Here is a 57144-nt window from a genome sequence, read left to right as displayed (position 1 = left end):
GGACGGCGAGTCCGTGACGATCAGCGCGGCGCTATCGGGCCGGTTCTGGGCGATGGCCACCGCTCGCAACCTGTTCGAGTGGCGGGAGTGGTGCGACCGGCAGGGCGCCAAGCTGCAGGACCATACCCTTGACCTGACCGCGATCTTCCGCCGGATGCTGTTCCCCACCGAGATCACGGAGCGTCCGCCGCACCCGCTACTCGCCCTCGAATGGCCGTGGGACCTGTACCTGGGCACCGGAACGGCGACCCGGGCCGAGTTCGACGGCACAAGCCACGTCCTGACGGACATCGAATTCCGAGTCGACGACCACGGCAGCACCGGCCCGTTCGTCTTCTCGCTCGTCAGCGCGGGCTGGGAGGTCGCCTACTCTGCCGAGGTCGGGCCGGACGGCCTGCACTACACGGCGACTGGCAGGGACGCGACCGCCACGACGGGGCGCGTCGACGAGAGCGAGCCCATGGCGGAGTGGCTCAACCGCCACAAGCCGACGTTGTTCCTGTCCGGCGACCGGATGATCACCGGGGACGACCGGCTGCTGGAGCCCCGGGAAGGGCTTCGTCCCTATGACCCGGCGAACCTGATCACCCGCGACTGGCCAGCGCAGGGGGTGAACATCCGTGTCGAATCGCAGGGCGTCGAAAAGAAGAAGAACTCTATCCAGGCGTTCATGGTCCGCGAGCTGCAGCGGAATCGGACCTTCGATGTGCTGATCGACGACGATGGCAAGGGGGAAGCCGCGGACCTGGTTGGGCTTCGCATCGACGGAAACGATCTGGTGATCACGCTGGTGCACTGCAAGTTCTCCAGCGGCGACGACCCGGGCGCCCGGCTCAAGGACCTGTATGAAGTGTGCGGTCAGGCGATCCGCGGCGCGAGGTGGCGCGACGGCGGTGGCCGACCGCTGCTTGAGCACCTCGACCGCCGGACTCGCGCGTACCGGCTCAGGCATCCCGGCAAGACGGCTTTCGAGGTCGGCGACGGTGCCGCTTTGCTCAGGATCCGCGAGCAGGCCCCGTTGCTCTTCCCGAGATTGCGGACGCTGGTCGTGCAACCCGGGCTCAGCGCCGCGCGGTGCACGGACGAGCAACTTCGACTGCTGGCCGGCGCCGAGTCGTACGTGCGGGCTGTCACCAAGGGTACGTTCGAAGTGCACGGCTCAGATTGAGCGCGGACCCTTCCACCCGTTTGACGGCCAAGAGGTCCGTCAAACGGGGCCACATCCAGTCTGAGCGGCCGTAGCCAGAGCGGTTAGCGCGGCAGCCCTCACTCACTTGCGGCTCTGCTGGACCACCCGCGGAAACGCACCGGAGAACGTCGCACACCAAGCGCGCGTCGCGACGGGCGAAACCTCTTGTCAAATATCCACCAAAGCGATGGCTCACCCGTTCGAAGGAGCTGTAGCCCATTCGGCCCATGACAGTCGGTCGACACAGCGGGAAGAATCCGCTTCTGTGTGTCCAGACGATCGTCATGCGAAGGAAAGGCACCTATTCTCACCAGGTGTAGCAGAGGATCCTGCAGAGATGTTCCTCGAGCGCCTGGGTGCGTTCGTCGCGCCAGTAGCCGACAACCAAGGTGCAGTGATCCAGGATCCCGCTCTCCTGGCCTTCGCCCAGGCGGTCTACAAGGTCTTCGGCGACCTCGACGAAACTGGCGAAGGACTGACCATTGAGCAAATTGAGGCGGGCTGCCCTGCAACGGATCCCAGAATTTTCGACAGCCGGATAGCGTTGTTCAAGCAACTCAAGCTACTCCGTCGTCCACACGGGCATGCGTACCAGCGCCGCTTGCTGTTCAACACGACGAGCGTCGCCGGATTACTAGTATTCGACAAGCTTCGCCGCGGCACCGGGATTCAAGAAATCTTGTTCCTGCTCGACGAGACGCGTCGGGACATCCAGGCCGGACTGATCACCCGCGAAGAGGTGAGTGAACGGCTGACCACCTTGCGCCGAGCCCTCTCGATCAGTGCCGGCGAGTTGGTCCAGCTCCGTGATCGTCCCGTAGAAGAGCTCATCCGGGAGCGACGGAACCACCGCGCCGCAGATCGCCTGCTGACCGAAGCCAAGGAACTCGTCCACGTGGTCGAACGCAGGTTTTCCGAACTAAGCTCCGCCGGCGCGAAACTCATCACCCAGGCACTGCGCTATTCCGGGGCCGCCAACGACCTGGTGGATCGTCTGTTGCGAGCGGTTACCGCCGAACGGGACTTCTCGATGCTTCTGCCCGAGCAGTACCGGACGGCGGCGTTACAGTCGGCACAGGACGCGTTGGCCGCAGTGTTCGCGAACATGGCTTTCGATCCACCCGCGGCCTCGATCACACCCGACGAGATCCTCGCGACCGTAGAACAATATAGACCACGAGGACCAACCAGGCGCGCACCCCGCTCACCTGATCTCCCGGCCGATCACGATCCCCTGCGCCGGGCGCGCGAACAGCGAGCCCGGCAACAAGAGCGACGGGAAGCCTCCTTGAGGCTGCAGATGGCAGGCCACTCCGAAATGGACCTGACAGCGCACATCGAGTCGCTGGCCTGGCCGGAGGCTGCCCGGTTTGTGGCCGAGGTGCTGGCAGCGTCCGGCGATCCAGACGTCCCTTTCACTGTGCTGCTGCCCGACGAACTGAGAGTGAATGCCGACGGCTCGGTCAGCTACGTCACCCCGATGCAACTCATCGACGAGGGCCGGCGAACTCGATGACCAACCCCTTCATCGTTGCCCAACTGCGGATCTGGCGTCTCATGCGGATGCCAGACGAGGAAGCCGGTGCCGCAGCTCTACGCGCCGCCGCGACGGCAGCCGGACATCGAATCGTCGAAGTACATGGACCGGCAGGCGAACACGGGCTGACCCTTGCCTGGCAACAGCCCAGCCCCTTGACGCCGAAAGACCCCGGCGGCCCACCCGGCGGTACCGAACGCGACATCCTCACCCTCGCCGCGTGCCTACACCTGTGCTGGCCCGACCCGGACCAACCAATCCTCCCGGGCGTAGCAAGCACCCTGGACGCTCTTCGAGATGCGCTGAAATCATTGGGAGTTCAACAGGTAATACCGTCAGTCAACCGACTGAGCGCGTGGGGCTACCTCGAAACTGACCTCGGCGACGGGACGATCAGGCTGGGACCGGCCGTGGCCACATGGACCGACACCGAAATCGCACAGCTGCGCCGGCAGCATGCGACATTGCCCGGGAACGAGGATGCAGGCCGTGCATGACGACTTGCTCGCTTCCCTGCCTGCCCTGCGTCGCAGCGACGTGCTCGTAGCCGTCGCCGCCGTCGAGGCCGCGAAACTCCCAGTGCCTACACAGGAGTTCCGCGCGCTCATGGACCCGACCCTGCGACAAGTCGTTGAACAGGTGCTAGCTGCAGCCGGCCGGATCTTGATCAAGGTAGGGCCTGGCTACCTTACTGGGTATGACGACGACATCCGCAGACAGCTCGCCGACATCGGAGTCGGGGTGCTCCCGCTGGAGGTGCGAGCAGTTCTGACCATGATCCTGCTGTTCTCGGTCGCGATCCCCCGTGCGGAAGGACGGCTGACCGCCCACGAGTCATGGACGGAGGGTGACCCGGTGCCGACAGCGTTGCTGAAAAGCGGACGAATCGAGCGCAAGAGCACGGTCGATGACGCCCTCAAGGAACTGCGCCTCCACGACCTCGTCCAGCAGCGACAAGGCGGCGTTGTACCAGGACCGCAATTCCTCAGGCTGAGCGCGCGGGCATGCTCTGAGCTCTTCGAAGAGCTCATCCTGCTGACCGAACCGCACGGCGACCTGGCGCTGGGCATCCGTCGACAACGCGCGATGAGTGCGAAGAGCGTGAAGAGCGCGGGTGTCCCGCACGATGACTGAAACGCCGGAAGTGCCGCGTGTGAGCAGCCTCGGGGTGATCGGCAGCCGCCACCTTATCGCTGTCCAGACGTTCGACATCGCCCGCCTAACGACCCATCCGGTGCCGATCGTGCCCGGTACCTTCGTCGCAGTTTCCGGTGAAGGGCCTCGTGGAGACTCCAACGGCTCCGGTAAAACGAGCTTTCTCGTCGCCGTCTCGATCCTTCTGGGAGACCCGCAGTGGCGGTTCGATACCGCGGGCGGCAAAGCGGCCGCAGGTGTCCTGTTCCTCCCCGATTCCGCCGGGGTGGACTCCGAGCGAGCCAGTGCTGCCAAGAGCGGCTACATAGTCGGTGTCTTCGCCCATGAAGAACAGCCACGGGAGTCAGCGATCACGGTGTGGGTTCACCTCGAGACTTCCAAGCCGTACCTGGAGGCGGTGTGGGCTGAAGGTGTCCATTTAGCGGACGACGAGGACCTCGACGAGCGCGATTTGCAAGCCGATGCGATCTGGAAGTCACTCAAGCGGCGCGGCAGGCTGTCGGCACGGCGCATGGCGGAGGAGCTCTACGGCGACGCACCACGTTGCCTCACTTACCTGGACACGCCCCTTCGTCCACCTGTGCCATCACTGCTGAGCCAACAGATGACCGAGATGCAGCCGAAAGACATCGGTGAGTCGCTCATCGCTTTGTCCGGGTCGAAGGCACATCTCGACGCCGAACGCAAACAGCGCGGAGACGTGCTGGTGCAACGGCGCCAACGAGACGACGCGCTCGAGCGCGCTGCTGCGCGTGAGCGTGAGGTGGCCGCCGAGCTCGAGGCGATCGAGCAGCGCGATGCCGCGCGCGAAGCACTCAATGCGGCCGAGAAGTGGTGGGACGGCTACGTCACAGCCCAGTACCGAAAAGTGCTGGAGGCAGACGTCGTAGCCGGACAGGACATTCGTGCGCTAGCCGAAGACTACGACGAAGCTCACGCGCGCGCCGAGGCGGCGAAGGAAATCCTTGACGAGCTGATCGGCGCCACGGAACTCGAAACTGCCGAGCGGCGCGTCTACGACCTGTGGCAGAGGGCACGAGAGCGGACGTCGAAACTTCGTGAACAGCGTGCCGCTCACAGCGAGACCCAGAACGCCCTCGTCCTGGAGCGCAACGACCTGCGTCCACGGACGGACGGCTGGGACGGCAGCAGCAGCGCGAGCACGTCCGAGGCCTTGACCGCAGCCGAGCGAGACGTGCATCGGACTGAAGCTGATCGTGACGCGGCCGACGCTGCTGTGGAATCCGGACGCGCGGCTGTCGAACGGGCCGGAAACGGTCGAGTCGGCCTCGCCGGCCTGGCCCTCGACGCCTTGGCTGATGCGGACGTCGCCGGTGCGGCGCTCTTCGACGTCCTCGAGCTGGATGAGCCCGCACGCGGCGCCTGGGAACCACGAATCAGCCAGTACGAACACGCGGTTGTCGTCCACCATGGTCAGCTTTCCCAGGCCTGCGCTGCGTTGGCGGACCTGCCTGGCGTGGTCGTGATTGGGACGGACCAGGCGAAAACGTCGTTGCCGGAGGGAATTCGATGCTCCTGGGGTATCGGCTCGTTCCTCCACGAACTGGCGGAGCGCCTGGACCACTGCACGGAACCCGATCGTGTTCAAGACCCCGTTCTGGCCGTCACGATCGTCGGCGGATTCCCGGACCCGATCGCCGGTCGTGACGTTCTGCTCGCACAGCTGCGAAGGCACCTAGCCTACGCCGAGCAGAACGCTGCCAACGTCAGGTCTAAGCTGACTCTGGCTCAGTCCGCGGCTGCGCTTGCGGCGAACCGGCACAAGTGTGCCATCGCGGCTGAGAGGCTTCGCTCGGTGAACGAGCAGGAGCGTCAGGTCACGAACCGAGTCTCGGGCCTGGATCGAGAGATCCGCGAGGCGACCACACACGAGGCGAAGGTTCAAGGCGAATGGGAGCGCGCGCGGGACGCTGTGTCCGGACGTACGGGCAAAATCGAAGTTCTACAGGCTCAACACGCCAGATTCCAAGAGGTCGAACGAAGCAAGCTGGCAAGGCTGAACACCAGGAAGACTGAGCGCGAGAACCTCGACGTGGAACGGTGGGGAGTGCTGGCCGCTGCCTGCGTCCCGACTGAGGAAGGCAGCGAACAGACCGAGGCCGTGCACCTGGGCGGTCTCGGCGCCACACGGGTCAAAGCCATCGATCACCTGGCCGACGCCATACGGCTCTTCGGTTTCGATGAGGGTCAGGAGTCGATGCCCGACGAGATTCGCGAATTGATTGGTGCGCGGCAGCAGCTGGCCGCCGACGCGGGAGACAGGGCACCTCGACTGGGCCTTCGCGAGATCGCCGCCCCGTTGCGGTCCAGGCTCGAGGCCCGGGCGGGACCAGATCGGGTGACCAAAAAGCGGATCCACGAGGAACGTGCCGAGCAAGCCCTCATCCACGAGAGTCTCGAGGGCGACCTGCGGGATTCCGAACAGCGTCTCGAGGTGCTTCAGCACATGATCTCGCAGCGCATCGAAGGTGTCCTCAACCGCATCAGCGTCCGGTTCGGTCAGCTCGACTCCGACCGATCCGGCAACGGCGCAGAACTGCATTTCGTGCCGTCCCTTCCCCACGGAGCCGCGGAGTGGGTCTGGGAAGTCACGCCGAGGTGGAAGCGGTCGCGCAGCGGTGGCATGGTCTCCTACCGGGAGATCGCCAACGGCGCGCAGGTCAAGGTCTATGCCGTGCAGCTTGTGCTGGCCGCGGTGCTAGCGGATAAGGAGACTCACGGGCGAGTGCTGGTCCTAGACGAGCTGGGCAACAGTCTCGGCGAGGTCAACCGCAAAGACGTTCTGGGCGCGCTCAACCGGGTCGCCGAGGACACGCAGGTGACTATTCTCGGAACCTGTCAGGACAGCGTCGTCGTAGACGCCGCCGACGTCTGCGGCGAGTTGCTGTGGTTCGCTCACACGAGTGAGAGCGAGGCGTACAACCGCCCGACGCGAGTGTGGGGCTTCACGGAAAATGGTGAGCAAGTGGAGCTGACCGCCGAGCAGATGCTGTCCGGCAGGCGACTGCGGAGCCGTGACAGATGACCGGCCGGCCGATCGAGTTCCTGTTCGGCGAAAGCGTGGGCCGGATCGAAGTGCCGCTGCCCGACCTTCCGAGCGGGGTCAAGGCGTACACAGTTCCGAAGTCACGTCCGGACGATGATGATGATCTCGAGTTCGCCGAGGACATCGACCGTGTACCCCGAGACCGGCGAGGGCGAGTCAAGCCGCGGCAAGTTGACCTCCTCCCGGCGGCGCGTGCAGCCGCCTTCGCACTGCCGTCGACCCTGTCGAAGAATGACTTGAAATGGGTTCTTCGTACCAAGAGCGGGCGGCTGTGGACCGGTGTGGTCACGCAGTTCGGCGACCGCGCCTGGGACGCCGCGGCCGAGCTGGTGCGCAGCGGAGTCGCCGTGCTGCGCTGCAGCGTCGACGGCTTCGACTACCAGCCACACGTTCTGCGGCTCACCGAAGGGTGGCAGGTCGCCCGCCTCGATCACCTGAACGAGCTCACCGGCCGCCAAGATCCCGAAGTCGCCCGCGCGGCTCTCGCCGAACTCCTCGACGGCGTACCACAACTTTCCGACGAGTTGCGCCGCCTGAACAATACCGAACCCAGCACCGCCCTGCGGGCGCCCTCGGGCTCCCGAACCGGAACGACCGTCTGGTCGGTGTTCGAAGACGCCATACGAGGCGCCTGCTACTGGTACACGCATGATGGCGCCACCACCGAGTTGACGGCGAAGCAAGTCGCCAGCGAGGCATTCCGTGACTCCAAACGCTGGACTCCGGAACGCGAGACGGCATTTGCCAACCTCGTCGGAAAGCCGTTCACCAAAGCAGTCAAGGTCACCGACGTCGAAATTCTCATGCGCGGACCGCTACGCTGGCACGTCGGCAACGTCGTCGCCGACGCGCACTCGACCTGCCCCTGGATCGGCTTACCCGCAGGGGGAATCGAGCTTCTGGGCACCGTAGACCGATCGGATGTCCGAGGCGTGCTCGTCATCGAAAACAAGGACGCATTCGAGCAGGTGTGCACCAAGACGGACATCTACCACCGCTGGCTGTGCGTGTGGGGCGCAGGCTACGCCAGCCGGCCGCTCGTCACATTCCTTTCCGCATTCGATCATCTTCCGATCGCGGCGTGGTGCGACCTCGACGCCGACGGCATTGGCATCATCAACAACCTGTCGGTCCGCCTCAGCCACGAGATCCACCCCGTCGCAATGGACGTCGAGTCTTGGGCCGCCGGACCGTATCGCCGGCAGACACCGAGCGAACTAGAACGAGGACGGGCCAGGGCCGCTCGCCTTGCCGCCGATGGCCCAGTCGCGCTGAGGTCTCTGGCTGCCGCGATCGCCCCGACCGGCGACGGCCGTGAGCAGGAGTCGCAGTACAAGGAAGTACTTCCGACGTTGGAACACGCACTGACGAAATGGGAGCCATGACGCTCGACCCCGGATGACGATCGTTCTGGCTGTTTCGCGGACCGAGTCCGAAGCGCCGCGCGGCAGCGCAAGGGCGAAGTTCTAGGTGAGGTCTGAGTCGGCCGCACCTGTCAGGTTGACGAGTTGAGATTTCTGGGAGACCCTGAAGTCAATGGTGCTGATTTGGTCAGTCGCTCGCGCTGGCGGCGCCAGCTTCCCCGGCCGTGTGGCTCCGGAGGTTTGTGATGTCGGAATCTGATGTCGGCGTGCCGCGTTTCCTGGCTGTTGAGCAGGCGGCAAAGTTGCTCGGTGTTTCCGCGATTGCGATCTCTTTCGATCTGTGGTTAATGGTATATTCCCGGATATTCGTATCAGAGGGCGAATTTCGATTCCGGCAAAGGCGATCGACGCGACGGAGCAGGTTGCCGTCTCGGAGATGAGGGTCGTCGACTCCGGCGAATTCACGCTGTCCATGAGCAGTGGTAGTGGTGGCAGTAGCAGGCGATGGCTCTTGCCCAGACTGCGGAAAGCGGACTTCGGTGGCAGAGACCCTCAGGCTGCGATTGAGTAAGAACCGGCGCCTATCACGTTGATGCTGTGATCGCAGCCTAAGGGGATCTGCTTGGCCGCGGGTGGGGGTGTACACAGTGGGGGAAGTTAAGTCTGTGTTGTGATCGGGGTTCGCGCTGTCGGTCAAGATGAATGCGTCGCAGTCTGTTTCTCCTCCGGCGTAGTGGTGCACGCGTTTGAGGATGCCCAGCTTCAGGGCCGCATCTCGTGCTCGGCGGACGGTCTTGGGATCGAGGCCTGCGCGCTCGGCCCAGTGACGAATGGAGATGGAGCCTCCTGTGGCGAGGACGGCGTGCGCGAATGCGTCAAGGGCTGCGCGCAAGCTGGAAATCCGTACGCCCGCGATCACACCGGTGCGCATCGCCGTGTTGAATCCAGCCGCCAGGTGTCCGTCGACGGCGGCGTGAAGCCCCGCCCGAACCTGGCGGAGTCGACGAGGCGAAGGCTCGCTCGGGCAGTCGGTGGCTTGGTGTGGTCCGAGGCGATGGCGTCGTGGCCTGCTTTCCGCTGCTTCCCGGAGGGTAGGTAGCCAGCGGTTGCGGCGCCATGAGTTCCGCCCGACGTGGGCAGCTTGTGTGGGGGAGGCTTGCTGGAAAAGGTCCCATGCCTGTTGCTCGGTGAGGTCGCTTTCGGCGGCGGCGATCGTGGTGGCGGGCGCCCAGAACCACCGGCGCCAGGCCTTCTCGCCGATCTCGCGGGCCTTGGTGCCGGCGAGGTTGGCGAAGGCCCAGGCGTGCGCGACCGTGTGGCCAGCGCGGGCAAGGGCGAGGGCGTGGCCGTATTCGCCTTCGGACCTGCTGCGGCCTGACCTGCCCTGTCGGGGCGCGAGTCGCGAGGTGCGCCGTGGTCTGGTGTCGATGGGCTGGGACACGTCGGTCGTCGTCAGCGTGCAGTTCCGGATGAGGCAGGGCAAGTCGTGCCGGTGCGGCGAGGAGGTGAGCCGGAGGGTTGAGCGGACGGTGGCGGAGACGTTCTGCCTGGTCGCGACTATGGAAACGACGAGCTGCAGCTCTTCGCGTAGGCACGGCGGCGTCTTGACGACGAGGTGGGTGTGGCCGGGGCGGCCGGAGTCGCGGCGCAGCCACGGCAGGCCGTAGTGGTCGGCCCAGAGGATCAGCTGTTCGGCGACGGCATCGCCTGCGTCGGCACCTGCGCCGGTGTCTTCGGGGTCGATGTCGATGGCGAGGAGGGGTTGCTGGAGCGTGCCGACGATCGCTCGCGCCGCACTACTGGTGTTGAGGGTGTCGACGGCGTCGTCGAGGCGGTGGGTGATCGTGTGGGCGGCGTTGTCGGCGTCGATGACGATGAATGGCGCGCCGAAGAGCGCCTGGTCGAGGCGCGATGGGATGTAGGTGTTTGGCATGGGGAGTCCCTCGGGGAGCTCGGCGGGGCGGGCTGGGTCAGCTCTGCGTCCGTGCTGGTGCGCGCCAGGGCCAGCGCAGGGGCGGGGTGAGGATGCGCAAACCAGGCGGCATTGTGTCGATGCGGAGGATCGCGGCGCTCCAGGTCATGCCGATACCGATGCCGAGCAGGCCGACATGATCGCCGGGGGAGACGGCACCGCGCGTGATCAGGTGGGTGAGGCCGATGATCTGGTCGTTGGGTCCGATGTGGCCCCACTGGTCGCCGGCGTGGCAGAGGGTGCGGTCGGCGGTGATGCCGAGCGGTTGCAGGCACTGGGTGTCGAGCAGGTGCCGTCCGTAGTGCGGCAGCAGCACCCAGCTCAGCCGGTCGAGGGTGAGGTCGGCGTCGTGGAGGGCTTCGTCGATGACGGCGCGGACGCCGTCGTGGTTGCGACGGGTGACGGAGTTGGTGCCGACGGCGTCGGTGTATTGGCGTTTGCGTTCGCGGATGCGTTCGATGCCGAGTTCGGTGGTGCCGGCGGGGGCGAAGCGGTGGTTGCCGCGGTGGAGTTGTTCGAGGGTGGGGTCGGTGTAGGAGCTGGTGGCGAGGATGTGGGCGAGGCCGGGGTGGCGGCCGAGGATGAGGGCGGAGCCGCCGTCGCCGTAGGCGATGCCGTGGTCGGCGGCGAGGTGGTCGAAGGCGGGTGGGCCGAAGGTTTCGCCGCCGGTGAGCAGGACGGTGTCGAGGTCGGGGCTGCCGGCGAGGACGCGGGCGGAGATGTCGATGCCGCCGACGAGGCTGTTGCTCATGGCATTCAGTTCGGTGGCGATCCCGCGGCCGGCGGGGAGGCCGAGTCGGGAGCGGACGTAGGCTGCGCGGGACCAGAAGTCGATGCCGCGGCTGCCGCGCCAGATCGCGGCGTGGAAGTGCAAGTCGGGAACGGGCAGTGGGCCGGTAGTGGTCATGGCCATGCTGGCGAGGGCGTTGCGGCCGGCGCGTACGGCGAGGTCCATGCCGGTGGTGTCGCGGGCGATCGACACGGCGCGCTGGCTGGTCGCGCCGCGCAGCGTGCGGCCGGACTCGAGATCTTCGATGGCCACGATCTCGCCGAGCGCGGCGCCGACGCCGCGGAGGTGCAGGTTCGGCCAGCGCATCGTCAGCACCGCCCCATCTGGCTTGGGCATGCCGAGGTGTCGGTGTTGTCAGTGACGATGGCGTCGACCGAGTCGTAGTAGGCCCGCAGGTGATGGGTCGTGATGCTGGCGCAGGCGGCGATTTCGTCGAGCGTGAGCGGTCCGCCGGGTGGCGGGTGGTCGAGTAGGTCGTGGGTGGTGTCGGTGATCCAGGTGCGCATGACGTCTTCCTGATCGGGCCGGTTGGTGTGGCACGCCAGGTGACGGGGAGGCGCCGAACGAGTTCGGTCGGCGGGTGGCGTGGCGCTGGACGGAGGGTGAGAGCGGAGTCAGGTTCGGCGGGCGCGGCCGCTGCGCCGGGTGAGCAGCGCCTTGTGGTGGGCGCGGCGCAGGTCGGGGATCTGGTCGCGGGCGGCGTGGTCGAGTTCGGGCACGCGGTGGATGTCGGTGTCGAAGCCGGGGTCGGTGCGGAAGACCAGGGCGAGGACGGAGGCGTTGTGGCTGAGGTTGACCACGGCATAGGGCAGGGTCGCGGGGATGTAGATGATGTCCCCGGCGCGGGGGTGGAAGGGTTGCATGGCGTTGCCGGAGAGGACGGCGACGTGGCCGCTGATGATCGCGATCGCCGTTTCGGTGGTGTCGTGCCGTTGCGGAGCGAGGGTGGTGGCGCCGGGCAGGTGCATCCGGCCACCGGACAGCGCGCGGGTGGGCACGATCCCGGTGCGCATGATCGGGGTGAGCGTCTCGTCTTCGCCGGCCAGATGCCCGGCCGCGGACGGGATCTGCGTGGTCGTGGCGTCCATCTCGACAGTCCTTCCAGGGGTTCAGCGGGCGGGGGTGTCGGTGGTGTGGCGGGCAAGTTCGCAGGCCAGTGCGGCGTTGGCGACGGCCTCGGGGACGAGCCGCCGCCCGTGGCCGCACGCGGCAGCGACCGCGAGCACGGGCCGGCCCAGTTCGGTCTCGACCAGCCCCAGGGCGGTGTGGGAGTCCTTGGGGTGGGTTTCGTCGACGAGTCCGGCGATGACGTCGATGTCGCGGCGCAGGTGCCGCAGCGCCCGGTAGAACCGCGGATCCGTCGGAGGTGCCTCGGTGCCGGTGCACATCGGGATGTGCGCCGCCGGCATCGGGATCCGTAGCCGGTGCAGCTGCTTGTGCAGGGCGTTGAGGAACTGCACCGCGGGCACGAGGTCGGAGAGCGCGAACAGCGGCTGGTGACCGAGGTCGCCGTGGCAGAGATGGATCCGCCACGTCGCGTCCCGGGGGCCGTCGGCGAAGACGCGCGCGACCTGCTTGGCCAGCGCGCGGACCGCTGCGGGCCAGAGCGGCCTCGGTGTGCGGTCCAGCGTCGCGAGGACGGCGGGGGTCTCGAGCTGGAAGACAACTTGGCCGCCGTGTCGTTGGTGGATGGTGTGGACGTCGTCGAGCACGGCCTGGCGGAACACCGGCAGGTGCGTGACCGCCGCACCCGGGCTGCCGAAGGTGAACAGCGACAGGTCGTAGGGATTCGGGACCGACACTTGATGCGGCGGGATGCCCCGGTCGCCGTGCAGCTGGGCGCGGGCGGCCATGACGGCGCCGGTGTGGGCGGCGCGGCCGAGGGCCAGATCGTCGGATTCGAGCCAGTGTCCGTGCTTGAGGCGGTAGGTCGGCATGTCGTCGTAGTCGGCGGAGTGGCCGGTGCGGACGGGCTCGAGGGCGTCGACGGTGGCGAGGCCGTCGAGCCAGTCGATGATCCACCGGGGGTCCGGGTCGCACGGCAGCCCGGTCAGTGACGTGTCGGGGGTGTAGTCGAGAAACCACTGCATCGTGGCTCGGTGGTCGCCGGTGAGGACGGCGGGCAGCGAGCCGACGAAGTGCACGGCTCGGACGTCCTCGGAGGATGCAGCGTCGGGGTAGTCGTTGCTGGGGTGGCTGAACATGAGCTCGGACATGAAGATCTCCCCTGATGGGTGAGTCGGATGGCGTTGTTGTGCGGGCGTGGGGAGGGCCGCCCGGAGGGGACGTGGGAACGAGAGGGGGTGCGCGGGCCCGCGTGAGGGTTGAGGTGAGGATTGCGGGCCCGCGCGGTCTTGTGGTCAGCCGGTGACGGCGACGTGGCCGGGCTTGGGCTGCGGCTTGGGTGCGGTCCGGTCACCCGGGTTGTCACCCTGTTGATGCCGCTGGCCCGGCGCCCCTGGCCGCGACGTACCCGGAGGCCCGGGCTTGTGCGTCGGGGCCGGGTGGGTGCCGGTGGGCGGGTTGCCCGTCGGCGGCAGGGTTCCGATGCCGCAGCTGACCGTCGCCACGGTCACGGTGATTGCCGTCCCCGCGGTCGGCTTGTTCGGTGCGCCGGACTCGTTCGTGCGGGTGGGGGCGGTGCTGGTGGTGACGGTGATGACCGCGGCGGTGCCGTGGCCGCCGGGCGAGACCTTCAGGTTGCCGCTGCCACCCTTGGGGGCGCTGGTGGTGATCGAGCCGTTGCGGCAGGTCGCTACGAACGGCCCGACTGTGGTCCCGCCGACCCGCACCGACGCGACGCGGGCTTCGGCGAAGCCTGCGCCGGCCTGCAGGCTGACGCCGCTGGCCACGACCGCGCCGCTGGACGTGGACACCGATCCGCCGGCGGACTGGATCGCGCCGCTGCTGGACACGCTCGGCCGCGCGGGCTTCAGGGTTTCGCCGCCGGAGACGGAGATCCCGGTTGCCGTCGACGTCGCAGCGGCGGCCGCGAGGGCGGGCGGCGCCGCGGTCGCCGGGGTGCAGCTGGACACGAACGTGGTGAGGGAGCCGACGAGCAGCGCCCCGGCTCCGGCCGCGGCGAGAGCGGTACGTGTGGTGTTCATGACTGTTCTCTCCAGAAGTGGTGGTGTGATTGCGCTAGCGGATGAGGACTGGGGTGCCGATGGGCACCGGGTCGATGGGATTGGTGAAGGTGGCGAGGGCGTCGGCGGGGACACGGATGCATCCGTCGCTGGACGGGCGGCCGAACACTTCGGTGGTGGGCCAGCCGTGGATACCTGTGGTGCCGGGGCCGCCGCCGTAGGTGGAGAAGGTCGTGGAGTGGATCCCGAGCGGGAAGATGACCGGGCTGAATTTCTGCTTCGCGTCGGTCATCGAGGCGAGCACGAACGTCCGCCCGGCCGGCGTCGGTGCCGCGGCGGTGCCGACGCCGACGCTCCAGGTGCCGATCTGCTGATGGTCGCGGTAGAGGGTGAGCCGGAACGCGGCTCGGTCGATGACGATTCGGTCGGTCGTCGATCGGATCGTGAGCGAGTTGTCCTGGGTGGACAGCCATCCGGTGGAGCCGTTGGGCCGGGCCGGCAGCAGCACTTGCACCCAGCCCGGTTCCTCGGCGATCACCGGTACCCATGTGTCGGATCCCAGCTGCGTAGTCGGCAGGACCGCGATGGCGTCCCCGCCCGGCTGGGCGAAGACCGGCACCGGCTCGCTCGGGTGCACGAGTTGCCCGTCCGGTACCTCGTCGGTTGTCGCGTCCTGCGGAGCGGCCGTGACGGCGCCGAAGGTGCTGGCCTCGGGCAACCCGGTCAGATTCGGGACGACGCGGGCCGCCACGACGGGGGCGTGCAGTTCTACTCCCAGCTCCACTGGATCGGTGCCGCGCGCGGTGTGGGGCGCGTTCGGTGACGGTGCGAGCAGGACGCCTGCGATGCCGACCAGCGCGAACCCGGCCAGCCAGAGCACGAGCACCCGCCACCTGGTCGGTGCTGGCTGTGGCATCTCGGACATGAGACAGTCCTTCCTCACGGTCGATGGAGTCCGTGGCAGGCCCGCCCGCTGCCGAGCGGGCCTGCCACAAAAGGGGTTGTGATTACTGGGAAAGCGCGCCGATGAACCCGTCGGCGGGCGTGCCGAGCCCGGTGACGTTGTCCCAGCCGGGCCCGCTTTGCAGGTTCTGCGGGCGGGCGTCGAAGTCGATCAGGTAGCTGCCCTGCCCGCCGGGGACGGCGACACCGCCGAAGGCGTGCATCATCGGCGTCCACACCCCGGCCTTCTGCGGCGTGACATCCGCGATCGCGCTCGACCCGCGCAGGCTGTAGAGGACGGGGGTGAGCAGCCCGGCGCGGGCGTTGCCGGAGCGGGCCTGCTGGGCGTCGACGACGAGCCCGGCGATCAGCGGCGACGCAAGCGACGTGCCGCCGTAGGAGCCGATGCCGAACTGGCCCTTGATGGTCTGCCCGACCAGCATCCCGGTGTAGGAGTCGGCCAGTGCGGCGATGTCCGGGACGGCCCGCTTCCCGCCGCTGCCGGGGACGACGCCGGCCTGCCAGTCCGGCGCGTCGTAGAGGGCCGACGTGCCGCCTCCGGCGCCGGAAGCGAACGGGCCGTCGGAGTCCCGTTGCGGCGTCCACGAGTTTCCGGACTGGGTGTTGCCGCTGTTCTCCCACCCGGTCAGCACCTTGGCCTGGTTGTTCTGGTCCAGGCCAACGCTGGTACCGCCGACCGCCACGACCCACGGGCTGGAAGACGGAAAGCTGGCGGTCGGGTGGCCGACGGGGCCGGAGTTGTTGCCGGCGTCACCAGTGGACACGGTGACGGTCTGGCCCTGGATCGCCGCCTGCAGCGCCATCGAATTGAACTGGTCTCGTGCCGCCTGCGGGAGCGAGCGTTCGCCGTCGTCGTTGCCATAGCTGTTGCTGATCACGTCCACGGCGTTGTCGGTGACGGCCTGGTTGAACGCCTCGTAGATCCCGGTGCCCTTGCACGATTTCCCGGCGTAGTAGCGGATCTTCGCGCTCGGGGCGATGGTGTGGGAGGCCTGCACGTCCAGCGTCTGCTCGGCCGCCCAGCCCTCGGCGCCGCACTCGGCCGCGTCGGTGAACCCGCCCTGCGGCAGGACCGCGCTGTACTGGCCATTGGCCAGGGGCGGGACGCCGAGGTGGGCGGCGGCCTGGTTGGTGTCGGCGACGACGGTGTCGGAGTTGTAGGCGCCGACGACACCGATCGTCGTGCCGGCTCCGGTGTTGCCGTTGCCGAGCTTGTACATTGCGCGGACCTGGGTTCCGGTGTAACCGCACAACGCGTTGGACTGGAAGCCAGCTGGGTACTTCTGCGGGACGTCGGTGTTGTTCTGCTCGCCCCACCATCGCGCGCAGTGCTGTTCGGCCGTCGCCGAGGCCGGGCGGGTGTGCTGGGGTTTGAGCAGGGCGGCGCTGTCGTCCAGGCCGAGCACCGCGGTGATCGAGGCCCGCAGCGAGGTCGGCACGGTGACCGGCGACGCCGGGGCCGTGAGCGTCCGGGTGGTGCCGTCGATGCGGGTCCGGAATGCGGCGATCCTCGTGCCGAACGCGGTTTCCAGGGCCGCGGTGGGTGCTTCGGCGTCGATGAAGTGGCGGTTGCCGCTGACGCCGGTGACGTGCAGGCCTTGCTTGGCCAGCCACTGCGTCACCTTGTCGACGGCGTCTTTCGTCGGCGCGAATCGGTCGAGGAACTCCTTCGAGGACAGGAACTTCCGGTGCTCGGCGCCGCCTGGTGTCGCCAGCTGCGCGGCGAGGCGTTCGGCACCGGGCTGATCGCGCAGCGCCAGCGCGACCTGGATGTGCCGGACGGTGTTTCCGTGGCTCTGGGCCACTTCGGTATTCGGGGTGGCCCAGGACGGGGTGCTCCCGGCGATCGGCACACGGTCGCCGGTGTCGCTGGCGGGTGTACTGGGTGCCGCGACGGCGGTGGCCACGGTGGAGGCGAGTAGGGCCGCGGTCGCGGCGAGGGCATGCCAAAGACGGCTGTGCATCGAGGTTTCTCCTTGAATAAAGGGAAATCCATCCAGCGCGGCGCCGTGCGATCGACGGACCTGCTGGAGGGCGTGCCTCGTGCCGCAGCCAGGGTTACGCGAAGAGGGGCTGAGCGGAGACTTCGGATGGTGTGGACCGGCCGCGTGGGGCCTGGTCATCGCGAAGGTCGCTGCGCGACCGGTAAGAACACTGTGCGGAGATGGATCGGCGGGCGGGCGTGACAACGGCGGTCCGCGAGCCGTCCCGGCGTAGGAAGGTGCCAATGGTCTGAGCACGAGTAGGTCCCAACGTGGGTGGCGATCGTGCCGGTTCACGCCTCCCCCGGCGTGGGCTACGTTCCGCCTTGCTGAGACGAACAATAACCGTATCTCGACAAAAGTCAACGTGTGTTGCTAGATGTCTGTGTTTCTGCGGACTGCGGAGTGGTTCTTGCTGGCAATCGTTGCGATGCGTGTTGTGTTAGGAACCCTTCGTGAGCTGTATGGCATAACTGTTTCGGCCGGACGACCGAAATGAGCTTCAGTTACACAGGGTAGCCACCGCGATGCTACCTGGTTGTTGACGATTAACCCGATCGAGTGTTCCCTTGGTTAATGCTTGAGGGCTGTGGTGTTACCCGTGGTACGAAACATGACGCGGAGCGCGGCACGCCCCGGGTGAACGCCGCGCTCGCCGACGAGGGGCGTTATGGGCATCGGTCGATGCCTGTGACGAGCAGGGATGGTACGAGGAGGGGCAATGCCGGAGTCTCACGCCGCAGGGCGCAACAAGGTCGTCAATGGTGCAACCCGCCGGCGTCATGGTGCGTAGGCCATCGCCGATTGCCGGTATCCCGGGTGCGGCTTATCCCACCACACTCATCGGTCAATCACAGAAGGTGACCGAGGTCGAAGGCTATATCGACAAGGGCGACCGTCTGGTGATGATGACGGGCAGCGGCGGAGTAGGAAAGACGCGACTGGCCGGAGAGGTCTTCTGGCGGCGACGCGATGCCTACGACGCGGCCGCCTTCGTCCGGCTCGCAGAAATGAGCGGCGAAGCCGGAGACGAAACGACCGTCGGGCGAATCTGCAACTTGCTACTAGCAGATTTACGTGTCGCCAATCATCAGCCTGACGCCCGCCCGCTGGACGTGCTGCTCGGGTTCCTGCGCGACCACAGGGTCCTGCTCGTGCTGGACAACTGCGAACAGCTGCTCGAGCCCATCCAAGAACTCGTGGACCTGCTGATCAACCAGGCGCCGCGGCTGCAGATCATCGCGACCAGCCGCGCCTGGCTGCAGATCCACGGCGGGCGCATCGTGCACCTCAGCCCCCTCCGGATCCCCGAGAAGGACGCCGGCCGCATCCAGGCCGAAGAATGCGACGCGGTGAAGCTGCTGCAGGACCGCGCCACCTTGGCCGGACGGCCGCTGACCCCCGAGGACGACTGGTCGGCCATCGTCGGTCTGGTTCGCTGGTCCGACGGGATTCCGCTCATCCTGGAACTCGTGGCGGCCCAGCTGAGTACCGGCCGTTCGCCAGCGGTGGTGTTCGAACGGCTGGAAGGCGGATTGTCGCTGCGGTACGCCCCGGGTACCCGCGGAGTCCAGGTCCATCACCTGGCTCTGGATGTGACGATCGGCGAGTCCTGGAAGCTGTGCACCGAGGTGCAGCAACGGGTGTGGGCCCGGCTGACCGTATTCACCGACGGCTTCACCCTCGAGGCGGCCGAACAGGTGTGCGCCGACGAGTACGTCGACCGCGCCGAGATCCTGCCGACGCTGGACTACCTCGTCCAGAACTCGATCATCGACGGCGCGTCTGCGGATGGCCGCTATCGGCAGCACAACTACCTGCGCGAGTACGGCCGTCGACGCTTGCGGCACTTCGGTGACCAGGACGTGATCGAGGAACGCCACTGCGCGTGGGTCGCGCAGCTGGTACGCGACGCGGCAGAGCTGTGGTTCGGCCCGGACGAGATGTGCTGGCTGACCCGTGTCAACGCCGAGTCCGGCAATATTGCCGCCGCCGTGACCTGGTGTGCGGAGCGCGGGCAGGTGGAGCGCGGGCTGACGATCATGATCGATCTGCTGCGAACTCGCGCGCCGTACTTCTTCGCCACGGAGATCCCCGTGTGCCGCCAGGTCGAGAAGCTCCTGCAGGCCGAGTCCGCGGAGCCGTCGCCGGTGCGGGTCTCGGCGCTGGCGATGGTCGGCTGGATCTGGATCGCCCTCGGCACTCGCGAACGCGGCAAAGCTCACCGCGACGACTGCCTCGACCTCGCCCGGCAGATCGGCATGGAGAACGCGCCTGCGGTGCAGTTCATCGACGGAACCTACGACGCGCTGGCCCTGGGGCAACGCAGCGGCTACGCCAAGCTGGAAGCCGCCCGGGAAGGATTCCGCGCGGCCGGCGCCGACGGCTCGGCCTACATGGCAGGGCTCTTCCACGCCTTCACCGCCGGCTTGCTCGGCCCGGTCGAGGAGGCCGACCGCATGTCGCAATGGTGCCTCGAGCAGGCCCACGCTCGAGGTGCGGAATGGGCGATCACCTGGGCGGAATGGACCCGCGGCCTGCCCGAGGGATCGCAGCCGCACGCCAGTGCGCGCAGCGCGCTGCGCGCGCAGGTGAAACTCGGCGACCTGTGGGGCCCTGCTTGGGGCGTGGAAGAGGAAGCCCGCAAACGCGTGCTGGCCGGCGACCTGGTCGGCGGTGCCCACTTGTATGGCGGCTCGGACAGCCTCCAGGCCCGCCACGGCGTCCGGTTCAACGGCCTGCCCGGATGGCGCCATCACCGCGACATCGCGATCGACACGATCATCGACGGCATCGGCGAGGAGGCATTCGAAAAAGCCCGCTTGACCGGTGGCCGGTGGCGGGACGACCGGATCGTGGCGTTCGCTCTCGGCGACACCGACCCCACGGCGCCGTCGCTCAGCGAGCGGCAGTGGCAGATCACGCGAATGGTCAGCGAAGGGAAGTCGAACCCGGATATCGGCGCTGTCCTGCACAATTCAGCGCGGACAGTCGAGGGCGACCTGACAAAGATCTACCGGCTGCTGAACTTGGGAGGACGCACGGAGCTCGCCGAGTGGTATCGCGCGCACGTCGCGGCTAGCGACGGCTCCACTGCACCGGCAATGCCGCCACACCGCGGATGACCCCGAACGTACGCCGCACTGTGGCGTCGGGCTGAAGTCCGAAATCGGGGAGCGCGCGCAGCAGTTCCTCCAGCATGACTCGCAGCTCGGCCCGGGCCAGGTGCCTGCCGAGGCAGCGATGCTCGCCTGCGCCCCACCCCAGATGCGGTGGCCGCGTGCGTACGCGGTCGAGCCGAAAGACCTCCCCGTCGTCGAAGCGGCGTTCGTCGCGGTTGGCGCTGCCCCAGGTCAGCAGCAGCCGATCCCCGGGCGAGAGCGGTACCCCGCCGAGCTGGGTGTCAGTGGTGACAGTCCGGCCGGTAGCCGCGACCGCCGGCTCGTAGCGCACTAGCTCCTCAACGAACTGCCCCAGCAGCACCGAGTCGCCGGTGACACGCTCCCGGAGCACGGGGTCTTCCAAAAGCTGCAGGATCGCGGTGGCGCAGGCGTCGGCGGTGGTCAGGTACCCGGCCGCGACCATCAGCATCGTCATCTTGACCAGCTCGTCCTCACTCGCGGCCTGACCGCCGACCTCGGCGGTGGCCATGCACGAGAGCAGGTCGTCGCCGGGGTAAGCACGGTGTTCGCGGATCTGTCCGAGCAGGAAGTCCGCGTACACCCGGCCGATCTGCTGAGCCTCGGTCAAGGTCTCGGCGCCGTAGAAGGCCCGCACATGCTCCGACAGCCACGCCCGCTCCAGCTCCGAAAGCCCGAGCATCCGCCCGATCACCAGCGGCGGCACCTGTTGGGTATAGCCACCGACCAGGTCCGCCGCCCCGCGCGGAATCAGCTCCTGCAGCGTCTCCCGGCAGATCGCCCGCACGTACTGCTCCTGAGCCGCCGCGGCCGCCGGGGTGAAGAAGTCCATCAGCGCGCGCCGCCAATGATGATGCTGCTCGTCGTCGGTCTCGAACATCGGCGCCACCGCCTCCCGCATTTCGGTGACCACCGCCGCCGCGCCCAGACCGTCGACGTAGGCGCTGAACCGACCCGATGCCTGCGCGGCCTCGCGAATCTCGTCGTAGCCGGTGACCAGAACGAACCCATGCAGCTCCCCGCTGCGCGCGACCGGACACCCCCGGCGGATCGTCCCGAGCGTCTCGTAAGCCATCGCAGCGACCGCGGGATCAAGATGGTTGAACCCCCATGCCAATGTCGCCGGATCAGTGTCAGTCCTGCGCGCCGGCGCGTCCCCCGAATTCAGCACCATGACTCCTGACTAGTCGGCCGGAGATAGCGGAATCAACCCTCCACCGTGCAAGAATGCGGTCCGCGCGCGAAATATGCGGGCCCGCACCGACCCCGCAAGGACCGCAAACACCCCCGCACGACCCCCGCACACGAACATTGCGGGATCCGGCGGGCGTCTGCGGGCGTCTGAGGTGCATCGCGTCCGTCAGTATGGCGGCAACGCTCTGACCTGCTCCGATGAAGATCGTCAGTGCTGAGCGTGACCAAGGGGGCCGGCGGGGACCGGGTGGATCAACCAACATTCAGGGGACACCGTGGGGACCACAGAATACGAAGATCAGGCATTCATCCGGCACTGCGACAGCATCATCGCCACGCTGCCCATCCGATACCCCTTCGAGCTGCGCGCCTTTCTCGACGCCCTCGGTGAACAACGAGGAGTAGTCGTTGTTCTGGGCCGAATGCCGACCGGGAGAGGCGGGACCAGCGGGCTGCTGGTGCGCGCGCGGACGCAATGCTGGCTCGGGGTCGCAGCCGCCGCCGTCCCGGCGCACGTCGCCCACATCGCCTACCACGAGATCGGGCACTGGATGCTCGGCCACCCCGGCGACTACGTCTGCGGCCGCCGCTCCCGCCCCGAGGACCGCTGGGAGGTCGAAGCCGAGCAGTTCGCCTACCGGCTGCGGGCGCACATCCGGGCCGGGATGACGCGCCACCGCGACCGGCTCCCGCCCGGCCGGACAGCGCTGCGGGCAGCGTTCGGATCTCGCCAGCACCTGTGCGCCGATGCCTGACCCCGTCTCCCTGCTCTGGTACGGCGCCGCCGCCGCCGGCGTGACCGAATCAGCCCGGAAGGCGCTGGTCAACCGCGGGTTCGGCTACACCCTCAGCCGCCACTTCCTGACCGCCGGTATCGCCTGCATGGCCTTGTCACTGGCGGCCGGAGACCCGATGACGCTGGACTGGGCCGACCAGCTGACCGGCCTGCACAACGTGGCGCTCGTGGTGCACCATGTCCTGGCCATGGTGGCGATGGTCTTCACCGCGGCATTTCTGCACACCCTCGGGCAACTGCGTCTACCCATGCCGGCGGTGGTGACGATTTTCGGGGTCTGCGCCGCGGCGATGGTCACCCTGTATGTGATGGCGGGGGCGCACACGTCGTTCTTCGGGTCGCCCCGGAACCCGACGTGGCCCTCGCAGCTCTACACCGCGATATACCTGACCTACATGGTCGGATGGCTCGCGGCGCTGCTGCTCGGGTTGACCGTGGTCGCGATGGGCGAGGTGGCCGGTGTCCGTGGCGGGGTCACCCTTGCCCAGCTGGGGGTGGCAGTGTCGCTGGTCGGGCTGTCCTGGCGGCTCGGCGTCGTCCTGCGCCTGCTGCTCGACCCGCATCATCCGCCCCGCGGCACCCACTTCGCGGTGTTCACCGACGGTGTCGGGCTGGTGCTGTTCGTCGCCGGTTCGGTGTTCGCCGCCGTGACCCGCAGGGCGTTCGACCGGCGCGACCGGGGCCGCACACAACGCCAGGAGGCCGCGATCGAGCGCCTGTGGCGGCGCACGCGGATCCTGCTCGTCCATCGCCGGCAGCCACCGTTGACCCCGATTCAGCAGATGGTCGAGATCGAGGACGCTCTGCTCATCGTTGATCAGCTGATCGGTTCCGCGACGCGGTCCGCGATACGCCACAATCTGCGGGACCTCGAACTGCTCTACGAGATTGACATCGAACCTATCGCGACCGCCGTCGAGATCGAGATCGCCGTCGCCGCCATCGTCGCGCGGTTATCACAACCGCCGGCGGGACGCACTCAGGCCGATGCTGAGGCCGACGATCTCGATGCATGGTGGCCTGAAACCGAGCGGCTGCCCGTCGACGACGACAAGCGAGCCAGGTGGCTGGCCGCCACTGGTGCAGCACTGAGCGAGCGTCGCGTACGGCGCTTGGCGAAGAAGCTCGGACCGCAACAACCCCGCCGTAGCAGAGCGTGACGGCGGGCTGTCTGGCCTCGTCAGCCGGGCCGGCCGTGGCCGGTTCCGCGGGCGGTCTGCGCGATCCGTTCCAGCACCTTCACCAGCTGTTGCTTGTCGGCCTCCCGAGCTCCGCCCAGGAAGCTGGTGATTGTGCGGGCATTGACGCCGACGCCTCCGAGCTCGGTCATCAGCTCGTGTGCTTTGCGGTCGGTCTCGTCATACGGCAGCACGAATTCCGCGGCCGGCACGCGAGGGTCGAGCAAATCCGGATGGATCCGCCAGAACGCGGCCAACGCCCGGTTGACCGACGGACGGGTGCTCTCCCGGACCCCGCCCTTGAAGTTATGGAGCGCCTGTTTGGTCACCGGGATCCCGCTGCGGGCCTGAACCCATCGTGCGACCAGCGGCACCCGGGCGACGAAACTCCGGAACCCGGGGGTCCTGTCGGCGGCCAGACGTGCGATCTCCTCGGGATCGACGACGGGCTCGCCGTCGAGCACGTAGTAGGTCGACTCGTGATCGAACAGGTACGTCAACCGCTCGGCGAAGGTATCCAGGTTGAGCAGTTCGAGGGTGAGCTGCTGCTGCGCGGCGTAGGAGCGATGCGGCAGCGGCGAGGTCAGGTGCTCCGGCGACGTCTCTTCCCAATCCTCGAAAACGGGCTCGTCTTCGTACCGTCGTCCCACACCGCCCCCGAACATCGCTGTCATCACCGCGTGTGAACTACGCCGTGATGGCCGATATTTGACACATCGCGAGTTGCGTCTACCATCAAAGCAAAGAGCCACACTCGTTGCGAGTATCTTCCGTTTACCGGGAGAAAGCAACCCACGCCACCCCATACAGGGGGTTGGAGCACGGTCCCGCTGTGACCGCCGCACCCTTCACCGGCGCACCACCACCGCTGAGGGGAGCCCGTCATGGCCACGTCCAAGCTACCTGCGGATGCCCGCTCCAGCGTGGACTCGCCGACCACCACCCGGCAACAGACCGCTCCTACCGACGGCGCGGCCGAGCTGGTCGACTGGTCGGCGTTCGGCCGCGTCGTGCCGATCCTGGCCGCCTCTCCCGGCGTCGGAGCGACGAGTACTGCCGTCGCCATCGCCGACGCGCTGCAGCTGGCGGGCCGCTCGGTCCTGCTCATTGACGCCGGTGATCCGGTCCGATCCGGACTCGGACGCGCCGCGCGTACTGACGGGCCCCGGCGGGACGGCGCCAGCCCCGCGACGGGGATCCGGTTCTCGCGGCGCGCCCGCGCAATACTTGCCCGCCTGGAGATGGCAGAGAGCGCCACCGAACCGGTGATGTTCCCGCCGCCCCCGTACTGGCACCCCGGCGCTGGCCGCGGCGTCGATGCCACGGTGGTCGACATCGGCCACGACCCCTGGCGGCTGGCGGCCGATCCCGCTCTCGGGCCAGGCCAATGGCTGCGCGTCGGCAGCCCCTCGCCGATACCCGCGTTAGTGGTACGGCCGACGGTGCCCGGACTCGCACACGCCGAACAGGTCCTTGCCCGGCTGGAGCCGTGGGTGCGGACCGCAGCGGTGACTCCGCCCATGCAACTGCTAGTCGTGGGCGCTCGCCGATGGCCGAAAGGCGTGGCCGGTACCGCGGGACGCCGCACCAGCGTCCTGCTACCCGGCACTGTCTTCTTCCCTCACCAGCGCGACGTCGCCAAGCACGGCATCACGGCCGACGTGACACCCTCTGCGCTTCGCTCACCCGCCGAACAGCTGCTCCGTTCCTGGCACATGCTGCGGCCGCCGACACGCCGCCTGGCACTGCGGTGGCCGCGAATCGTCCGCGGTCGCGTCTCGGACCCCGACACCGGCTGAGCCCATCCCGCCGTTTAGCCGAGAAGAACTTCAACGCCCTCCCACCTGACCCGCTCGACGTGACGTCGGGCGGTGCGATGTGGAGGGCGCGATGTCCGCGCACATTTTCATCGACTGGCTCGCTCAGATCCCCAACCCGACACCCGTGCAGCCCGAGGTCGGCGGCGACAAGATCCTCGGGCTGCTCAACAACGTCAAGTGGGGCGCGGGCGTCGCCCTCGTCGCCGGCTTCTTCATCGGACTGATCGTCTGGGCCGGCGGCCGCTGGGTCGACCATCACCGTGCCGGGAAAGTCGGCGTCGTCATGATGCTCTGCGCCGTCGCCGGCGCAATCCTCTACGGCATCGGCTGGTCGCTGATCAACAGCTTCGCGGGCGGCTGAGCCATGTTCGCCACCACGCCGCGGCGCTCCCGCACGCGGGCGCGCCGCCTGTTCCTCATCGCCGTCCTGATCGTCGCCGCGGTCGCGGTCGTGCTCGTCGCCCGGCAAGCAACAGCACCACCATCGTCCCCGCCGGCCGCGACGCCGCCCGGCGCCGCGCCCTCGCCGACACCCACGGCGCCGGTTGACGAGGCGACGACCTTGGCCACCCGTCCCATGCTGACCCTGCCGCCGGAAGCGGCCTTGCCGCACCAGCTCACCACCGCCACGGCCGGCCCGTCGATCACCGTGCCACAAGCGGCCCCGATCGCGAACCGCGTGATCTCCGACAATTTCCCGGTTACCGCGGAAGGCGCGCTGGGCTGGCTGACCGTGTTCAACGAGTCCGCGCTGCGCGGCGGCGACCCAGCCACCTACGTGCGGGCCTACGGCGAATCTGCGCTCCCGCACGCCCCGTCCCCGCAGGGCAGCGGCCCGCTCGCGCTGCTGACCGCGTTCCGCGACGAAGCCGGCATCCGTCCTGGCGAGCTCAAGCCCGGCCTGACGGTGACCTACGAGGTGTCCCAGGGCCTGATCAAGGGCACCGCCGACGGCGGCCGGTTCGCGGTGGTGTGCACGCTCGGGCAGCTGAGCTTCGACTACCAGGGCCAGAGCACGCGCATGGGCATCGGTGACTGCCAGGCCCTGCGCTGGACCGGTACCGCGTGGCGGATCGCCCCCGGCGCTCGCGCCGCTTACGCGGCGTCGGCGTGGCCGGGCAGCGCCGAATCGGTCGCGGCCGGCTACCGGCCCCTGAACCGGGAGGGCGCCCGATGACGCCCGCGGAGCTGGAGTTGCTGAAGGCGTTGGGCAGGCTAGCCGGCGCAGGAGTCAAAGCGACTGCCGCCGGGGTCCTCGAACCGCTCATGGCGGCGACCTGGTCTGCGGCCTTGTTCATTCTGCGCACCGCGTTCGAGCTGGTCGACCAGTTCTCCATCTTCACGGTGTCCACCACGGACGGGCCGGTGTCGATCCTGTGGCCGATGACGCTGTGGATCTCCGGCGCCATCGCACTGGGGATGTTCTTCTGGCAGATCATCATCACCGTCGCCCGCGGCGGCCGCGGCTTCGTCCGTCTGATCACCGGCCCGGTTCAGTACGGGATCGCTCTCGCGGTGACGGTCGGGGTGGTTGCGGCGTTCCTCGCCGCCGCGGACGGCCTGACCGAGGCGATTCTGTCCACCGGGCTGCGGGTGGGCAACTTCCGCGACGCGCTGAACATGACCGGCTTCACCGACGCCCTCTCCGATGAAGTCAAGAACGTCGTGCTCGGCTTGGCCGGCGCTTTCGGGGTCATTCCCGCCGGGCTGGGGTTCGCGTTCGAGGCGGTGTTCCGCGAAGCCGCGATCTACGTGCTGGTCGGCGCAATACCTATTGCCGCAGCGGGATTGGTGGCCGACGGAACAGGGCGGTGGTACTGGAAAGGCGTCCGCTGGTGCGTGGTGGCGGTGGTGATGAAACCGGCCCTGGCGTTCGTTGTGGTGCTGGCCGTGGCGATCGTCGGTGGTGCGCAGGGGCTGTCCGGGCTGCTGGCAGGTATCGGGGTGCTGTTCGTCGCGCTGTGTGTGCCGCTGGTGCTGTTCAAGCTGTTCGCCTTCGTCGACCCCGACGCCGACCCTCAAGGCGTGTTTCGGGACAAGCTTTCGGACGCGGGCCTGGATTCCTACGGCGCCAACAGCATCGCCGGGCGCATGGCTCGCGCGTTCCGGAACAAAGTCGGCAACGAGTTCGGGGACGACGAGAACAGCGGCGGGTACGACGGCGGCGATGGCCAGGAGCAGGCCAACGTCGATCGATTCGATCAGGCCGTCGCCGATGAGGATACGAGCGGCGGAATGCCCGGCGACGAGAATGCCCCTGCGGACGCGAGCGCCGCCGTCACCCCCGGTGGCCGTGCGCCCCATGCAGGTACCTCGGGCGCTGGCGCAGAAGGTTCGGGAGCCGGCCCGGCAGGAGAGGCGGCAGAGGGGGCAGAGCTACCTGCCACGGGCAATGACGGTGCCGGCGGCGCGAACGTGACTGGTGCTGTCGACGGCGGTAGCGATGATGACGGGCAGCCGCCACCTGCGGACCCGCCGGGCGATGCGGGTCCGCCGACCCCGCCGACCCCGCCGGTCCCCAAGCCGCCGGGCGGTCCGCCGCCGGACGAGGGCGGCGGCGCTGCGGCCGGTGAGGCCGAGGACGCGGCGGTGCTGCTGTGAGTACCGCGACACGCATCTATAAGGGGCTCTCCCGCAAGGAACACGCGGGCTGGATTATCGGGCTGACGCCAGTGCAGGCGTTCGTGTGCGTCGGGTTGGCCGTGCCGGTGATCCTCGCACTGGCGGCCGGGCAGTTCGGCCGGGCATTGCTGCTGGGCGCGGTGTGCGGCACGGCGGCGACGCTGGTCGTGGTGCCGGTCCGCGGACGTCCCGCGCTGCGGTGGCTCGAGCACCTGCTGCTCTACCGAGCCGGCATCGTCCTGGGCTGGTCGCGGTGGCAGTCTCGCGCGGTCACCGGGCAGACCACGGACCTGGATGAGCCGGATCTGCCCGGGGTGCTGGCCCGGCTGCGGTTCCCTGACGGGCCGCCACTACGGGACCTTGGCCGGGTCTGTTTGATCCACGACACCGGCGACGGGCGGTGGGGTGCCACCGCCCGCCTGACCCACGCCGGGGTCGGAATGCTCTCGGACGCCCAGTGCGAGCGGCTGGCCAACCGGCTGGGCAATCTGCTGCTGCCGATCGGGCACCGCGAAGTCATCGACCGGATGACCCTGCTGGTGCGCACCGTCCCCGACGACGGCGCCGACTACCAGGCCTGGCGCGCCGAACACGACGTCCCAGATGCACCCGCGCTCGCGCGCCAGGCGGCCGAGGAGCTGGACCGGCTGGTCGGGGCGGTGTCGGTCCGGCACGAAGTGTTCGTCACCCTCTCCGGCACCGAAGACGCCCTCCGCCGCCCGGCCGCCGCGGCCGGTGGCGGGGTCGCGGGCCGGGCCGCCGTGCTCTACCGGGTGCTGGACGGACTCGAGGACAAGCTCAAGTCCCTCGGCGCCACCGCCGTCAAGTGGCTGTCGGGTCCGGAGCTGGCGGTGGCGATCCGCACCGGGTTCAACCCGGCCAGCGCCGCCGGCCTCGCCGCGCGCCGCCATCGCGCGGGCACCGAGGTGGGCGTCCGCTGGGCGACCGCCGGGCCAGTACACGCACCTGCGCCGTCGGCGCGGGCGTACTACCACGACGGCTTCGCGACCGTGTCCTACTCGGTGCTGATGCCCGAGGCCGGGACGGTGTTCGGGTCACTGGGTGGGCTGCTGGCGGTCAAGACCGCCGGCGAGCGCCGCAGCCTCGCCATCCACTACGAGACCCTGTCCCAGCACCGGTCCCGCAAGGCGGTGCGCCGCCTGCGGTTCCGCACCGGGGTGGTGCGGGACTGGAAGTCCTCGAAGGGGTTCAACTCCGGCGCCGCCGAGGCCCGTGAGGCGGGCGGGGCGCGGGCACAAGAGCACGCGGTCGCAGCCGGGCACGGGATCGTCCGCTTCGCCGTCGCCGCGGCGGTCACGATCCCGGATGTGTGGAATGTCGAGGACCACGCGGCCAAGCTGGAGAACGACATCGCCGGCCGCTTCCAGCTGCTGCGAATGGAACTGGCCCAGGACGCCGGGTTCGTCGCCGCAGTCCTGCCCGTCGGTGTCGGCCTGCCCCGGCTGCGCGGCGGTGCCTCATGAGCCGCCGCACCGACGAGCGGACCGCCGCGGAACTGCTCGCCACCTTCGGGCCCGCACTCGGCACGCGACCGACAGGGCAACGACGTGCGGACAGCCGTACCGCCCGCGTGAACCGGCGTGCAGCACCGCAGCGCGGGTTCGCTCGCCCCGGGTACGGGTGGTCGCCGGTGCCGGCGCCGCTGCAGGTCTATCAGGCCGGCACCCACGTGCTCGGCGGGTTGTTCCCGTTGCTGGCGGCGAGCCCGCTGCCGGCGGTCGGGGCGCGGATGGGCTACGACGTCCACTCCGGCGGCGCGTTCTACCTGCACCCGGTCGAGTTCGTCCTGCGCTCGATCTGCACCAACCCCAACATGGTCCTGTTCGGCGAACCCGGCCGCGGCAAGTCCTCCACCGTGGTGGCGTTCCTGCTGCGGATGATGCTCACCGGCGTCCGCACCCTCATCTCCGGCGACGTCAAAGGCGAATACACCCCGCTGCTGCACGCCCTGGGCGTCACGCCGATCATGCTCGGCCGTGGCAGCACCGCCCGCCTCAACGCCCTCGACCTCGGCCCCCTGGCCGCACGCTGGGACACCTGGTCGATCGAGCGGCAACGCGACGAGCTCGACGGGGTGCTGGGCCGGTGGGTGCAGCTGCTGGTGGCACTAGCCGAAGCCCAGGGCTACCGGCCCACCGTCACCGACGAAGCCGCGCTCTCGGCGGTGCTGCGGCAGCTGCTTGGCATCAGCGATGGCTACACCCGGCTCAAGCCCATCACCATCCCTGACGTTCATCGGTCGCTGTCTAATCCGGATGAGCAGCTGTGGCAGGAACTGCGCTTCGCCGGCCGCCGCCAATTCCTCGACCATCTCCGCTCGATCACCGACGCGCTGGCCAACCTGATCAGCGGCCCGCTGGCCGGGCTTTTCGACGCGGCCACGAACTTCACCGTCGACTGGGACGCTCCGATCCAGAGCCTCGATCTCTCGCGGTTACGCACCCGCGGCGACCAGGCGATCGCTGTCGCGTTGACCTGCCTGGGCTCGTGGTCGTCGCTGGCCACGGATCTGCAGGAGGACGGGGAGCTGCGGATCGTCGTCCGCGACGAGATCTGGCGCCAACTCCGGCTCGGGCTGCGCGCAGTGCAGGCCGTCGACAGCGAACTACGGCTCTCGCGCGTGGAACGCAAGATCCAGGTGCTGGTCAGCCACAAACCCGGCGACTTCCTCTCCGTCGGCGCCACCGGCTCCCAAGAGGTCGCCATCGCCCGCGACCTGCTCGCCCTCTGCTCGATCCGGATCCTTCTTGGACAGTCCACGCGCGTCGCGAGCGAATTGGCCGATGTCCTTGCTCTCTCGGAGAAAGAGCACGAGGCCACAACCGGATGGGCAAACGACCGCCAGGGCCGAGCGCTGTGGAAGATCGAGAACCGAACCGGCCTCAAGGTGCAGACGGTGCTCAGCCGGATCGAGCGGCAGATCTTCGACACCAACACCCAGCTGGTCCGGAAACCACATCGGCTGCCCGACGGTCAGTCGCCGGCGGTGTCGCCGTGAAGGCAAGCGGATTGCTAGCCGGCGTGACGGGTGCGCTGGTCGGGCTGGTGATGCTGCCGATCCTCGCGCTGGCGCTCGTCGTTGTCCCGGCCGCGACCGCGACGGTCGTGCAGCTGAGCGGCTGCGAGCAGGGCGGTCCGGGCGGCGGGTCGATCGTCGTCGACCGGCAGCAGCTGGGCGCCGACGAGATGGACATCGCCCGCACCATCGTCGACGTCGTCCAGCAACGCCGCCTGCCACGGCGGGCCGCAGTTCTCGCGATCGCCACCGCCATGGTCGAGTCCGGGCTGCGCAACCTCGACTACGGCGACCGCGACTCGATCGGGGTTTTCCAGCAACGCCCGAGCCAAGGCTGGGGCACCCGCGGGCAGATCCTCAACCCCGTCTACGCCACCGGCAAGTTCCTCGACGCCCTCATCGCCCTGCCCGGCTGGGACACCATGCCGCCGGGGCGGGCGGAGCAGGCGGTCCAGCGCAGCGGCTTCCCGGACCGCTACGCCCCACGCGAACCCACTGCCGCTGCGATCGTGGATCGTTTCTGGACCGGCCCCGACAACCCCGCCCCGCCCCCGCCCCCGGACGGTAGTACGCACGTCGTGCAGGCGAAGACGCTGTGCCCCGACCAGGGTGGCTCCGACGTTCCCCGCGACCCGGGCCAGGTCGACCCGACGAAGCTTCCGCCGGGGTTCACGCTGCCGGACGATGTCCGCCAGCGCGCCGCGGTCGGCTTCGCCCTGGGCCAGCTCGGCAAACCCTACGTCTGGGGTGCGAAAGGCCCGGACGCCTACGACTGCTCCGGGCTGATGCTCGCCTCCTGGGCCGCCGCCGGAGTAGGGATCCCGGCTGGCACCGTCAGTCAGGTCCACGCCGGCCACGCCGTCGCTTCGATCCAACAGGCCGAACCCGGTGACCTGTTGTTCATCCCCGGGGCGCTCGGCAGCGCGCAGGTACCGCGGCATGTCGGGATGTACGCCGGGCACGGTCTGATCGTCGACGCCTACGACAGCGACACCGGCGTCATCCTCGAGTCCCTCTCCGCGTGGACCTTGAAGATCGTCGCGATCCGCCGGATCGCCGGCCCCAGTTCGCCCTCCCCGCCACCGGGAGGGAGCCCACTCCGATGACCGTCGCCGTGGTGCCGCTCTCCCGCTGTCCGGGAGGAGCGGCCAATGCCGCGCACACGCACCGACACCCTCAATTTGGACCGCGACGTCGCCCTGATGGGCCTCGCGGTCGCCGCCCTGGCCGTCCTGTGCGCGCTCGGCGTGACCGTCGTCGCCGCGGCCGTTCTGGTGACCGGATTCTTCTCCGGCACGTGGACATGGCCCCCGATCACCACGTGGGCGGGCTTCGCCCTCACGGTCGTCTTCCACGCCGCTGACCCAGGACCGCGCCTGCCGGTCCCGTGGTCGGGCGCGGTCAGCGATCACCAGCTGGCGTTCTATATCTGGTTCACCACGATCACCATGCTCACCGCCGGCCTGACCGTCGGCGCCGCGATCCCGGTCTGGCGACGGGTGGCCCCGACCGATTCAGGCCACGCCACCCGCCGTGAGATGGCCAAGACCCTGTCGGTCACAGCCGCACGCAAGACCGCGATGTGGACCCGCGGTGACCTTACCGACGAGCAACGTCGTACCGCACCCGTTGAGCAGATCGCGGTCCCGCTGCACCAAGGGCCCCGACGCCAGCAGCTGGTCACCTCGCTGGAGACCCCGACGGGGACGATCGCGCCGACCCGCTCGGGCAAGAGCCGCACCGACCTGGTGCACAAGGTCCTCGCCGCCCCGGGCGCGCTGGTGGCGTCGACAACGAAAAATGACCTCGCCGAGTGGTGCCTGCTGGCCCGCACCCGCCGCCCCAGTGCTGGGCCGGTGCTGGTGATCGACGCGACCGGCACGCTGTCCTGGCCGGCCCACGCTCGTTGGTCGCCGGTCACCGGCTGCGCCGACCCCGCAGTCGCGCTGCGGCGGGCGGAGACGCTGATCGAAGCTTCGTCGCTCGGGCTGGAGAACGTCGGCGGCAACGACGCGGTGTTCCGCGGCCGGGCCACGATCGTCATGCAGGCCTACCTGCTCGCCGCCGCCACCCACCACCGCACCGTCGATCATCTCGTGCGGTGGTCGATCGCCAAACCCGCCGACCGGGAACCCGTCGAACTGCTGGAGCAGCAGTATCCGCAGCTGGCGCAGAACCTGGAGTCGGAGATCGGGATGGTCGCCGAGACCTCCGACGCAGTCTGGATGAGCGTGCGGCGCGCGATCGAGCCGTTCATGAACCCCGCCATCCGCTACTTCGCCACCCCGAGCCCGGCCGAGGATCTGGACATCGACGAGTTCCTGAACCGCCGCGGCAGCCTGTTCATCATCGCCGGGGAGCACCAGGCCCCGCAGGCGCGACCGGTGCTGACCGCGCTGGTCGAGCAGATCCTCACCACCGCCCAGGACACCGCGCTGCGTCACGAACGCCGCCGGCTGGAGCCACCGACGACCGCGATCCTGGACGAGCTGTTCGCCGGGACGCCGGTGCCGCGGCTGCCGGCGATCATCGCCGACTCCGCCGGCCGCGGCGTGCTGATCCACTGGTCCGCGCAGTCGCGCTCCCAGCTGGACGAGCTCTACGGCGAACCGGGCCGGCTGCAGCTGATCGACAACACTCTTACCCTGACCGCGTTCCCGGGGCTGAAGGACGACAAGACGCTGGAGTGGCTGTCGACGCTGTCCGGGCAGCACCGTCGTCGCACTCATCAGCACCACAGCGACGGGCTGTTCAGCGTCGGACGCGGCGCCAGCGGCGAGGAAACCGTCCCGACGCTGCGCGCCGGGGACATCCGCACCCTCGACCGCGGCCGGGTACTGATCCTGCACGGCAACCTTCGACCGATCCTCGGCCGCACCGTTGATGTCGAACAACGCCCGGACTGGCCCCAGCTGCAGGCCGACGTCGCCGCGATCCGTTCCGGGCGGGCCGCGATCACGCCCGACGGCTATCCGCTGCTGCTGCCCGGTGGCGGTGATCTGCGATGAACGACGACGACATCGCCGCACGTCCGGAAGACGCCGACGGCGACGACGAGCGGCGAACAGACGGTCACGAGGAACTCGAGCCGCGGTCGCTGGACGAGCTCAACGAGGTGGTCGCCGGTCTGGAAACCGTGGCCGAGGTCCTGGGGCGGCAGATCGAGCAGGTGGCGAGGAAGCTCGCGGAGCTGACCGAGGAGCCGGAGAGCGATCCGCGGCTGGCGCGATGGCTGATGTTCTTGCCGCCGGGCGCGGCCGAGGACACGGAGCACCGCGCGGAAACGCCGCTGTTCACGATCGCGCACTTTGTGCAGTACTACAACGAGACTTACGTCGGCAATCCCGGGACTCGCGCGGTCGCCATCCCCGACTGCTGGCTGGAGCATCCCGGCCTGGTCGCCGAACTGGCCACCCTCACCTACACCTGGCGCGAAGCCCACCTGGGCAAGAAGGCCACCGCGCGGGATGCGCAGTACTGGCATGACCATTGGCGGCCCGGCTTCGCCGAGCGGATGGCCACCGAGTGGGTTCATCAACGCTGCCGATCCGACGGTCACAAGACCGCGGGCGCACCGGCTCGCCCTGATCGCTTCACTGTGGAACACCGACAACGGCAGGCACGGGCAGTGGCAGAGGCCGGTGTCGACGGCCGGCAAGCCACGCCCAGCGGGCCGTGATGACCTACTCTCGGCGCCGGTCGCGCAGGCGCGGAGCGGGTACCGGGTTTGTGCGTGTGCCGGTGATCGCGCTGTACGTCGCGTGCGTCGTCGGCGCGAACTGGCTAGCCGAGCACGTCGGCTCTGTTGGCGTCGGGTTCGGCTTGCACGCTGCGGCCGCGGTGTACGTGGCGGGTCCGGTTCTCGTGGTCCGGGACTGGGTGCAACGCCTCGCCGGGCTACGGATCTCACTAGTGGCTATTGCTGTCGGCACGGCGCTGTCCTACGTGGTTGCCGGACCGGCCGTCGCGACGGCGTCGGCGGTGTCCTTCGCGGTCAGCGAAGTGCTCGACGCGGCCGTGTACTCCGCCATCGTCCGGCGGCGGGGTGTTGTCGTTGCGGTGCTCTGCAGCGGCATCGTGGGTGTCGCCGTCGACTCGTTGCTGTTCCCGGCGATCGCGTTCGCCTCCCTCGCGCTGACGCCAGGTCACCTGCTGGGTAAGACGTATGGCGTCGTCGTCGGAACGATCGTGACCGCTCTTGTCCGTCGCCGGTCATGAGGTTTCTGCTCGGGACGCATCGGCCGCACTGGCTGGGGCTGCTGGATGTGCCGTTGTTCGTGTCCGACCGCACGCTGCGCCGGTACAAGACGCTGCCGGTCGCGTCGTGCGACTGGGCGTGCGACTCCGGCGGCTTCAGTCAGCTTTCCCGGTGTGGAACGTGGGCGTGCGGTCCCAGCCCGCGAGAGTACGCGGCGCGGATTCGCCGCTACCGCGACGAGATCGGTCGCCTGCTCTGGGCTGCGCCGCAAGACCACATGTGCGAAGACGCGATCCTCGCGCGCACAGGACTCGATGTCGCACAGCACCAGGAACTCACGATCAGCAACTACCTGCAGCTGCGATCCCTCGACTCCGAACTGCCGTTCATCCCGGTCTTACAGGGCCAGTCCATCGAGGACTATCACCGCTGCGCCGACCGCTACGAGCAACGCGGAGTCGACCTCACCGCGGTTTCCCTGGTGGGAGTCGGAAGTATTTGCCGGCGTCAGCACACCGCAGAAGTCGAAGGTGTCGTGCGTTCACTCGCCCAGCGCGGCTATCGACTGCATGCCTTCGGCGCGAAAACTTTGGGCCTGGCTCGGTATGCGGACAGCATCGTCAGTAGCGACTCGCTGGCTTGGTCGTTCGCTGCGCGGTGGGAACCGCCGTTAGCGGAATGCCACGGCCACCGTCGATGCAACAACTGCGTGAAGTTCGCCCTTCGCTGGCGACGGAAGATCCTCCAGGCGATCGGAACATCCGGAAACGATATGACAACCGCCGCGTAGCCCGGCAGTAATGAGTTATAGTGACGCCGTCCGGCACATCTCATTGACAGCCGGAGTCACTGGAGGTTTTGCCGTTATGGCGCAGAAAGTTCTCGTGGAGATGGTCGACGACATCGACGGTGGCGTGGCCAACCAGACGGTCCCGTTCAGCCTGGACAGGGTGAGCTACGAGATCGACCTGTCCGACGACAACGCCGCCGCGCTACGCGATGGACTTGCCCGCTATGTCGCCGCGGGGCGACGGATCGGCGGCCGGAAGGTGCGGTTGGCGGCGGGTGAGTCGGCTCAGGCGAAGAAGCCCGGCACCGCGGCCGCGGACCGTGAACGGTCACGTCAGATCCGGCAGTGGGCCAACGCCAACGGCTACACCGTGTCTGAGCGTGGCCGTCTCTCCTCCGAGATCATCGAGGCGTTCGAGGCGAACGACGGTCAGCCCATCGTCGTCGACGAACCCGCCCTGCTGCGCGCAAGCGGGCGCCGCGCAAGAAGGTCGCGGCCACGAAGAAGTAGAGACGGCCAGGTGGAGACGCTGACACAGCGCGGCCGGGCACAAAGACAGGGCAACGACGTCCGGCGAAGACGGCCACGTGCACGATTCATGGTTGCCTTCGCCGGAGCTCGTCTGCCACCGGTTCAGTAGGTGAGTCCGCGGTGTGAGCTTTCGCCGTAGCCGTGCTCGTGGCCGTCGACGAGTTCTTCTTCCAGTTCGGTGCGACGTGCGGCTGTGGCGGTGTCCGCCTCGGCTTCTTCTTCCTGTGCCTTTTCGGCGGCGAGGCCGGCGAAGAACCGGGCGGCGTAGTCGTCGGCGGCGTCGCGCTGGGACTCCCGGGTCAGCATGACGTCCGATGCGGCGTCTTCGCGGTCAGGTGTGGTCATCAGGTGCCTCCATTGCCGGGTGATGTCTCGCCAGGCGTCGGCACGAAGGTCGTTGCCGGGCGATGGGTTGCCGATCGGGGAGGCAGCATCGGTGCTGGTGATGCCGTAGGTTTCACGGTACGCCGCAGCCAGCCGGACAACCTGATCCCACTGCCGCGCAAGTGCGGCATCCTCGGGGCGTGCACCAAAACGTGCAAGCCACGCCGGTTGCTCCCGTACGACCTGGTCGCGCAGCTGGTCGGTTCGTGCGGTGATCTCCGCGTTCATGGTCGCCAGTCTTTCCAGCGGACCGTGGTAGTTCGCTGCGTGTGCGAGATCGGGTTGGGCCTGCCAGGGCAGCGCGGAGTGGTGTCCGGCGCCGGCGTCGTGCTGGCGGACAAGGGCGCTCACCAGCGCGACCCCGATCGTCCGCGGGGCGGTGTTCTCGGCGCCGGTTGTCGTCGCCGCGACATGGCGGGCGGCGTCGGTGAGAGCGGTGTCGGGGTCGAGTCCGCGGGTGGCTCCGCCGGCGGCGTGGCGCCACACGATGCCCCAACGCTCCTCGGTCACGACGGCGTCGGGCAGGCGCGAGGCGACGATTTGCCGCCAGCGGTCGATCTGCTCGTCGGTCGCCGGGGCGATCCGGGCAGGCGCATCGTGGGTTCCGAGGTGGCCGTTGATGCGGTTGGCGAGCACCGCAGCCGGGTCGTCCGCCCAACTGAATCCGCGGTCGTCGACCAGGTCACGGACGAGACGCTCGGCCTGCCACCCTCGGTCCTGGGCGCGCGCCAGCGCCGCCAGCGCGGCGGGCTCGGCACCGGCATTGACCGCGCCCGGGACGTAGCGGGCCAGGACGTCGAGGTAGCGGTCCTCGTCACCGTCGCGAGCCAGCAGCTCGTAGCGGCGCACCAGCACGTTCAACGGCTCGAGTGCGACGCGGTCCTCGGCGTGATCGAACTCGGAGAACACGTCGTCCAGCTCGGTGGTGTGAGCCGTCGATCGTGGCTTCGTGGGTGCGGATGAGGCGGACGCTGGCGTCTGCCCGAAGGTGTCCCAGCGCTCGCTCAGGGTGCGCCAGGCGTGCGCCCTCGCGCCGTGACTATCGGGATCCTCACCTAGTGGCGCGTCGCCCTCGATACGGAAGGTCTCGCGGTAGGCGGCGACGAGCCCGACCAGGTCGTCCCAGTCCTCAGCCGCGATCGGATTGTCCGGCCGCGGCCCGAGCCCCGAGACCCATCCCGGCTGTTCGCGGATCACCGCGGCACGCAGGTGCTCGACGCGGTCGGCGATCGCGAGGTTCATCTCGTGCAGGTACTGGGCGTGCCCGGGATGGTGACGCACGTGGGCGAAGTCAGGGCGGGCCAGCCACGGAACGGCCCGCTGATGGGCCTCTCCCCGCTCACCGCGGCGCTGCAGCTCGGCGGCCAGAGCGGCGTCGGCGTACCGGTCATCCGGCATGGGATCCGGCACCGCTGGGCGCGCGGCGAGCTGATGGGCGACGACGGTCAGCGCGGCGTCGACGTCGAACCCGAGCGCCAGCGCACCGGCGGCGCGGGCCCAGATTTTCTCCCATTCCGTGTCTTCGACGGCGATGTGCGGCGCGATCGCATCGACGATGCCCCGCCAGTGCGTCACGTCGGCCGGCTGCGGTGGCCCGGTGGCAGAGGGCGGCTGACGACGTTCGAGGTGTTTCTGGATCCGGGCTTGCAGGGCCGCGCCGGGGTTGTCGGCCTCGTCCAGGGATTGGCGCCAGCGCATGACGGTGGCGAGGAGGGGATCGGGTTCCCAGCCGAGGTCGTGGGCGTTGCGGAGAGTCTGAATGAGTGCCGGCTCACTCTCGAGATCGAGCGTGGACGGCGCCCGGTGGGCGAGGATGGTGCGGTAGCGGTCCTCGTCACGGTAGGTGGCGGTGTAGTTGTAGCGCAGCACCAGCGTGCCCATCGACACCGACTCGTCCTGTGCCGCTCGCAGCGTCTCGGTCGCCGAAACCTCGGCACCGGAGTGATTCAGCACCCCGGTCAACACCGACTCCGGAGACACCGGTTCTGGTGTTTCACGGTGCTGGTCGATGACGTGGTGATGGGTGACGACATAGAGGAAGTTGCCCAGCATGGCGCGGGTGACGCCGGGGTAGAACTGCTCGCGGGTCATCGTCGGCGGCACCAGCAGGTGGGCGTTGCCGGTGCTGGTCATGCCCTGGACTCGGTTGATGGTGGCGGCGTAGGCGAGCTCGACGTGGGCTTGGACGTACCCGGCCGGCAGTGTGATGGCGGCCTTGTGCACCCGGTGCTGGACGGTGATTTTGCCGGAGCGGTGCACTTCGGTGATGGTCCAGACGTCGCCGTTCTTGACGAAGTCGCGCCCGCCGAACAGCGACAGCAGGCGCTGGTTGTGTCGGGTGACGACCCAGTCTCCGACACTGGCGGTGGTGGCGTCGTGCAGCTCCACCTCGCGGCCCCGGTCGACCAAGCCCCGGGCCAGGCGCCGTTCGCGGGCGTCGATGTTCAGGGCGACGGTGTCCTCGTTGGTCGGCACGATCAGCAGCGACTGCACGCCGGCGTCGAGATCTGCCTGCCAGTGCGAGCGGGCGGCGTCGCGCATCGTCTCCAGCGACCCGTCGCTGACCCGGCCCGACTCGAAGTAGTACTCGAGCCCCTTCGGGTTCGCCGCTCGGATCTGCAGCGACGCCGCGGCCTGGGCCTCGCGGTCGGCGCCGCGGAACCGCACGATCTCCCGGAACCGGACGGCGCCGACGTCGTGGGCGATCAGCCGGATCGCGCCACCGGCTTCGACCGCGGCCAGCTGCGCGTCGTCCCCGATCAGCCGCACGTCCGCACCGTTGGTCAGCGCGTACTTGACCACCTTGTGCAGGGTATGGGTGCCGGCCATCGCCGTCTCGTCGACGATCACCAGGTCCCCGGCCTCCATCGGGAACGCGCGGCGGGCGAATCCGAACCGCAGTGCGGTGGTCAGCTGGTGCAGCGTGTGGGGCTTCGCCCCGATCGACGCGCCCAGCTCCTGCGCCGCACGCGCGGACGGGCCGAAGGCGTAAACGCGGTGCCCGGTACGCCGCCACGCGGTCGCCAGGACCTTCATCGCCGACGTCTTCCCGGCCCCGGCCGGCGCCAAAGCGAGCTGCAGTCGACGGCCAGAGCGGGCGAACTGGCGCACCATCTCCGCCTGCCCGGCGTTCAACCCCTGACCGGCGAGAGCCTTCTCCACAGTGTCAGCGCGCAGCCGGTGCCCGCCTCCGCGGCGCGCCCACGCGACCAGATCGCCCTCGGCGGCCAGAGTGGCGCTGGTGGTGTAGCGGGTCGAGTGGTGCTCCACGAACACCGACTCGCCGTCCCGCCGGCGCAGCGACGCCGGCTCATTCACCGCGGTCGGGCCGACGAGGGCGAGGGTGTCGGGCTGGGCGAGGATGGTGTCGACAACGTCGTCGACGAGCTGCTCGCGCTTGTCGACTGGCACCTTCAGGTGCGCGGTCTGACGGTGGGCTTCGGCGGCGAGGTTCCACCAGGAGAAGTGCGCGTAGTTGTCCGACACCACCTCCCGCGTCACCTGGGCGAGTTTCGCGATGTCGAACGCGTCTGGCTCCGTGCGTCCGCCGAGGAACACGCGGTCGGCAAGGGTGTCCAGCACCTTGGCCGGCACCAGGGTCAACGCGTGCTCGCGCCACGCCTTGAGATGTTCCGGCAACGTCTTGGCAGGTTGTTTGCCGGGGCGGTTGTCGTACTGGGCGGCGCGGTCGATGGCGAAGATGTCTTTCGGCGTCGGCTCTCTTCCGTGCTTGGCTCGGAACTCGACGATGCGCTTGGCCCGGGCGGCTTCGAACTGGCGATGACGCTGGGAGAACAGTTTCACCAGCTCGACCGGGACAGCTTCGAGCTGCCAGACCGGGCGTTTCATGTCTACGCCTTCGGCGCCGCGCTGTACCCAGGACGCGCCCTGTTCGCGGAACAGGTCGCGCAGGCGGTTGTCGAAGTACTCCGACGCGGCGACGGTCGCGGCGAACATAGTGCGCCCGTCGAGCGCGGTCCATTCGCCGTCGTCGCTGCGTTGCACCTTCGAGGAGATCAGGACGTGGAAGTGCAGGTGCGGGTCGGCGGCGCGGGAATCCCAGTGCTCGAACATCGCCGCAGTGATCCCGTTGACGTCGACTTGAGCCTCGCCCATGTTCCCGCGGCGGGTGTAGGCGATGTTGCGTTCCATGTAGGACACGGTGTCCAGCGCGGCTTGGCGAGCCATATCGACAATGCGCTTTCGCCCGGCCGGTGGCGCCATTGCCCACGCGATGGAGAGGGTCTTGTCGTAGCTGAACACGGCCTCGTACCCGGACACCGCGGACTTGAGGTTGCGTTTCTGCTCGGCCAGCCATCCGTTCAGCTCTGTGTCGCCGGCGGGTGCGTTGCCGTCATGGGCTGTGCGGTAGGCCTGGATCTGGACGCCACGGCGGATCTCGGCGCGTGTGGCCGCGGAGATCGGCGCGCCGATCGGGCGGCCGAGCTGGCGGTTGTGGTCTTTGTACGCCTGCGACACCTGGGAGCGCAGGTGATCCAGTGCAGAGTACTGCGGGAAACGCCGGCCCAACCGGGTCGCCTTCAGGGCCTCGGCGCCGGTGGCGCCGTCGGCGATGATCTCGGCTTCGATGGCGTCGGCGTTCGGGTGCCGGCCTTCGCCGAACAGGGCGTTCATCTGGGCAGGGGTGACTGCGCCGGAGAGCCCTAAGTGCTCTGCTCCGGCGCCAAACCATTGGCCTGCCGGGTAACCACGGGAGAGGTAGTAGTCACTTAACAACTCGCCGGGCGCGAGCTCACGGCTGCGATCGGCGCACGCCACCGTGTTCGTGAGGTACTCATGACCACCAGGGCTCAGCTTCCGCAAGCCCATCATGTCCACACCAGACTACGCCGAAAAGGCGGAGCCGCCCACCCGGTTACTGGTAGTGGGAGAGGTTCTTGAGTGTGGAATTCCCGGGTCCGAGTTGGAGGCGAGATTCCGCTGGCCGCCGGGTATTACTTGGTGAGGCGGGGAGCGCGGCGGGCCGCCCGGGCGCCTGCGGGATAGCGTTGCCAGGGCGCGCCGGCTTCGGCGGCGATCTGCGTGGCGGAGGTGACGCTGTATCCCAGCATGTCGGCGACGACCGACGCCGGTGCTTGCCGAAGGAGGTGCCGGATGGCTGCAGTGCGTCCGTCAACCCCGGGCAGACCGAGGTTGCGCATGCGTAAGCGCATCGATGTCGTGTGGAGCGCCTGCCCCGCGCGGCGGCCTGGAAAGAGATACCGGTTGCGGGCATTGGCCGCGGTGTTCAGGTTGCGGCGTGTCTTCACGTACTCGACGAGCAGGCCGGCGAACGGTTCAGGCACCGGTGTCGCAGGACTACCCAACTGGATGAACACCTGATCGTCCTCGGAGAGGACGTCGTCGAGGGTGAGGGCCGCGATGCGGGTGAGTGGCTGAGCGTAGAGAAGGATCAGCAGTGCCAAGACTCGGTCGGTGAGCGGGATGCTTGTGTCGGTGAGGACGCGCCGGACAAACGCGACGCGCTCGTGTTGTCCCAGTCGGACAGTGGTGCGCCGTGATGATCCGGTAGGCACGTGCAGCCGGGGAAGTTCGCGTTGCCGTTGAGACCATTGCAGGAACTCGGTTGTGGCTCGGCGGAGGTTCTGGGGTTGACGCGCGAACCACTGGTCGATGTCGGCTTGCGTGCTCTGTCCTATCTGGCGGCCTCGCTCTGCCAGATAAGACAGGAATCGTGCCGCGGCCCGCAGCCGGTAGCGGGCCATGTTGGCCCGGTAGGAGCTGACCGGCAGGCCTTGGCGCAGGCGTCGCAGTACATGCCAGGTGGTGTAGCGAGTCAGCAAAGCCCGGTGGCCGACGTCCTCCACGGAGGTCAGCCAACCGGGAACCCACTGCTCGAACAGCAGTAGGAAGCGGTCGATGGGCGGCAAAGTCCCACATGTGACGAGCAGGTCGCGAACGTAGATCGCTGACCGCCACGGCTGAAGCCGGCCCAGTCCCTCGTGAGTGAGCGGTGCGTCGCCGCGAGCGAGCGCGGTCAGGATGCGTGCGGGCGCCTGGCGACGCAGCCACGTAAGACGGCTGTTGGGCCAGTCCATACCTCGGATCAGATCGAACAGCGGCTGTAGTTCGGTGCGCACGTGACCGCTGCCTTCGCCCAGCAGCTCGGCCAGGCGGTCGGTGAGAACACAGCGCGCGCACGCGCCGACTCGATAAGGCGGCTCTTCCTGACCGCAGCGTGCGCACGTGAAGTCGCCGAGACCGCCGGCGCAGTCGGTGCACAAGGCGTCGTTCGTAGACGACAGCCCCGGCAACAGCCGAAGAACACCACAGCCAGCGCACGTCCCTCGAGTGTTGACAGCCTGCTGGAAACAGGCCACACATACGGGTCCTCCTGGCCAGTTCCATTGACGGACACGGAGCCGGTCATCACCGTCTAGCTTGGCCTTGTCGGAGCAGACCGGACGCCGGCAGCGTGCGCACACCAACGGCCGTTCGTGACTGCGTGCGCTCATTCAGCGGGAGTGATCCGGGCGCGTTTCGGTCGCAACCCGGCGATGTCAGCGGGCGCCGGACGGTCACCAGCCGCAGCGCTGCGGACACCGACGTTCTCTGCGGTCGTGTCGATCAACTCGCCCGGATCTGTGCCGAAGATGTCGCACAACGCGGCAAGGACGTGCAGCGACAGTCGCTCCGGGACGCCGGTGACCAGCCGATGCACCTGCGAGGGGGAGAGGTCGATATCGCGTTCGCGCAGCGGCTCCACCAAGTCCGTGGTCTGGAACATCCCGTGCTGAGCCATCACCTCCCGCAGCCGCCAGGTGTAGCCGACGGAACGTTTGGGGGCCATCATCGACGTGCCTCTCCTCGGTCATCGGGGTCGCGTAAGGCATCGGCAAGCGTGGTGTCGAGCGCTCGGCGCAGGGTGCGGATGCGGTAGTCCGAGGACACGCAGGTGTAGATCGATGTTGTACTGGCATAGTCGTGACCGACCTGATCTTGGACGAACCGTGCGTCGAAGCCGTCTTCAATCAGGTGCGTGATGTAGGAGCGGCGCAACGAATGAAGATCCAGCTCCGGTGGTAGTCCCAGTTCTTGCCGGTAGGTCGCGAAGCGATGATGGGTCTGCCAGGCGCAGACTCGTGCTTGGCGCTCAGACGGCCACACTGCAGGGCTTCGGTCGATGCCGAACAGCGGCCGTATCTCGGTGAACCACTGTTCGAGAATCTCGGATACCCACGGCCATACGCACAACACGCTGCGCCGCTTCGGTGGTGCACCCTTGCGCGCCTTGCCATACCGAACCTGGCAGACGCCGAAGTCGCCGAACTCTGGCGCCTCAGGGTTGGAACTGAAGTCCGCCACGTCGAGCATCCGCAACTCGTTGCGGCGCAGCCCGAAGCCGTAGTCGACCTTGAACATCGTCACGTCGCGGAAGGCCGAAATCCAGCCCTTGCGGCCCTGCGCCCGCTTTCGCGCGACCTCGTCGTCGCCGTAGTCGAACAGCATCTGCAGCTCGGTCCTGGTGAACGCCCGCTTGCGCGGATTGGTCTCCGACTCCTCGGTGTGCGTCGCCGAGTTCGCTTCGGTGATGACCTGTACCGGATGTGTACCGAACCGTTGTTCGCATTCCTGGGCCCGCCCGTAGTCCGGGGAGGAGATGAAGTTGCAGAACCCGCGCAGCGAACTTTGGTAGCCGCGGATCGTGCTTGTCGCGCGATGCTCGACCGCTCGTTTGTCGGCGAACCACTCATCCACCAGCTGCAAAGTCCACAGCCACGGGTACTGGTCGACCTGCTCGTAGAAGCGGCGCACCCGCTGGATCTGTCCGTCGACTGTGGTCGGTGCCAGATTGCGAGCCAGCTGCTGGTTGCGCCAGCCGTCGAGCATGGCATCGACCATCTGCTCCTCGGGGTGCAGCAACGGCACCTCGGCGACCAGATGTAAGCCGGCCGAACCAGCCGGCGAAGGCGGTTTACGCATGCTTATCGCTCCGATCCGTACTCGCATCTGATGCGAGTATGTCGCACTGGATGCGATAGTGCCAGTGGCGGGTGCAGCCGGTGAAGGAGTCCGCTGGCCGCGCTGGCCGGTTCCGTCCAACTCGGCTAGCGTCTACCGGGAGCCACGCCATGGTGCTCCACCTCGCTGGACGTTTCCCGAGGTCAACGGCACAACGCGCAGCGTGTGCAGTTCGCATTGAATGCAATAGCACCCTGATTCAGAACGTCTGCAAGACGTGCTGTGTGCGTGGTAAGGGGTTGGTTGGGTGAGGTGGGGGCGGTGGCGTGGTCGGCGGGGTGAGTGGGCGGTGGGGAAGGTGCGGGGTGGGGTGTGGTGGTGGGCGGGGTGCGGTAGGCGGGTGGGGTTGGTGAGGCGTGGTGGTGGTGACCGATTTTCGGATCGAGCGCCGACGCCTGCACTAAGGCGCCCCCGGCGCCGTCTGCCGGCGCCTGCGCGGTCCCCGGGCTGTGCCGACATAGCAAAGCGGCCGCCGATCGTAAGATCGGCGGCCGCTGTCGTGTGCGGACGGTCGTTAGGGCTGGCCGTACTGCGTGAGGTTGTCCAGCTCGCGGCGGATGGCGGCGGCAGGCACGACTTCGGCCGTGTCGCCCTTCGCGGTCGTGAGCGGCCTGGTGTCGCGCGCGAGTAGCGCGCGCAGGAACGCGGCGACGGCGGCGGGTTCGTCGGTCGGGATCATGTCGGCGGCGGCTAACTCGCGGTCGATGTCGGCGAGAATGTCGGCGAAGGTACGCACGGTGGCGGCTCCTGGTTTGAGGGGGCGGGGGCACCCGGTCCCAGGTGCCCCCGCGTGTGGCGGGTGGTCAGGCGACGGCGGCGAGTTCGCGCGACGGGGCGAACGTGACGAGCGGCGGCATGTCCCGGTCCCGGCACACCTCGCACCGCCCATCCGTGCCCGGAGTGCGCTGTTCGGCGGGGGTGCGTTCGAGGTTGCACGCCACGCACAATCCGCCCGGCGCGACCGGGAGCAAGGCAAGCCGCTCGTAATCCTCGTCGGACAGGGCGTAGCCGGTCAGGTCGGTTGCGGCGTCGCTGCTGTCGTCCAGGTCGGCGTGACGCCGCCGCTCCTGCTCGTAGAGGTCCACCGCGCGCTCGTCCTTGCGGACGAAACCGGCGGTCGGGATCGCCTGCTGAATCTGCCGCCACTGCTCGTCATACTGGGCTTCCACCTCGCCGACGACGTAACGGCCGTCCGCCTTCTTTTCGATCGGCTCGTGCCCGGCCTTCGCCCTGCTCGTGGCCTTGGTCTTCGGCTTCTGCTCGGCGGCGGGCGTGGTCACCGGCGCGGTGCCTTCGGCCGCTGCGGCAGGCTCGGCCGGTTCTCCGGTGACGGTGTGCTCGCCGGGCACGGGGCGCTGCGCGGACTCGGCTTCCCGGCGGCAGGCATCGGAGCAGTACCGCATCTCGGGGAGTCCGGCGAGATTGCCGTCACAGTTGCCGCACCGGTGGATGTCACCGGAGGTGGTTTCGGTGGTCTGCTGGCGGGCGGCGGTGCGGGCGCGCGCGTGCTCGGCGCGGGCCTTGCTGGCGTACACGCACGTCAGGACGAGCGTGCGCAGGTCATCGGAGAGGCCGGGCCAGAGAGTGTGAGCGGTCTGGATAGCTTCGACGATGGCGGGGTGCGTGGCGCTGGGGTTCTTGAGCAGCGTGGCGCACGTGGTGAACGCGTGCTGCTGGCTGCCGCCGGTAGCGGCGTTGAGCCACCGCAACCCGTTGAGCGCGTCGGCGATACGCGGCGGGGCCTCGCGCAGCATCACCGTCACGTCGTTGACCTCGGTCACGGCGACGGCCCGGCGGGTCTCGCTGCTGTAGACGCACAGGTTGATCAGCTCGCGTTCGGTCTCGCCGTAGCTGTCCCACTCGGTGTGAGCGGTGCGCACGGCGGCGAGGATGTCACCGTTGATCGCGGCGTCGGTGTTGAGCAGGGTGGCGCACGCGGCGAGGATCGCGGGCGGGTTCTCGCCGCTGTTGGTGAAGGCGGCCCGTAGTTCGGTGAGGGCGGTCCGGACGCGCGGGGGCTGTGCCTGCAACGCCTGCACGGCGCGGGTGATGCTGGGGAGGTGCTTACGGTGAATGGTCGCAACCATAGTAATTGTCCTTGCTTGTTGAATGAGTTTGGTTCTCGGGTTTGCGGTCCCGATCACCTTGCGATGTCAATATTACCGCTCGGCTGTCGTCTATTCCACTCGAAATAGGGTTTTCATGTGACTATTTCAGACAATCAGTGGGACTATTTGGTGTCCGTTGTTTGATTTGGTGTCCGGCTCGTGTTCGGGTGGTCACGCGGGTGCTGACGGCGGTTGCATGGCGCCGTGGTGCTGCTGGTCGGCGAAGTGGGGGTGACCATGTGCTGAGTGGGTGGTGGGTGGCCCCGAAGCAACCGGGGCAGGCCCCCGGCCTGCCCTTAATGCCTGACCTAGGGAGTAGGGGCCCCAAATGCAAGGGTGGGGCCTCGAAATATTTTTGGCCACGCTTTTCGGTCAAAAATATTTTGGGGTGCCCTTGTATTTGGGGGGACGACCGATACAATTTCGGGGCCACCCACCACCCGCGGACGCAACCGATTCATCTCACGGGTGCGTCCTGCCGGTGCTCTGGACCTAGGCGGCTGACCAGCGGAAACGGTTCCCCCTGTGGCCGGCCACGGGTGTGGTGGCCTGCGGGTATGCTCGTCGTAGCGTTCCGCGGGCTTGCTTGTCCCTGAGTCGGAGCGTCAGCGGGCCGCCGCGAGTTTTGCGGCTTGCCACTGCGGTGGCGTGGCCCTTCGGGGCTGCTGCGGCGGTACCGCGCCCTTCTGCTCGCTCGCCGGCTGTCGTCGTGAACGCCGCCGATGTCGTCGATCGGCTCGTTGGCGGCGTGAGCGCTGCGCTGCCGAACCCGCGCGATGGCATCGCTGTGGCGGGTAGGCTGGGCGGTAGAACCGCAGCCCTCCCCGCGCGGGAGGTGCGTCATGGTTGAACGTCAAAGTAGGACGACGAGGCGGAAACGTCGGTCGTCGGCGGCGTTGGCGCGGCTGGAGTCGGCGCGGCGCCGCCGCGCCGAGCAGCTGGAGCGCGAGCGCGAGAACGAGCGGCGCGTTGATGCGGCGCTGGGCCCGTTCGCGGAGGCGGTGACGGCGATCGAGGCGGTGGAGCGCCGGCGTGAGGACCGCATCGGCGCGCTGGGGGCGCAGCTGGAGCGGAAGCTGGCCGAGCTGGACCGGCAGCGCGCGGCGAAGGTCGCGGAGTTTGAGCGGTTGGCCGAGCAGGTCCGCGCGGATGCGGAGATGGAGATCGGCGAGTGGCGCGCGGTGATGGCGACCTCGGTCGCGGAGATCCGCGCGGCGGATGTCGGCGCGGCGGAGACGGCGGCGCTGCTGGGGATCTCGGCGAAGGCGGTTACCGCGTTGTCGCGTAATGCTGCGGCAGCGTCGGAGGTCGGCGGCCAGCGGAGTGACGCGGAGTCCACGCACGCTGAGGAAGTGGACGCGGCAACCTCGGATGATGAGCGGGCTGTCGAGGCGCCCACGGGCGAGCAGGTCGAGCCGTCCGAACGAGATTCAGGGGTGGATGTTCCGGCAGACTGATTTGGCTGGGCACGCCGGGCACGAGAAGAGGGGCGGTGGCACCGTCAGGTGCCACCGCCCCTCTTCTCGTGGTGTCGGCGCGGTTAGCGCGGCGCGGTCTGATGGTCGGCCTGCTGCTGGGCGAGACGCCGGGCTCGGCGGGCCAAGGTGGCGCGCTTGCGGCGCTGGTAGTAGACGATGATCGCGGCGATGCCGCAGCAGAACGCGATCCCGAACGCCCACTGGCTGGCGGTGCCGCCTTCCTCAGCGCCGGGGAAGTGCCCGATGAACAGGTAGCCGGGCAGGGTGAGTGCGCCGAGGATGGCGCCGCGGCGGTAGCGGTGGGCGAGGTTCGGTTTGATGCGGTTGCGGCTGAGGTAGGCGACGACGCACCCAAGGAGTGCACCGAAGAGGACGGCGCCGGGGAGGGCGAGCAGGCCGGCGGGGTCGGTGAAGGGCGTGACGAGGAGTCCGATGTAGCCGAAGGGCTGGATGCCGAGGTAGAAGCCGGTGCCTCCGGCGAGGACGAGCCCGGGGATCGTGACGCCGTAACGATTGCTCATGTTCCGAGCGTAGGACGATTCTCCTACCCTAAAGGGTGATTTCCGGGCCAGGGCGCGGAGTAGGCGCTCGGGTGCGACACGGCTGTTCGTCGGCGCATCGGATCGGGTGGACGTCGTGTTGTGGGCGGCGGGCATAGTGACCTCCGGGGCGCGGTGGTGTGGCATGGGAAAGGCCGGGGCCAGCCGTCAGGCTGGCCCCGGCCTTCCGGGTGGTGGTGCCCGGCCGGAGGGGAAGTCCGGCCGGACACCGGCTCTCATCAGAACGGCGGCTCGTCGCTGAACCCGCCGCCGGCGGTCGCGCCGACCATGTCGCGCTCGGCGGTCGGGCCCCACGGGTCGTCGGCCGGGGCCGCGCCGGTGTGGGTGCTGGTGCCGCGGTCCGAGTTGGCCTTCGCGGTGGCGTTCTTCGCGTTCTTGGTGACCGTGGTGGTGGCGTAGCGCAGCGACGGGCCGATCTCGTCGACGGTCAGCTCCAGCACGGTGCGCTTGTCGCCTTCCTTGGTCTGGAATGAGCGCTGCTTGAGGCGGCCCTGGACGACGACGCGGGCGCCGCGGGTCAGGGACTCGGCGACGTTCTCGGCGGCCTGCTGCCAGATGGTGCAGCGCATGAACAGTGCCTCGCTGTCCTCCCATTCGCTGGTGGCGCGGTTGAAGATGCGTGGGGTGGAGGCGACGGTGAAGTTCGCGACCGGGGTTCCGGCCTCGGTGAAGCGGAGTTCGGGGTCGGCGGTGAGGTTGCCGATGATGGTGATGGTGGTGTCGCCGGCCATGGTGGTCTCCCTGGTGCTCGTTGGGGTGTGGAACGCGGCGCAGCCTGAGCACGCGGCGGCCGGGGGTCGCCGTCAGGCGACGTCCCCGGCCCGGCTCATCCGCCCGCGCGTGAACCAGCCTGCGCGCGACCGGCATCGGAGATCGTCTGGGTGAGGGGGCTGGTTCACCCGGGCGGATCGGGCCGGGCTTCGGGGACGCACTGCCCCCGGCCGGGGTGTGCTTACCTTCGGGCGATCCACGACCCGGCGAGCCGGGCGAGGCCACCGCCGGTGACACCGGCTCACCGTCACGCCACCACCCACGACGACTCCGCACCGTGTGGTGGGCCGGTGACTGCCGGCCGATGCCCTCGCACTGACGGCACGGCCGCTCGGAGCGAACAGCGACCAGAGGTGGGCGTCACGACTGGTCGGTCGCGGGCTCGCTCAGCAGCGTGCGGCGAGCATCGGCGCTGGCTTTCTGGAATACGTGCTGGACCTTCGACGGCGCGATTGCGTGGGCGAGGACGGTCGAGAGCAGGCCCGCCAAGGGCTGTTCGGGGTCGGCGTGCTCGAGCGCGATCCGCGCGACGGTTCCGTCGCCACGGAGGTAGGCGTACATCGCGATGACGGTGGCGAGCTGGCCGGCGATGGGATCGCAGCTGTGGCGCCACAGGTGCAGGACTAGGTTCTCGGCGGCCAGGCGCGCCGTGTGGCTGGGTAGGGCGAGCAGGGCGTCGCGGAACGCGGGCACGGCGAAGGTCGCGACGAGATCGATGATGTCGGCCTCGTCGGTGGGCAGCTTGCCGTGGGCGGCGGCGCGGATCGCGGCGTCGGCGCGATTCAACCGGACGTGCGCGGCCAGGTGCCAGGATTCGTCGATGGCGGCGGATTCGGCGGCGTGGGCGATGTGGGGGTGCAGCCGTGTGCGGAGGGCCTTGGGGGCTGGGGTGAATCGCGCCGCGAGGTCTTCCCGGCTGGTGGCGATGGTGTGTCCGGCGGCCACGGCGGCGGCTGCGGCGGTGGTGGTTGCGGGCTCGGGCAGGACGCCGGTGCGGTTGGTGTCGTGGTAGGAGCGCCAGCGCGCGCCTTCGGTGATGTCCGGCACGTGCACGATGTCGACGTCGGCGAATCCGTGGTTTGCCAGCCGCGCGATAACGTTGTCGACGTCGGCGCGCAGCGGCAGCGCGTCGTCGCCGGCGGTGTCGTCGTCGACGCTGCGGACGACGACACCGGTCACGCAGAGGACGGGCAGATCGGCGCACTGCCGCTTGAAGTGCCGCGCGCAGCCTTCCGGATCGTGGGCGAGGTGGGCGAGGTCGATTCGGGCGAGCGGGCCGCTGCTGGCCGAGCCGGGGTCCTTTGTGAGCGTGGCGATCAGCACCAGGGAGTCCTCCGGAGTGAAGCCGAGCAGCGCCGGGATGCTGGCGACTACGACGCTGGTGCTGGCGGGAGTGAGCGGCATCGACGATCGTCCTTTCGGGGAAGAGCGAGCACGGACTGTCGGTGAGGACCGGGCCGGGGAGACCAGCGGCCGAGTTCGGCGCGCAGGGGCCGCGTGGCGGGAAGTCGGGATGAATCCGTCGACGGTGAGGAGAGGTGTCAGCTCTCGGTTGAAGTGGTCAGAGTTGCTCGCAGCTGCTGTGCGACGTCCGCGATGTCGGTGTGCATAGCGGCGAGGTCGACGCTCTCGCGCATCCAGCGGTGTACCAGCCCGGTGAGCTTCGTGGGGCGCGGACCGCGCTGGATGATGAGCCCGGCGACGCTGCCGTCCTTGCGCAGGAATGCGGTGACGGCGGTCAGAGCGGTCATCGTGGGCGCGTATCGGTCGGAGGCGTGTCGCCACAGGTGCAGCCACAGCGACTGGGCCGCCCCGCATCGCTGTTCGGTGTCCTGGATGAGGTGGATGTCGCGCAGGAGAAAGCTGGACAGGGCAGCGATCAGCTCGGCGATCTCGTGCTGGTCGGTGGGGAGCCGGCCGTGGGTGGCGGCGGTGACCGCATCGTCGATCAGCTGCAGGCGCCGTCGCAGCCGCGGGAAGTCACCGGCGAGTTCCTCGGCCTGGACGTCCTCGGCGATCGGGTCGGCCAGAGTGGCGATGCTGTCGCGGACGTCGGCGGGCGTGGGAACGAATTGGGCGAGGAAGGCGTCGCGGTTGCCGTAGACGCGGTTGCCTTGGAGTACGCGTTCGGCGGTGAGCGGGGAGATGGCGGGGTCGGGCAGGGTGTCGGTGTGGTCGGCGACGTCGTAGCACGACCAGGGAGCGCCAGCGGTGAAGGCTGGCACGTGTACAAACTCGGTGTTGGTGAAACCGGATTCGTGCAGCTGGTGAACGAGTTGGTGAAGCTGAGATCGGTAGGGCAGGTCGGTCGTGTCGCTGGCGTCGTGGACGACCGCGCCGATGAGGCGCTGGACCGGCTGGTCGCCCAGCGCGCGGTTGAGGTCCGCGACGATCACGCGGGGCAGCCGCATGGCCGGGTCGAGGTCGAATCGGGTGATTCGACCCAGGCGGACAGTGCCGTCGGCATGCACGACTGCGACGACGATCACGAGGGAGTCGGTGGGGACGAAGCCGATCAGGGCGGGAATGGCGGCCAGGAGATTCTCGTCGGTCAGGAAAATCGGTTCGGGCATCAGGAAACCTCGCTGCGAACAGTGGACGAACGGTGCGGGTGGGAGGGACGTGGCGGCGGCGCGGTCGGCCGTTGGCAGGTCGGCGACGTCGCTGGTGAATCGACGGCGGATGTTGTGCGAGCGCCCGTTCCGGAGAGGAACAAGGGCGCGGATCACTTGAGGCCGGAGGTCACCGGCCGAGTTCGGCGCGCAGCGTTTGCGCGGCGATGTGGGCGATCCACGGCGGTGACGGCCGTCGGACGTCCCGGCCGGAGGCGGGGATGAATCCGTTGACCGCGACGCTCCAGAACTCCAGCCATGGCTCGGCGTCGGTGCGTTCGCTGCGGTAGATCACGCGCACGTCCTGCCCGTCGGCACGCCGGGCGTGCGCGGTGATCCGGATCGCGACGCGCATGCGGTTGCGGCGCTGTACGGGCTCGTCGTAGAGCAGCGAGACCGGCGTTGCGGGCAGCGCGCGGCACAGCTCAACGAGCACACCGCGCGCGAGGTTCCAGGCGCCGTAGTCGAGGAGGCTGCCGCGGTGAGGGATGTTGCAGGCGACCGACTCGGGCAGCACGTAGGAGCGGCTCCAGTCGTAGGCGGTGAGCCACAATCGGTTCTCAGGCATGGTCGGCCACCGCCGAGTTCGCCTCGGCGACCGCGCGGGTTACGCACTTGTCGGTGAAGCGGCGTCGCTCGTCCTGCAGCTGCTCGGGCCAAGTGCCGGCGTCGGGTTCGAGGATGTTCCAGGCGGCGGTGAGCGCGGCGTCGGTGCAGAGCCCGTCGGCATCGAGGTAGGGGTAGACGGCTTCGACAACCCGGCAGGCTTCCACGACACCGGAGGGGAAGCAAGTGTTCCAGACTGCGGTGATGAACGCGGTCTTGTGCCGCCGGGTGCGGGCGAGGTCGTCGAGCCAGGTTCGGGGTTCCGGCGCGAGCCGGCGGCCGCCGAGTTCGGTTTCGATCAACCGGCACGCCCGGGCGTAGGCGGATTCGGTGTAGTCGTACGGTGCGCTCTGGGCGGTGGTCGCGGTCATGGCGTGCCTCCGGGTCAGGTGCGGGTGAACCCGACCTCCCGGAGCACACCCGGGATCCTCGGGCGCCTGTCAGCTCGCGTGACGCGGCGCGGGAGCCGGCGCCCGAGGGCCCGGGTGTGCTGTGCTGGCGGCGGTCGTCCGCACCGGCCGGCGTGCCTGATCGCGGCTACGGCCAGTCGGCCGGCGGCTGGAAGATGAGGTCCCCCTCTTCTTCCAGCACCTGCTGGGTCCGCCGCACGAAGTCGAGCAGTTCGGCCCGGGTGCCCTCAACGGTGACCACCATGTCGTTCCAGGCATCGGTCAGGACGAGGGCGAAGTCGCCGTCGGCGAGCAGTTGGACGCCGGCCTCGTCGCCCGGGCGTGCCAGCGTGACGTCGCATCCTGCGGGGATCCCGGCGTAGTCGCTACTCATCGTGAGTCTCCTCGGATTCTGTGTCGCGGACTGATGCGGTGGGCGGATTCGCGGTGGTCCGATGGCGATGGCGGATGATCCGTAGCGTCTGCGGATCGGGTGCGGGGTGGGCGTTCTTGGTCACGTAGCGGATCAGGGCGTCGACTGGCTGCGGAGCGTCGTGTGTCAGGAGGGCCAACGCCGCGCAGGTGTCCTCGTCGAGGGAATCGAGGGCAACGTCGGGTATGTTCCACTCCCAGGTCGGGAAGGCGTACCGGCCGTCAGCATCGGGGCGGAGGCGCTCGCGGGCGGGACCGCTTGTCGGATCGGTGGCGTCATGGAGTGCGTCGTCGTCGGTGACGATCAGGTCGTTGCCGTCCCAGCGGAAGCGCAGATGGTCGGAGGTGGCTTCGACGGTGATGGCGATCCACTCGGTGACGACTCGACGAAACCGCGGCAGCAAGGTGTAGTAGTGGCGGCAGTGTGCGTCGTGGGCTGCGAACTGCGGTTCGCCGAGTTGCGCGGGGAAGTAGGGCTGCTCGTCACCGCACACCAGTCCTTCGTCGACGCGGACAATGTCGGCGGGGAGGCCGTGCGGCGGGCTGTCGTCGGGCATCGGGTCACCTGCCTGTGTCTCAAGTGGACGTAACGGAGTTCGTTCGCGGGTTGTCAGGTGCAGTCCAGGCCGCATCGGCGGCACAGCAGTACGACACCCTCGGACGCCGTGCGGTCGTCAGGTCGGGCTGTGGGGTGCCGGTGGCGTCGAACCAGAGCCCGGTGGAGGTCTGGTCGTCGCAGTCCTCCGGGCGCCCGATCGGCCAGGGCCGGTTCGGCACTTCGATGACGGTGCGGCCCGGGTGGACGTACTCGCGGGTCGTCTCGTCGCGTCCGTGCCAGTGGACCGGTTCGTCGCGGCGGCGCAGGACACCAAGTCCGCCGTCAGCTGTGGTGTCTGCGGGCCGGCGGGAGGAAGCGGGCCCGGCGGCGCGGCCGAGAACGCCGGGCAGGAAGGGTGCGGACATCGGGGTTTCCTTTCAGTGGGCGCAGAACGCGTGGTGGGCGGCGCGGACGAGCGCGAACCGAGAACGGCACCACCGGCAGGAAATCGCGGCGGAGTAGCGCAGTTCCGGCGGTGCGGAAGCCGCACCGGGGGATCCCGCTGGTGGGGATGTGCTGTCGTAGCGCGGATTCCACGCAGTGCCGTGGGTGTTGCGCTGCGAGTTGTCCCAGCGGATCGTGATCGACCAGTCCGGGTCCGTCAGGTCGCCGTTGCGGAATCGGATGGTGGCGGTCTCGACGAGGTACCGGCGATGCCAGTACCCGTCCCAGTAGGTGCCGCCGACTTGGCGCGGGCCGATCGCGTCGAAGACCTCGCGCATTCGCTCGCGGTGACGCCACAGGCGGGTCTGGGCGGCGTCGAACGCGCGTAGCTCGTGCGGCGGCGGTGCCCAGAGACAGTCGCAGGGCTGCGGGTACCACGGTTCGGGCTCGTCGCCATCCGACGGCTCGATGGGGTCGTCGCGATCGCTGACCAGGAATTCGCCGGTGCCGCCGCAGTCGCGGCAGCTGGCGAGAGCCCACAGCCCGCGCAGGTGGGTGTGGCGGTATCCCTCGGGAACGTGGATCGTCGGCTCCGTCATGTGCACCTCCGTGAACGGTCGGTCACCGGCGGACGGGGCCGCCGGTGGTGAACGGGGCCTCGCATGCACGGCGCGGCCCGGGCGAGGACCGGCGGACGGTGGATCGGCACTCTGGCAAGGTCCGGGCCGCGCCGTGCTTTTCTGGTGACCCGGTGCGCCGCGCGGCGTCCCGGACCCAGTCGACTGCCTGCTACTTCTCCTGTACGGCGGCCAGCGTCGGGACGAAGTGGGCGCACACCACCGGTTGGCGTTGCCCGGCCGCGGAGATGACGATGTCGATGGCGTCGCGCAGGCAGCTGCGGACGGAGTGATGGCTGGGACGGCGCGCCGGGTGGTGGTGGACCACGACCGGGTCGAGAGGCCGCTGGCGCTCGCGGTGCTCGCCGGCCTGGTCGCGTTCTTCGACACTGGACAGCGTGGCGGCGAACCCGATGTCGGCCTGGAAGGCAATGCGCAGGCGCGCCCAGGGCAGCCAGCTGTCGCCGGCCGACCGGCCGAGGTTCCAGTACGCGATCGCGGTGTGGCCTTCCCGGCGGATGACAGGGTTGGGATGCGGTGCGATCGCCGAGAAGATGACCGGGTCGGCCGGTGCGGTGGGTTCGGCGTCGTGTGGGCGGACGTCGGTCTTGTGGATGGTGAACCCTGAGCCGGGGCGTTCGCCGGCGATGGCTACGCACATGCCCTGGTCCTGTACGACCGTGCCCGGCTGTTGCACCCCGTCCCAGGTGAAGTCGATGCGGTCGCCTTCGGTGTAGCGGTGCTGGAGCATCGGCAGCCAGCCCGCGGGAATCAGGTGGGCGGGGATGAGGGCCTTTTCCAGGTCGGTGCTGTCCGGTTGCCGTTGCCAGAGCCAGACCAGCTCCGGGGTGCCGGGGGTGGCGGCGGGATCCGATGACGCGGTTTCGGGCATGGCGGGTCTCCTTCTCAGCGGATGGCGAGCTGCGGTCGGGGTGCCGGGCGGTCGGTGAGGATGCGGGGGTTTTCGCGGCCGGCGGCGATGCCGTCGCGGATGGTGGTGGCCAGTTCGCGGGAGTCGAAGTCGGCGACGCCGAGGTGGTGGCGGGCGGCGTTGGTGAGGTGGTGGGTGATCGCGGCGGCGCTGATCCAGCCGTTGCCGTGCAGTTCGCCGAGGCCGCGGCGGCGGCGTAGAGGGTGATGTGGCGGTGACCTTTGGTGGCGGTGGCGACGTTGTGGCACTCGGCGGTGACGGCGGCCTGGACGTAGGCGGTGACCCGGCGGCTGGTCGCCGGCAGCGGCGGTGGTGGCGGATGGGCGGCCGGCGGGGGTGCCGGTGGTGGGGTGAGGGCGCAGACGAGCCAGCCGGGCAGGACCGCGACCGGGAGATCCCAGGTGACGGTGTAGGGCACCGGCACGCCGTGGACGACGGCGAGGGAGCCCGGGGCGGCGACGAGCGCTCCGGGGCCGCGGGTGTCGACGTGCCAGCCGAGCCCGCGGCCGCGGGCGCCGACGGTGCTGCGCAGCCGCGATCCGGGCGGCCGAGCGAAATATCTGTGTTCGCCGCCGCGGGGGGTCGTGACGGTGAACGTGTCCACCGGGTCGGGTTCGCCGGCCTGCTGGGCGAGCAGGGCGAGGACGTCGCGGCCGTGGGTGATGCCGCGGCGGGCCCTGTGGATGGGGATGGGTCCGTGGGCGGCGTCGAGGTCGAGCACGAGCAGACCTGCTGGTCCGCAGGCGATGCCGACGTTTTTCCTGGAGTAGCGGGGCCACCACTGGCGAATCTGGGTTTCGTCGGTGGTGGCGCGCTTTTGCCACTGTTTGATCGCTGGCATTTTTGAGTTGGGGTGGAGGGGGAAGACGGGCCATCCTCG

The 57144-nt window shown here is 68.7% G+C and carries 49 protein-coding genes and 2 pseudogenes (1 of these 51 only partly in view); 22 read left to right on the top strand and 29 right to left on the bottom strand.

Going from position 1 to position 57144, the window contains the following annotated elements:
* The 6 genes from ACLJOU_RS34195 to ACLJOU_RS34170 all read left to right on the top strand — a co-directional run.
* Positions 1-1168 carry the 3' portion of a DEAD/DEAH box helicase gene (locus ACLJOU_RS34195; RefSeq protein WP_410573387.1) on the top strand. 2024 nt of this gene lie to the left of the window's left edge, so 1168 of the gene's 3192 nt are visible here — the last part of the coding sequence; its start codon lies off the left edge, out of view; its stop codon occupies positions 1166-1168.
* 358 nt (positions 1169-1526) lie between these two features.
* Positions 1527-2705, top strand: a complete 1179-nt coding sequence (locus tag ACLJOU_RS34190; protein WP_410573386.1) for a hypothetical protein — start codon at positions 1527-1529, stop codon at positions 2703-2705.
* On the top strand, positions 2702-3223 hold the full coding sequence (locus tag ACLJOU_RS34185) for a hypothetical protein (RefSeq protein ID WP_410573385.1): 522 nt from the start codon (positions 2702-2704) through the stop codon (positions 3221-3223). The genes ACLJOU_RS34190 and ACLJOU_RS34185 overlap by 4 nt, the downstream gene beginning before the upstream one ends.
* The gene (locus tag ACLJOU_RS34180) at positions 3216-3860 is read left to right on the top strand and encodes a hypothetical protein (protein WP_410573384.1); all 645 of its coding nucleotides are present in this window, start codon (positions 3216-3218) and stop codon (positions 3858-3860) included. Before ACLJOU_RS34185 ends, ACLJOU_RS34180 begins: the two co-directional genes overlap by 8 nt.
* The gene (locus ACLJOU_RS34175; RefSeq protein ID WP_410573383.1) at positions 3841-6927 is read left to right on the top strand and encodes a hypothetical protein; all 3087 of its coding nucleotides are present in this window, start codon (positions 3841-3843) and stop codon (positions 6925-6927) included. The genes ACLJOU_RS34180 and ACLJOU_RS34175 overlap by 20 nt, the downstream gene beginning before the upstream one ends.
* Positions 6924-8333: a Wadjet anti-phage system protein JetD domain-containing protein gene (locus ACLJOU_RS34170; RefSeq protein WP_410573382.1), complete on the top strand. Its 1410-nt coding sequence runs from the start codon at positions 6924-6926 to the stop codon at positions 8331-8333. Before ACLJOU_RS34175 ends, ACLJOU_RS34170 begins: the two co-directional genes overlap by 4 nt.
* A 166-nt stretch (positions 8334-8499) precedes the next feature.
* On the opposite strand, the gene ACLJOU_RS34165 is transcribed toward ACLJOU_RS34170, so the two are convergent.
* The 8 genes from ACLJOU_RS34165 to ACLJOU_RS34130 form a co-directional block, all read right to left on the bottom strand.
* Entirely contained in the window at positions 8500-10245 is a 1746-nt protein-coding gene (locus ACLJOU_RS34165) for a hypothetical protein (protein WP_410573381.1), read from the bottom strand.
* Between the two features lie 37 nt (positions 10246-10282).
* Complete coding sequence (locus ACLJOU_RS34160) at positions 10283-11380, bottom strand: 3-oxoacyl-[acyl-carrier-protein] synthase III C-terminal domain-containing protein (protein ID WP_410573380.1); 1098 nt, start codon at positions 11378-11380, stop codon at positions 10283-10285.
* Between the two features lie 2 nt (positions 11381-11382).
* Entirely contained in the window at positions 11383-11580 is a 198-nt protein-coding gene (locus tag ACLJOU_RS34155; RefSeq protein ID WP_410573379.1) for a hypothetical protein, read from the bottom strand.
* A 108-nt stretch (positions 11581-11688) separates the two neighbouring features.
* Positions 11689-12162 (bottom strand): hypothetical protein, encoded by a 474-nt coding sequence (locus tag ACLJOU_RS34150; RefSeq protein ID WP_410573378.1) that lies wholly within the window; start codon positions 12160-12162, stop codon positions 11689-11691.
* 21 nt (positions 12163-12183) lie between these two features.
* Positions 12184-13290: a hypothetical protein gene (locus tag ACLJOU_RS34145; protein ID WP_410573377.1), complete on the bottom strand. Its 1107-nt coding sequence runs from the start codon at positions 13288-13290 to the stop codon at positions 12184-12186.
* A gap of 144 nt (positions 13291-13434) precedes the next feature.
* On the bottom strand, positions 13435-14181 hold the full coding sequence (locus ACLJOU_RS34140; RefSeq protein ID WP_410573376.1) for a hypothetical protein: 747 nt from the start codon (positions 14179-14181) through the stop codon (positions 13435-13437).
* A 34-nt stretch (positions 14182-14215) separates the two neighbouring features.
* Positions 14216-15085, bottom strand: a complete 870-nt coding sequence (locus tag ACLJOU_RS34135) for a L,D-transpeptidase family protein (RefSeq protein WP_410573375.1) — start codon at positions 15083-15085, stop codon at positions 14216-14218.
* A gap of 82 nt (positions 15086-15167) precedes the next feature.
* Positions 15168-17087, bottom strand: coding sequence for a protease pro-enzyme activation domain-containing protein (locus tag ACLJOU_RS34130; protein ID WP_410573374.1), 1920 nt, complete (start codon positions 17085-17087; stop codon positions 15168-15170).
* A gap of 878 nt (positions 17088-17965) precedes the next feature.
* Here ACLJOU_RS34130 and ACLJOU_RS34125 point away from each other — a divergent pair.
* Positions 17966-20230, top strand: coding sequence for a helix-turn-helix transcriptional regulator (locus ACLJOU_RS34125; RefSeq protein WP_410573373.1), 2265 nt, complete (start codon positions 17966-17968; stop codon positions 20228-20230).
* Here the strand turns inward: ACLJOU_RS34125 and ACLJOU_RS34120 are convergent.
* Positions 20184-21419 (bottom strand): cytochrome P450, encoded by a 1236-nt coding sequence (locus tag ACLJOU_RS34120; RefSeq protein WP_410573372.1) that lies wholly within the window; start codon positions 21417-21419, stop codon positions 20184-20186. The two genes, ACLJOU_RS34125 and ACLJOU_RS34120, sit on opposite strands and share 47 nt — an antisense overlap.
* Before the next feature lie 442 nt (positions 21420-21861).
* Here ACLJOU_RS34120 and ACLJOU_RS34115 point away from each other — a divergent pair, with 442 nt between their 5' ends.
* Together ACLJOU_RS34115 and ACLJOU_RS34110 are read left to right on the top strand one after the other, a co-directional pair.
* Positions 21862-22194 carry an ImmA/IrrE family metallo-endopeptidase gene (locus tag ACLJOU_RS34115; protein WP_410573371.1) on the top strand — a complete coding sequence of 111 codons (333 nt, stop codon included), beginning with the start codon at positions 21862-21864 and terminating at the stop codon, positions 22192-22194.
* Positions 22187-23395, top strand: a complete 1209-nt coding sequence (locus ACLJOU_RS34110) for a hypothetical protein (RefSeq protein WP_410573370.1) — start codon at positions 22187-22189, stop codon at positions 23393-23395. Before ACLJOU_RS34115 ends, ACLJOU_RS34110 begins: the two co-directional genes overlap by 8 nt.
* Positions 23396-23415: 20 nt before the next feature.
* On the opposite strand, the gene ACLJOU_RS34105 is transcribed toward ACLJOU_RS34110, so the two are convergent.
* Complete coding sequence (locus ACLJOU_RS34105) at positions 23416-24087, bottom strand: hypothetical protein (protein ID WP_410573369.1); 672 nt, start codon at positions 24085-24087, stop codon at positions 23416-23418.
* A 210-nt stretch (positions 24088-24297) separates the two neighbouring features.
* Between ACLJOU_RS34105 and ACLJOU_RS34100 the strand changes: the two genes are divergently transcribed.
* The 12 genes and pseudogenes from ACLJOU_RS34100 to ACLJOU_RS34045 all read left to right on the top strand — a co-directional run bounded on the left by ACLJOU_RS34100 (position 24298) and on the right by ACLJOU_RS34045 (position 36390).
* On the top strand, positions 24298-25212 hold the full coding sequence (locus tag ACLJOU_RS34100) for a hypothetical protein (RefSeq protein WP_410573368.1): 915 nt from the start codon (positions 24298-24300) through the stop codon (positions 25210-25212).
* Between the two features lie 91 nt (positions 25213-25303).
* Positions 25304-25594 carry a hypothetical protein gene (locus ACLJOU_RS34095; protein WP_410573367.1) on the top strand — a complete coding sequence of 97 codons (291 nt, stop codon included), beginning with the start codon at positions 25304-25306 and terminating at the stop codon, positions 25592-25594.
* Between the two features lie 3 nt (positions 25595-25597).
* Positions 25598-26410 carry a hypothetical protein gene (locus ACLJOU_RS34090; RefSeq protein WP_410573366.1) on the top strand — a complete coding sequence of 271 codons (813 nt, stop codon included), beginning with the start codon at positions 25598-25600 and terminating at the stop codon, positions 26408-26410.
* Positions 26407-27834, top strand: a complete 1428-nt coding sequence (locus ACLJOU_RS34085; RefSeq protein ID WP_410573365.1) for a hypothetical protein — start codon at positions 26407-26409, stop codon at positions 27832-27834. The genes ACLJOU_RS34090 and ACLJOU_RS34085 overlap by 4 nt, the downstream gene beginning before the upstream one ends.
* Complete coding sequence (locus ACLJOU_RS34080) at positions 27831-29339, top strand: SCO6880 family protein (protein ID WP_410573364.1); 1509 nt, start codon at positions 27831-27833, stop codon at positions 29337-29339. Before ACLJOU_RS34085 ends, ACLJOU_RS34080 begins: the two co-directional genes overlap by 4 nt.
* Positions 29336-30874, top strand: coding sequence for an ATP-binding protein (locus tag ACLJOU_RS34075; protein WP_410573363.1), 1539 nt, complete (start codon positions 29336-29338; stop codon positions 30872-30874). The genes ACLJOU_RS34080 and ACLJOU_RS34075 overlap by 4 nt, the downstream gene beginning before the upstream one ends.
* Complete coding sequence (locus ACLJOU_RS34070; RefSeq protein ID WP_410573362.1) at positions 30871-31998, top strand: C40 family peptidase; 1128 nt, start codon at positions 30871-30873, stop codon at positions 31996-31998. The genes ACLJOU_RS34075 and ACLJOU_RS34070 overlap by 4 nt, the downstream gene beginning before the upstream one ends.
* Positions 31999-32043: 45 nt before the next feature.
* The gene (locus tag ACLJOU_RS34065; RefSeq protein ID WP_410573361.1) at positions 32044-33900 is read left to right on the top strand and encodes a type IV secretory system conjugative DNA transfer family protein; all 1857 of its coding nucleotides are present in this window, start codon (positions 32044-32046) and stop codon (positions 33898-33900) included.
* Positions 33897-34571 (top strand): hypothetical protein, encoded by a 675-nt coding sequence (locus ACLJOU_RS34060; protein ID WP_410573360.1) that lies wholly within the window; start codon positions 33897-33899, stop codon positions 34569-34571. Before ACLJOU_RS34065 ends, ACLJOU_RS34060 begins: the two co-directional genes overlap by 4 nt.
* Positions 34572-34633: 62 nt before the next feature.
* Positions 34634-35110 (top strand): VUT family protein, encoded by a 477-nt coding sequence (locus ACLJOU_RS34055; protein ID WP_410573359.1) that lies wholly within the window; start codon positions 34634-34636, stop codon positions 35108-35110.
* Positions 35107-35880 (top strand): hypothetical protein, encoded by a 774-nt coding sequence (locus tag ACLJOU_RS34050; protein WP_410573358.1) that lies wholly within the window; start codon positions 35107-35109, stop codon positions 35878-35880. Before ACLJOU_RS34055 ends, ACLJOU_RS34050 begins: the two co-directional genes overlap by 4 nt.
* 76 nt (positions 35881-35956) lie before the next feature.
* Positions 35957-36390 (top strand): annotated as a pseudogene (locus ACLJOU_RS34045) (histone-like nucleoid-structuring protein Lsr2).
* A gap of 123 nt (positions 36391-36513) precedes the next feature.
* On the opposite strand, the gene mobF reads toward ACLJOU_RS34045, so the two are convergent.
* From mobF to ACLJOU_RS34015, 6 genes are all read right to left on the bottom strand, one after another.
* The gene (mobF, locus tag ACLJOU_RS34040; protein WP_410573571.1) at positions 36514-41625 is read right to left on the bottom strand and encodes a MobF family relaxase; all 5112 of its coding nucleotides are present in this window, start codon (positions 41623-41625) and stop codon (positions 36514-36516) included.
* 125 nt (positions 41626-41750) lie between these two features.
* Positions 41751-43040, bottom strand: coding sequence for a hypothetical protein (locus tag ACLJOU_RS34035; protein ID WP_410573357.1), 1290 nt, complete (start codon positions 43038-43040; stop codon positions 41751-41753).
* Positions 43041-43267: 227 nt separating this feature from the next.
* The gene (locus ACLJOU_RS34030) at positions 43268-43609 is read right to left on the bottom strand and encodes a helix-turn-helix domain-containing protein (protein ID WP_410573356.1); all 342 of its coding nucleotides are present in this window, start codon (positions 43607-43609) and stop codon (positions 43268-43270) included.
* Positions 43606-44739 (bottom strand): tyrosine-type recombinase/integrase, encoded by a 1134-nt coding sequence (locus tag ACLJOU_RS34025; protein WP_410573355.1) that lies wholly within the window; start codon positions 44737-44739, stop codon positions 43606-43608. Before ACLJOU_RS34025 ends, ACLJOU_RS34030 begins: the two co-directional genes overlap by 4 nt.
* Before the next feature lie 553 nt (positions 44740-45292).
* Positions 45293-45514 (bottom strand): hypothetical protein, encoded by a 222-nt coding sequence (locus ACLJOU_RS34020; RefSeq protein ID WP_103355925.1) that lies wholly within the window; start codon positions 45512-45514, stop codon positions 45293-45295.
* A 67-nt stretch (positions 45515-45581) separates the two neighbouring features.
* On the bottom strand, positions 45582-46922 hold the full coding sequence (locus ACLJOU_RS34015) for a hypothetical protein (protein WP_410573354.1): 1341 nt from the start codon (positions 46920-46922) through the stop codon (positions 45582-45584).
* Positions 46923-47728: 806 nt separating this feature from the next.
* Between ACLJOU_RS34015 and ACLJOU_RS34010 the strand changes: the two genes are divergently transcribed.
* Entirely contained in the window at positions 47729-48343 is a 615-nt protein-coding gene (locus ACLJOU_RS34010) for a hypothetical protein (RefSeq protein WP_410573353.1), read from the top strand.
* 83 nt (positions 48344-48426) lie between these two features.
* Here the strand turns inward: ACLJOU_RS34010 and ACLJOU_RS34005 are convergent, their stop codons facing one another.
* The 13 genes and pseudogenes from ACLJOU_RS34005 to ACLJOU_RS33945 form a co-directional block, all read right to left on the bottom strand.
* Positions 48427-48885, bottom strand: coding sequence for a hypothetical protein (locus ACLJOU_RS34005; RefSeq protein ID WP_410573352.1), 459 nt, complete (start codon positions 48883-48885; stop codon positions 48427-48429).
* Between the two features lie 257 nt (positions 48886-49142).
* The gene (locus tag ACLJOU_RS34000; RefSeq protein ID WP_410573351.1) at positions 49143-49655 is read right to left on the bottom strand and encodes a single-stranded DNA-binding protein; all 513 of its coding nucleotides are present in this window, start codon (positions 49653-49655) and stop codon (positions 49143-49145) included.
* A 400-nt stretch (positions 49656-50055) separates the two neighbouring features.
* Positions 50056-51099 (bottom strand): DUF4192 domain-containing protein, encoded by a 1044-nt coding sequence (locus tag ACLJOU_RS33995; RefSeq protein WP_410573350.1) that lies wholly within the window; start codon positions 51097-51099, stop codon positions 50056-50058.
* A gap of 137 nt (positions 51100-51236) precedes the next feature.
* Positions 51237-52424: a DUF4192 domain-containing protein gene (locus ACLJOU_RS33990; protein WP_410573349.1), complete on the bottom strand. Its 1188-nt coding sequence runs from the start codon at positions 52422-52424 to the stop codon at positions 51237-51239.
* A gap of 13 nt (positions 52425-52437) precedes the next feature.
* On the bottom strand, positions 52438-52875 hold the full coding sequence (locus ACLJOU_RS33985; RefSeq protein WP_410573348.1) for a hypothetical protein: 438 nt from the start codon (positions 52873-52875) through the stop codon (positions 52438-52440).
* Positions 52868-53284, bottom strand: coding sequence for a hypothetical protein (locus tag ACLJOU_RS33980; RefSeq protein ID WP_410573347.1), 417 nt, complete (start codon positions 53282-53284; stop codon positions 52868-52870). The genes ACLJOU_RS33985 and ACLJOU_RS33980 overlap by 8 nt, the downstream gene beginning before the upstream one ends.
* Positions 53285-53450: 166 nt before the next feature.
* Complete coding sequence (locus ACLJOU_RS33975) at positions 53451-53696, bottom strand: hypothetical protein (RefSeq protein WP_410573346.1); 246 nt, start codon at positions 53694-53696, stop codon at positions 53451-53453.
* Positions 53689-54291: a hypothetical protein gene (locus tag ACLJOU_RS33970; protein WP_410573345.1), complete on the bottom strand. Its 603-nt coding sequence runs from the start codon at positions 54289-54291 to the stop codon at positions 53689-53691. Before ACLJOU_RS33970 ends, ACLJOU_RS33975 begins: the two co-directional genes overlap by 8 nt.
* Before the next feature lie 19 nt (positions 54292-54310).
* Positions 54311-54697, bottom strand: a complete 387-nt coding sequence (locus ACLJOU_RS33965; RefSeq protein WP_410573344.1) for a hypothetical protein — start codon at positions 54695-54697, stop codon at positions 54311-54313.
* Between the two features lie 12 nt (positions 54698-54709).
* Positions 54710-55315 (bottom strand): hypothetical protein, encoded by a 606-nt coding sequence (locus tag ACLJOU_RS33960; protein ID WP_410573343.1) that lies wholly within the window; start codon positions 55313-55315, stop codon positions 54710-54712.
* 190 nt (positions 55316-55505) lie between these two features.
* Positions 55506-56225, bottom strand: coding sequence for a hypothetical protein (locus ACLJOU_RS33955; protein ID WP_410573342.1), 720 nt, complete (start codon positions 56223-56225; stop codon positions 55506-55508).
* Positions 56226-56239: 14 nt separating this feature from the next.
* Entirely contained in the window at positions 56240-56512 is a 273-nt protein-coding gene (locus tag ACLJOU_RS33950; protein ID WP_410573341.1) for a hypothetical protein, read from the bottom strand.
* 179 nt (positions 56513-56691) lie between these two features.
* Positions 56692-57105 (bottom strand): annotated as a pseudogene (locus tag ACLJOU_RS33945) (bifunctional DNA primase/polymerase); the annotation flags it as partial.
* Positions 57106-57144: the final 39 nt, after the last annotated feature.

Origin of the sequence: Amycolatopsis sp. cmx-4-61 (genome assembly GCF_046548775.1) — a bacterium.
Taxonomy (GTDB): domain Bacteria; phylum Actinomycetota; class Actinomycetes; order Mycobacteriales; family Pseudonocardiaceae; genus Amycolatopsis.
The sequence above is the reverse complement of the archived record's forward strand: the minus strand, read 5'-3'. Positions and strand labels throughout refer to the sequence as shown.

Bases quoted from the DNA above. Each gene is read 5' to 3' on its own strand.
- ACLJOU_RS34065 (WP_410573361.1), top strand. From the start codon at position 32,044: ATGCCGCGCACACGCACCGACACCCTCAATTTGGACCGCGACGTCGCC.
- ACLJOU_RS33975 (WP_410573346.1), bottom strand. From the start codon at position 53,696: ATGAGTAGCGACTACGCCGGGATCCCCGCAGGATGCGACGTCACGCTG.
- ACLJOU_RS34090 (WP_410573366.1), top strand. From the start codon at position 25,598: ATGTTCGCCACCACGCCGCGGCGCTCCCGCACGCGGGCGCGCCGCCTG.
- ACLJOU_RS34100 (WP_410573368.1), top strand. From the start codon at position 24,298: ATGGCCACGTCCAAGCTACCTGCGGATGCCCGCTCCAGCGTGGACTCG.
- ACLJOU_RS33955 (WP_410573342.1), bottom strand. From the start codon at position 56,225: ATGCCCGAAACCGCGTCATCGGATCCCGCCGCCACCCCCGGCACCCCG.
- ACLJOU_RS34130 (WP_410573374.1), bottom strand. From the start codon at position 17,087: ATGCACAGCCGTCTTTGGCATGCCCTCGCCGCGACCGCGGCCCTACTC.
- ACLJOU_RS34145 (WP_410573377.1), bottom strand. From the start codon at position 13,290: ATGTCCGAGCTCATGTTCAGCCACCCCAGCAACGACTACCCCGACGCT.
- ACLJOU_RS34155 (WP_410573379.1), bottom strand. From the start codon at position 11,580: ATGCGCACCTGGATCACCGACACCACCCACGACCTACTCGACCACCCG.
- ACLJOU_RS34030 (WP_410573356.1), bottom strand. From the start codon at position 43,609: ATGATGGCCCCCAAACGTTCCGTCGGCTACACCTGGCGGCTGCGGGAG.
- ACLJOU_RS34085 (WP_410573365.1), top strand. From the start codon at position 26,407: ATGACGCCCGCGGAGCTGGAGTTGCTGAAGGCGTTGGGCAGGCTAGCC.
- ACLJOU_RS33970 (WP_410573345.1), bottom strand. From the start codon at position 54,291: ATGCCCGACGACAGCCCGCCGCACGGCCTCCCCGCCGACATTGTCCGC.
- ACLJOU_RS34005 (WP_410573352.1), bottom strand. From the start codon at position 48,885: ATGAGCAATCGTTACGGCGTCACGATCCCCGGGCTCGTCCTCGCCGGA.
- ACLJOU_RS34160 (WP_410573380.1), bottom strand. From the start codon at position 11,380: ATGCGCTGGCCGAACCTGCACCTCCGCGGCGTCGGCGCCGCGCTCGGC.
- ACLJOU_RS34185 (WP_410573385.1), top strand. From the start codon at position 2,702: ATGACCAACCCCTTCATCGTTGCCCAACTGCGGATCTGGCGTCTCATG.
- ACLJOU_RS33960 (WP_410573343.1), bottom strand. From the start codon at position 55,315: ATGACGGAGCCGACGATCCACGTTCCCGAGGGATACCGCCACACCCAC.
- ACLJOU_RS34150 (WP_410573378.1), bottom strand. From the start codon at position 12,162: ATGGACGCCACGACCACGCAGATCCCGTCCGCGGCCGGGCATCTGGCC.
- ACLJOU_RS34115 (WP_410573371.1), top strand. From the start codon at position 21,862: ATGCCGACCGGGAGAGGCGGGACCAGCGGGCTGCTGGTGCGCGCGCGG.
- ACLJOU_RS34105 (WP_410573369.1), bottom strand. From the start codon at position 24,087: ATGACAGCGATGTTCGGGGGCGGTGTGGGACGACGGTACGAAGACGAG.
- ACLJOU_RS34140 (WP_410573376.1), bottom strand. From the start codon at position 14,181: ATGAACACCACACGTACCGCTCTCGCCGCGGCCGGAGCCGGGGCGCTG.
- ACLJOU_RS34010 (WP_410573353.1), top strand. From the start codon at position 47,729: ATGGTTGAACGTCAAAGTAGGACGACGAGGCGGAAACGTCGGTCGTCG.
- ACLJOU_RS34060 (WP_410573360.1), top strand. From the start codon at position 33,897: ATGAACGACGACGACATCGCCGCACGTCCGGAAGACGCCGACGGCGAC.
- ACLJOU_RS34120 (WP_410573372.1), bottom strand. From the start codon at position 21,419: ATGGTGCTGAATTCGGGGGACGCGCCGGCGCGCAGGACTGACACTGAT.
- ACLJOU_RS34095 (WP_410573367.1), top strand. From the start codon at position 25,304: ATGTCCGCGCACATTTTCATCGACTGGCTCGCTCAGATCCCCAACCCG.
- ACLJOU_RS34075 (WP_410573363.1), top strand. From the start codon at position 29,336: ATGAGCCGCCGCACCGACGAGCGGACCGCCGCGGAACTGCTCGCCACC.
- ACLJOU_RS33985 (WP_410573348.1), bottom strand. From the start codon at position 52,875: ATGCCTGAGAACCGATTGTGGCTCACCGCCTACGACTGGAGCCGCTCC.
- ACLJOU_RS33995 (WP_410573350.1), bottom strand. From the start codon at position 51,099: ATGCCGCTCACTCCCGCCAGCACCAGCGTCGTAGTCGCCAGCATCCCG.
- ACLJOU_RS34135 (WP_410573375.1), bottom strand. From the start codon at position 15,085: ATGTCCGAGATGCCACAGCCAGCACCGACCAGGTGGCGGGTGCTCGTG.
- ACLJOU_RS34165 (WP_410573381.1), bottom strand. From the start codon at position 10,245: ATGCCAAACACCTACATCCCATCGCGCCTCGACCAGGCGCTCTTCGGC.
- ACLJOU_RS33980 (WP_410573347.1), bottom strand. From the start codon at position 53,284: ATGACCGCGACCACCGCCCAGAGCGCACCGTACGACTACACCGAATCC.
- ACLJOU_RS34050 (WP_410573358.1), top strand. From the start codon at position 35,107: ATGAGGTTTCTGCTCGGGACGCATCGGCCGCACTGGCTGGGGCTGCTG.
- ACLJOU_RS34170 (WP_410573382.1), top strand. From the start codon at position 6,924: ATGACCGGCCGGCCGATCGAGTTCCTGTTCGGCGAAAGCGTGGGCCGG.
- ACLJOU_RS34025 (WP_410573355.1), bottom strand. From the start codon at position 44,739: ATGCGTAAACCGCCTTCGCCGGCTGGTTCGGCCGGCTTACATCTGGTC.
- ACLJOU_RS34110 (WP_410573370.1), top strand. From the start codon at position 22,187: ATGCCTGACCCCGTCTCCCTGCTCTGGTACGGCGCCGCCGCCGCCGGC.
- ACLJOU_RS33965 (WP_410573344.1), bottom strand. From the start codon at position 54,697: ATGTCCGCACCCTTCCTGCCCGGCGTTCTCGGCCGCGCCGCCGGGCCC.
- mobF (WP_410573571.1), bottom strand. From the start codon at position 41,625: ATGGGCTTGCGGAAGCTGAGCCCTGGTGGTCATGAGTACCTCACGAAC.
- ACLJOU_RS34190 (WP_410573386.1), top strand. From the start codon at position 1,527: ATGTTCCTCGAGCGCCTGGGTGCGTTCGTCGCGCCAGTAGCCGACAAC.
- ACLJOU_RS34000 (WP_410573351.1), bottom strand. From the start codon at position 49,655: ATGGCCGGCGACACCACCATCACCATCATCGGCAACCTCACCGCCGAC.